Below are 57,671 nucleotides of genomic sequence, written 5' to 3'. Positions count from 1 at the left end.
AGTGCGTTGTAAAACTCGCTGTTATCCAGAATACCGACCAGTTGATTGTCTTCCACCAGCAAAATCGGGTGGTTACTGATCTGCTTGAGCTTAATCGCATCACGCATGCCAATTTCCGGGCTTGCCACAACTACACTCGACTCGCTGATTGCAGTTAAGTCGTCAGATTCACTCCACTCGACAAGCGCCAAAGCAGATTCACCTTTCACCGATAAAGCACCTTCACTCTGTTCAATCCAGAGATCTTTAGAATCGCAGATCTTCCAGCTTTCATTCTCTTGCGTTAGTGAATCAAGAGGCTGCATCAAAGAGCGACCTTTAAGCACATTCAATGGATTGGTATGAGCAACGAAGTCTTTTACGTATTCTGTTTTTGGCGTCAATACGATCTCTTCAGGCTTACCGTGTTGAATCAGCTTTCCTGACTCCATGATCGCGATGTTGTTACCAATCTTCAGTGCTTCATCTAGGTCGTGACTCACGAACAAAATCGTTTTGTTGAGTTTGCTTTGCAGTGTGATCAGTTCATCTTGCAACTGAGCACGAATCAGTGGATCAAGCGCCGAAAACGGTTCATCCATCAACAGAATGTCGGTGTCCATTGCAAACGCGCGCGCCAAACCAACACGTTGCTGCATGCCGCCAGAAAGCTCATGTGGAAATTTGGTTTCCCATTCCGCCAGGCCGACCATTTCTAATTGCTCACGCGCTTTTGCACGACGAACATCTTTCGCTACACCCTGCATTTCAAGACCAAACGCTACGTTGTCTAATACATTAAGCCATGGCATCAAAGCAAACTTTTGGAAAACCATGGATACACGGTGAGTACGAAGATGACGCAGAGTCGCTTCATCACACTGTGCTAAATCGACTTGTTGGTCACCGTCTTTGATTGTCAGTGAACCACGGCTGATCTCGTTCAAGCCGTTAACTGCGCGAAGCAAAGATGATTTACCAGAACCAGACAAACCCATCAATACACAGATCTCGCCTTCTTCAACGGTCAGCGACACATTATCTACGCCAACCACTTGGCCAGTCTCATCAATGATCTCTTGGCGAGTTTTACCTTGGTCGAGTAGCTCAAGCGCTTGTTTCGATTTATTACCAAACACAACATCGAGATTCTTAATGGTAATCGCGTCCATTGTCTTTTTTCCCTGAGAGTTAGACATGATTAAGCTTCCTTCTGGTTTGGTGTTTTGCACAAGCGATCAAGAATGATAGCGACTAATACAATCGCCAACCCGGCTTCAAAACCTTGTGAGATGTTCACTGTGTTCAATGCACGAACAACAGGTTTACCAAGTCCGTCAGCTCCGACAAGGGCGGCGATAACCACCATCGAAAGCGACAACATAATACATTGAGTTACACCCGCCATGATGCTTGGTAGAGCCGCCGGTAATTCGACCTTCATCAGCAATTTCATGCGGCTTGCACCAAACGCTTTACCCGCTTCAATCAACTCTTCAGGCACTTTGGTTACACCTAAGTAGGTCAAACGAATTGGCGCGGCAATGGCAAATATGATGGTCGAGATTAAGCCAGGAACGATGCCCAAGCCGAATAAAACCAAAGTCGGAATCAGATACACAAACGTTGGAACCGTCTGCATTAAATCAAGAATGGGTCTAAGCACCGTATACAACCAAGGGCGATGCGCGGCCATAATGCCAACTGGTACGCCAATTAATACGGAAATCGTTGTCGCTGCAAACACGAGGACAAAGGTTTCCAGCATTTCTTGCCAGTAGCCAAGGTTTAAAATAGTCAGCAAAGCTGCAACCACGAAAATCACAAGCGAGGGTTTACGGTGTAAATACCATGCAATCGCCGCGGTCATCACGATTGGTAAAGCCGGTGGCATCCACTTAAATACATCGACTAAAAACATAATGACGGTTTCTAGAAAAATCGAAATAGCGTCAAAGAGTCCTGCTGCATTGATTGTTAGCCAATCAACACCCGCTTCCATCCATTGACCAACAGGGATTTTGTTTTCCGTAATAAAATTCACAATATTGCCTTTTATTATGGGTGGGCTACTTCAAACCAATAGACAATTGGCAAGCCCACCTTTTTTATTTATAGAGCTTTGATAAATAGAACGATAGGTAGGTAAAACTAAGCTTTAACTTGTTTTAGGTATTCAGTAACCGCTTGAGTCGCTGATTCACCTTTATGCGTTTTTACGTTGTCTAACCAAGCTTCAACTTGTTGAGGGTTATTGTTCAACCATTGTTGAGCCGCTTTTTCTGGCTTCACTTTTTGGTTAAGAATCTCTTCCATCAACTGGTTTTCCATCTCTAGTGTGAACTCTAGGTTTTGCAGAAGTTGACCGACGTTTGCACATTCAGACAGGTAGTTTGAACGAACATTGGTGTAAACATTCGCGCCGCCGTAGTTAGGGCCGAAGAAGTCGTCACCACCTGATAGGTATTCCATCTCAACATTGCTGTTCATTGGGTGCGGCGCCCAACCTAGATAAACGATCCACTGGCTACGACGAGCAGCGCGAGATACTTGCGACACCATGCCCGCTTCGCTTGATTCCACTAGGCTGAAATCTTTCAAGCCAAACGCGTCTGAATCAATCATTGATTGTATTAGGCGGTTACCGTCGTTACCCGGCTCGATGCCATAGATGCGGTCTTTAAATTTGTCGGCATGTTTTGCTAGGTCGGCGAAGCTTTTTACACCTGAGTCGTACACGTATTTTGGTACGGCTAGCGTGTATTTTGCGCCTTCAAGGTTGGCACGAACGGTTTCAACCGTGCCCTCTTCACGGTACTTAGCAATATCGCCTTCCATGGTTGGCATCCAGTTGCCTAGGAATACGTCAATATCGCCGTTCGCCATTGAAGAGTATGTCACCGGTACTGAAAGTAGGTCGGTTTTGGTTTTGTAACCAAGGCCTTTTAATAGTTCAGAAGTAACGGCGGTTGTTGCGGTAATGTCAGTCCAGCCTACATCAGCGAAGCGGACGTTTTCACATTGCTGTGGTTCAATAGAAGCGTTAGCACCAAATGCAAATGAACTGATGGCTAATGTTGCTAATACCTTTTTTGTAGCGGTTTGTTTATGTTGAGTCGTCATAATGATTCCTTTTTATCTTTCCTTTTTCTGCCCTAACTCATACTAATCAGGGCAGTTTTGCTGACTTTTGACTAATTTTGGTTGTTACTTTTTATTATTTTTATCTCAATAACAGAGGCTTACGCTTCTCTTACTGGTTTATTGATTCTTTGCTTCTCTTGCCATTCAGGTGCAATCCACACTGGAACGTCCTGCTCTTTGAGCATTGGCTTACCCAAAATCAAATCGGAAGCACGCTCAGCCACCATAATGGTCGGGGCGTTAAGGTTGCCGTTTGGAATAACAGGGAAAACAGACGAATCGACAACGCGTAAATTATCAATGCCGCGAACGCGACACTCTTCATCAAGCACTGCCATTGGATCATCATCAGCGCCCATTTTGCAGCCACATGAAGGGTGGTACGCACTTTCCACGTTCTGTTTAACCCATTCGTCGATTGCTTCATCGGAAGTCACACTTAGACCCGGCTGAATCTCTTCACCTCGGTAAGCATCCATTGCTGGTTGAGACAAAATCTCACGCGTTAGACGAATACAATCGCGCCAATCTTGGCGGTCTTGCTCAGTCGAGATGTAGTTGAAAATGATCTCTGGCTTGGCATGCGGATCAGCAGAAGTGATCGCAACCGTACCGAGACTTTCTGGCTTATTAGGCCCAACGTGTACTTGGAAACCGTGACCATCAAAGGCCGCTTGTCCGTCGTAACGCATCGCTGCTGGCAGGAAGTGATATTGAATGTTTGGCCACTTCAATCCTTTACGAGAGCGAATGAACGCACACGATTCAAAGTGGTTAGTAGCACCCAGACCTTTGCGAGTCAGAATCCATTCCGCGCCAATCATGCCTTTGCTCACCAAGCCAAGCTTGCTGTTGAGTGTGATCGGTTCGTTGCAGTGATATTGGAAGTACACTTCTAGGTGATCTTGAAGGTTTTCACCGACACCGCTTAGTTCGTGTTTAACTTCAACGCCGGCCTTTTCAAGCACGGCTTTCGGGCCGATACCAGAAAGCTGCAGCAGTTGAACCGAGCCAATAGAACCCGCAGAAGAGATCACTTCTTTGTTCGCCACAGCCACCTGGGTATTGCCTGACTTTTCAAACTCGACACCAACCGCTTTCAAGCCTGATTGACCTTCTAAGTCTTGTGCTTCAAGTAAGAAACGACGCGCCACGATACCTTTCTTCAAGGTCAGGTTTGAACGCTTCAATGCTCGACGTAAATAAGCGTTAGAGGTTGAGGCTCTAACACCCTTGTCTACCGTCATATGCATAGTGCCGAAGCCTTCTTGCTGGTAGCCGTTGTAATCGTTGGTTTCTGGGTAACCAGCGTCTTTACCTGCATCGATGAATGCTTGGTAAAGCGGGTTAAGCTCCATATCGTTACCATTACAAGTGCCGACAGGGCCATTGTCACCACGGTATTCATCACCGCCTTTGTTCCATGATTCAGCGCGGCGGAAGTAAGGCAAGCATGCTTGATAGTTCCAACCCGCTGCACCCTCTTCTTCCCATTGGTCAAAATCACACGCGTGGCCACGAACATAAACCATGCCGTTGATCGATGAGCTGCCGCCTAACACTTTGCCACGTGGGCAGTGCAGTTCACGTCCATCAAGGCCCGGTTCTTTCTCTGTTTCAAATTGCCAAGCGTACTTTTCAGTATTCATTGGGTAAGAAAGCGCGGTTGGCATTTGGATAAAAATACTCTTATCCGTGCCACCAGCTTCCAGTAATAAAACGCTATGTTCACCGCTTTCCGTTAGCCTATCCGCTAACACACAGCCGGCCGAACCCGCGCCGACGATAATATAATCGTAGCGTTGTTCCATGTTTTGATTTCCCTGAGATGAGTCAGTAGGGCTAGCTCTGTTAAGCTAACCCATAAAATTGAGTGTTACGCGTTAGGCATAAGGGCTGGCGTAGTCGCCAAGTTCAATAAGAATGCTCTTAGTCTGCGTATAGTGAAGTAGAGTTTCTGGTCCATTTTCACGGCCAATACCCGAAAGCTTGTAACCCCCAACTGGCATTTCTGCTGGTGAGTCACCCCACGTATTAACCCAACAAATACCCGCCTGCATTTGGTGAATAACACGGTGCGCACGAGAAAGGTTTTGCGTGAACACACCAGCCGCAAGGCCGTATTTGGTGTCGTTTGCACGGCGAATCACATCGTCTTCGTCCGAAAACTTCAACACTGACATCACAGGGCCGAAGATCTCTTGTTGAACGTGAGGCATGTTGTCTTCGCAATCCACAAACACGGTTGGGATAACAAAATTACCGTTTTCGAGGCCGTTGTCTGTCACTTGATAGCCGCCCGTCAGCAGGGTTGCGCCCGACTGTTTAGCTAGCTCAATGGCTTCAAGGACTTTTGAAAGGTGTTCTTTAGAAATCAACGCGCCGATCTGAGTCTCCATGTCCATTGGGTTACCAATGATGAGCTTTTCAGTGCGTGTTTTAAGTTGGTCGATGAAATCGTTGTAGATATTTTCATGAACGTAAACGCGAGTACCGTTAGTACACACTTCGCCTTGGGTGTAGAAGTTAGCCACCATCGAAGCTGAAACTGCATCATCCAATTTCGCATCATCAAACACGATCATCGGTGACTTGCCGCCAAGTTCCATGGTGACTGATTTCAGCGTCTTAGCGCTGTCTGCCATTACCGCTTTACCGGTACCGGTTTCGCCCGTGAACGATACTTTCGCGATATCTGGGTGCGCCGTTAGCATCTGACCAACACGGTAATCGCCCTGAACCACGTTGAACACGCCATCAGGAAGACCAGCTTCGGTAAAGATCTCTGCAAGCTTTAGAGCTGTGAGCGGAGTCTCTTCTGAAGGTTTGAAAATCATCGCGTTACCCGCAGCCAATGCCGGAGCCGATTTCCACATCGCGATTTGGATAGGGTAGTTCCACGCACCAATGCCCGCACAGATGCCTAGCGGCTCGCGGCGAGTGTAGAAAAATTGAGATTCGCTCAGCGGTTGTTGGTCGCCTTGTAGCGTTGGTGCCAAGCCAGCAAAGTATTCAATAACATCAGCACCAGACGCCACATCCACTTCAATTGCTTCTTGCAGCGGCTTGCCCGTATCAACAACCTCAAGGTTTGCAAGGTCATTATTTCGAGCTCTAAGTATTTCCACTGCCTTCAAAAGAATGCGGCTGCGTTCCACAGCGGTCATTGCAGACCATACCGCAAATCCGCGTTTCGCAGATTCAATAGCACTGTCGACATCCGCTGAAGATGCTTGGCCTAACGTCGCGATAGGTTCACCGTTTGCAGGGTTAATGCTATCAAAGGTTTCACCAGAGGTTGCTTTAACCGCTGCGCCATCGATGTATAACGAGTTCATTTCCATTTGAGATTCTGACTTAATTATTGTTATTAGACTCTACTGGTCTATATGTGAGTATTGGGTGCGAATAGTGGTCGTTCTAGCTCTTGCTCTAGGTCTAGCTCAAGGTCTAACGCTACCACTGCGATCTATTTGCTGTGACACGAGTAGAACGTAAGTTGTTTATCTAGATAATCATTGATGATGGCTCGCGCCTTTTGAGCATCGATACCATCTGGGTTTAGTGTGCCTCTCAGCCACAAACCATCAATCAGAGACGCAATCCCGTGAGCAACGAGATCCGCTTGTTCATGATTCAAAATACCTTTCAACTCAAGACGTAAGTGTGAAATCAAACGTTTTTCATTCACACGTTGCAGTCTTTTCAGCTGCTCGTCATGCATTGAATATGACCAAAATGCCAACCACGCCTTCGCGACCTTATTTTCAGCTTGGTAACCTTCGAAGTTACCATCGATGATCGCGTTAATTCTCTGTTGGTGAGCATCAACAGGAAGTGCTTTTAGTGACGTGGTGATGGTATTGGAAAGTTGACGAAGGATTTCACGCATGGTCTCTTCGAGCAGCCCATGCTTTCCACCAAAATAGTGATTAATAATGCCAGTGGAGACTCCCGCTTCTTTGCTGATCAACGCAATACTCGCGGCATGCAAACCCACTCGATCAATCACCGTCATGGTGGCTTGAACAAGCTGTGGTTTACGTATATCAGGCATCCCAACCTTCGGCATTTCTTAGTCCTTTTAGTTTATATTGAACGTTCAGTTAAATATAAAATGACAGAAATTTAGTTAGGGTTCAAATGATTATTTAAAACAAACTCGTAACAATACAGCATTCAAATCAACAAAAACCATTATAAAACAATAAATTAAATATCATTTAGAGAACTAACGAAAACAATTAAAGATTTGAGGTGTGATAGTTATTGGTCAAATGTTTTTGCTTAGAAAGTTCAAGAATCAATCAGTGAGAGTCCTTGTAGAAACTTTTTGGGGAGGGAGTGGAAAGGAAGTATCAAGGAATTTTCATACTGAAATTTAAGACAAGGAAATCCACAATCAACACAGGTAACGAATCAAAAAATGAACAAAAAAGGTTGGCGACAACAGCGTCATCACCAACCTTCTCAGTCGTTTCTAATGTTATTGCAAGCCTAAGCTACTCAATGCGTGTGATGAAACCGTATTTATCTGACTCAGCCTTAGTCACCCAGTGTTCGCCAGAAGCCGGAGCAGAATCCAACGTGAAGATATAGAAGTCGATTCCTTTGTCTCCCATTACCTTTTTAAAGTAGGTCGCTTGCTTGCGATGGCTTTCGTTCGTGTATGGGAAGTCTTTGGCTGTTTTATCATCCTCAGCCCAACTGTGCACACCAACCTGCTTATTAAGCTCAATGGCTTTAGTGGTATCTGCTCGTTGCAAAACTCGTGGGTTACCCGCAGCGAAAAGATCCGTGCCGCCAGAGAACACCGCCCCCGTAGGCGTTACGATCGTCGTCATGTTGTTACTGTGGATCATGCGCCCGGTGTACATATTGATATCATCGTCAGCGCTGCCACCAATATGGTTGGTAAACTTCAACGTCATCTCACTGCCTTGATACAATTTCACGATATCAAAAAGCTGAGAATAGGTTGATGCGCCTAGAGTGGAAGTAATGCGATCAACAGCGCCAGTCTCGTTGAGCACATCACGGTAAAAAGCGTTGAAAGCAAACGAGGTGGTTATCGTTACCTTGTTCCCACTTTTAGTGTTACTCAGAATGGTAGACCCAAGGCTAGTCACGTATTGAACCAGTTCATTGTGATACTCAAGCTCGACGGGTTTATGAGTATTCGTCGTCGTGTTAATTAACGTGGTGTCATTGCCGATTGAACGTTGAGCAACACCACAAGCAAATGAATCAAAAAGCTTACCCTCACTGTAAATCGCACAATCGTCAGCCCCTGCATCAGGGAGGTACAGATCCACACTCTGACCTAAACTATCCGCAAGCCTAACCACTTTTTGCTTATCACTAATATCTTCCGCAAACAGAACGATTTCATACTGCACACCGTTGTAATCAAGTTTTATGGATTCTTGGACCTCTTGTCGCTCTTTATACAACTCACCCAGTTTCGCTGATGAAAATACGTAATCCGCTTGAGGTTTTGCTTGCACTTTGGTGGCAGCTTTACCTGAGTTAGAGCTTGAATTACAGCCCGCTAACAGAATCAAAGGCAACGCCAGTAATGCATTTCTATAGTCGTTCATACCGTTATTCCCAAAATGTTTGATGAGAAAATTCTATTGTTTAGCGCTGAATTTATCTGTCGTGGAAATGTATGAGAATGTCGAGCCTATTTGAACGATGTTTTTTATTTTCCTATAAATGCCAATTCATCATTGAACTAACTTATAAAGTGTTTAATCATTCGCTTTAGGTATTTGGCGAAGCATCTGAACTTATATGCAATAGCGTATAATCGTAATGGTTTATCACGACGAAGACTCGCTCACCTAATCTCAATAAGTGAAACGCACGACAAGGCTGATAATGGAATGACAAAACCTAAAATGATCATCGTGGAAGACGATTTGAAACTTCAGAAAATGTTGCAGGACTACTTCGTCGCGCAAGATTTTGATGTCACGGTGTTGGACGATGGCAGTGATGCCGCACACACCATCCTCACGGAGCAACCTGACATCGTACTGCTGGATTTGATGCTTCCTGTAACTGATGGACTTACAATCTGCCGACAGACGCGTACGCACTATAAAGGTAAAATCTTGATGCTCACTGCTAGCGATGACGACTTTGACCACGTCGCTGGTTTAGAGACAGGGGCTGATGACTATGTCACCAAGCCAATCAAACCAAGAGTTCTGCTGGCCAGAGTTCGTTCGCTATTACGCCGCCAAGACACCAATACCGCTTCAGTCGATGACTCAGACACCCTTCAGTTCGATCAACTCGTTCTGAAAAACACTTATAAGAAGTGTGAACTTTCAGGTGCGGTTTTATCACTCACTGACAGCGAGTTTGACCTACTTTGGTTATTGGCAAGCAACCCAGACACGCCGTTATCTCGTGACTACTTGACGCAAACATTGCGCGGGATTGAGTACGACGGAATAGACCGGACGATTGACAACAAGGTTGTACGTCTAAGAAAGATTTTGGGCGACGACCACACACCAGCAGAGAAAATTCAGACCATTCGCGGGAAGGGTTACTTATTTGTTTCGACCGCCTGGCGTTAACCTCGCTCAATACGAGCGTAATAAAAGAGAGCGATTATGCGACGTATCTTTTTAGAGTCCTTAATAGGGCTGTTAGTTTGCTTTATGGCCGGCCTTGTCGCCTACGAGATTAGCGTCTATCAGCTCAATACCGACTACGAATACGTACTGGAAGATTACGAAGCGGCTGCCCACCAGCAATTGATCGAGAACATCGCTAAAAATCAAGGCCTTGAAGCGGCTCATCAAGCGATAAACCAGTTTGTAGAAACCACACGAAATAAATTGGTTACATTCAGCCCAGACGATGAAATACCCAGCCCCGTTTCAGAGTTCTTCAGCACGAATCCGAATACCTTTGTTTTTCACGATGATGAACGGGACCTATGGTTTCGCTTAGCAAGCAGTGACAATACCTATCACTACCTCCCCAACAGTGAAGCGTTCGTTAGGCAAAAAATAGAGTTGGAGGATGACCTCATTTGGTTGTTCTTTTTAGCGAGCTTTATCTTATATGGGTTATGTCATCTATTTATTATCTTCCGCCGAGTTAAAAAGCTTGAGGCTGCCACTCTGCGTTTTGCGGAGGGCGATCTCTCGACACGAGCCGAGACTTCAAGTGGTATTGCGATTGGTTCACTGAACAAATCCTTCAACCTAATGGCCGACCGAATTCATCGCTTGGTAGAAAGTAATCGCTCACTCACTAATGCTGTCGCTCATGAACTGCGTACGCCAATATTCCGTATTCAGTGGCAAGCTGAAATGTTGAAAGACACCCAGCTAAACGCAGAGCAAGAAAGCACGATTGAGAGTATTGTCGAAGACACGGAAGAGATGGAAAAGATGGTCGATGAACTATTGTATTACGCCAAACTCGATAGCACTGACCTAGAAAACTTAAAAAAGCCATTAGAGATTCGAGACTTTCTCGACCACGCAATGACGCGTTGGAGTAAAGACACTCAACTCAACATCGACCTTTCACTACCAGCGCAACCTAGCTCAATAATGGCGGATGAAACACTACTCAACCGAGCACTAGATAACCTAGTGCGTAACGCAATGAAATTCGCACGCTCACAAGTGTCGATTGCAGCGACCGTGCATCAAGATCAGCTACAGATTGCGGTACACGATGACGGTGATGGTGTGGCTCAAGAACATCAAGCTCGCCTGTTCGAACCCTTTTACGTTGGCGACAAAGCGCGTAACAAAGCCAAGAGCGGCCATGGTTTAGGGCTGTCTATCGTCGAGAAGATCTGTGCTCAACACGGCGCTACCGTGGAGGTAGGTCAGAGCCAAGCCTTAAAGGGTGCGGTATTCACCATTACCATTCAGCTGTGTAATGATTCAGCTGACAAACCCATACAGTAACTACAAAACACCTCTGGAATAATGTTCAACATCGGTCGGGAGATGCTGTCTCCCATGAACTTATTGAATCTTGATAATCACGACACTGCTTTTGTGCCTTGCCATCTCGGTTCCAATCATTCTTAAGGTATTTTTATGAAAAAGTTATTAGTTGTTTTAGGCATTGTTTCTCTAGCAGGTTGTTCAGGTATTAACCACAATGAAGAAGTTTACACAGCGCACGCTGAGAGCTTCAACATTGTAGGCTTCCAAGTTCCGGGCAACACTCAAGATCGTGCAATGGAATTGGTTCCTGAAGGCGCAACCGTCGATACCGTTACATCAACAAATTCTGATACGACCTCTGTTTTGGGTGTTATCAACCGTATTATTGGTATTGAATATGTTCAAGTTGGCGGTAAAAAGCAGTAATTCGCTATAGTGACGTTAGCCACGTACCATAATTAAGTGTCGCAGTTGCCTACCTATATTCAGTAGCCTGCACAAACTAAGTTAATCTAAGCCAGTGACCCGTCGCTGGCTTTTTTCATCCAGCAGATTTTGTGCTCTGTGCCAAACAAGTGCCCGATTCCCCTTCCCTCTTTTAACTAACAATTCGAAAAATAAGCCGAAAAGTCTTCGATTTCTTATCAAAATTGCCCCTAAATTCGCTAAATGGCCTTCTGTTTAAAGTGACACTTTCAAATCGTTGATCCTTCTATCAACCCAGAATCCGTTAATTGAGGCACAGATCAATTTACTCGAAAATCTTAATTTCCAAGAGAAATAAACACTTAATAAAAGTGTCACGATTTTATAAATAAACATATAGGTGCGTTCAAAAATAAACAGAAATGATAACTATCTGTAAATACGAGAAATATAAGTTTCATGAATAAAAGAGATCATTGCCATGCTACTAATTAATCAGATCGAATGATGTAAATTCGCTGTGATTAATTTGTTACGTTTTCTTGGATTTTACATGGAAAGAGAAAACAACAATGAAAATAAGAAAACGTTTAGTTGCCGTTGCTATAGCCAGTGCTATGTCTTTGTCAGTGCATGCAAGTGAATCCGTTCAAATCGATCAACCGATCAACTTTACTAGCTTCTCTGGGTTAAACGCTCAGTTAGGAGTCAGTAACGCCTCTAGCTTCAAGATGGTGAAAGAAGTAAACCTGAAAAAGCGTGGTATCTATAAAGTTAAGATCCAGCAGAACATCTGGGGAACACCGGTATGGGGACATTACCTAAATGCCACCCAAAGTGTCCAAGGTGGCGCACTTAAGTCCGTTCAAGGTCGCTACCTTAAAACAACGACCTTAGAGCGATCTTTTGTTAAGCCATCAATCAACAGCGCTCAAGCGGTTGAACTCGCAAGTAAAGATCTCAAAGTTCAGGGCTTAACCAGCAAATCTTTAGACAACATACAACATCAGCTGTTTATTTATCAGGGCGCATCTAAGCAAGGAGCCGATAAACAAGGCATTGGCGCACAAGGTGCAGATAAAACACGCCTAGTCTACGTTGTCTCTTATCTTGTCGAAGGCAGCGAACAGCCGACTCGACCATTCACCATGCTAGACGCGCACACCGGCGAAGTTATCGACCGTTGGGAAGGTATTGCTCACGCACAGATCGGTACAGGCCCCGGTGGCAACGAAAAAACAGGCATGTACGAATACGGCACCGACTACCACTACCTTGATGTGGTAGAAAATGGCACAGAGTGTGTGATGGAGTCTGAAAATGTCGTTACCGTTGACCTAAATGGTGCGACAGACGGCGACACTACTTACAGCTACGAATGTCCTCGTAACGAACATAAAGAAGTGAACGGAGCATTCTCACCACTCAACGATGCGCACTACTTCGGTAACATCGTATTCGACATGTATAAGAACTGGTTCGACACTGCGCCACTCTCTTTCAAACTCATGATGCGTGTTCACTACGGAAATAACTACGAGAACGCATTCTGGGATGGCAAGGCAATGACCTTTGGCGATGGTGAAAGCTTCTTCTATCCACTTGTTAGCCTAGATGTGTCAGCACACGAAGTGAGCCACGGTTTCACTGAGCAAAACTCAGGTTTGGTTTACGCAAACCAATCCGGTGGTATGAACGAAGCTTTCTCTGATATGGCAGGTGAAGCCGCAGAATACTATATGAAAGGCACCAACGACTGGATGGTCGGCCGTAATATCTTTAAAGGCGACGGAGCTCTACGTTACATGGACGATCCATCACGAGATGGTTCTTCAATCAATAATGCATCCGAGTACTACGATGGCTTGAATGTGCACTACAGTTCGGGCGTGTTCAACAAGGCCTTCTACCACCTTGCAACCACGCAAGGCTGGGATACTAAAAAAGCGTTCGAGCTTTTCGTGCTATCCAACCAAATCTACTGGTCAGAAAACAGTGACTTCTGGCTGGGTGCTTGTGGCGTGAAAAACTCGGCAACAGACCTTGGCTACAATGCCGATGACGTTGTTTCTGCGTTCGGTCTTGTGGGTGTTACCCCATGTGCAGAGCCACCACTTCCACCAGAACCGGAATACCAACGCCTTGAAAACGGTGTTGAAGCCGCAGTTGCTGGTGAAACAGGCTCAAAAACTTACTTCGATATCGAAGTACCAGAAGGCCAAGACAAGCTAACGATTGATCTTGCTGTGTCTACTGGTGATCCGGATATGTATGTTGGTCTAGATTATGCGCCAAGCTCTCAAGAGAATATCTGTAAGAGTGAAAGCGTAACCGATGAAGTATGTGTAATTGAAAACCCAACAGCTGGTCGCTACACGGTGAACATTCTGGGTTACTCAGATTACGCAGGTGCAAATCTGAAAGCATCGTACGAATCAGGCAATGCTAACGTACCGCCCGTTTCTTCTTTCGAACACACGGTCGTAGGCAAAGAAGTAGAGCTGCGTAGCACAAGTTCGGACAGCGATGGCCAGATCGTCTCTTACCAATGGAACCTAGGCGATGGCAACACGCAAACAGGTGAAGTGACTCGTTATACCTACGCTGAAGCTGGTGACTACGTGGTAACGCTAACCGTGACTGACGATGCAGGCGTTACAACATCGACAAGCAAGTCGATCACGATTGAAGGTGATTCAGCGGAAGGCTTCCCACTAAAACTGAAGTTTGGTAACAAAAACCCGAACGGCAAAGCTCGCGTTAAGCTGGCATGGGATTACGACACCAACGACTACTTCGTGATTAAGCGCAATGGCAAGAATGTTGGTGCAACAGACTTCAACTCATACGTCGACAAGTTCCGTCATAACGGAACAGTAGATGTGGAGTACCAAGTGTGTACCTCAAGCGATATCTGTTCAGAAACCAAGCATTACCGTTTCATTAAAACTCAATAATCGAAAGTAGATGCAGGGCTCCTTATAGGAGCCCTTTTCGCTATTTGGCTAATGAGCTATTTAGCGAATGAAACGTATACATGAAAAACCTACGCATTACACAAAAATCGAACCCATCAACATAACAATACTCACCATAAAAAGGACGACAAATGGCTATTCAAAAAAGCATGCTAGCTTTAGCTGTGCTCGGGGGATCGTTAACCCTAATCAACAGTACTGCGGCTTACGCATCCCTAGGTATCACACCACCAGCGAACGAAGAGGTTTGGATCACCACCGATGCTGACGCACAGCATATAATGGCTCAGCATGGCGCAACGGTTTATCCAAGCGTGACCGGAAACAAGCATTCCATCGTCGCGAAAATCAACCAGAAAGAGCTGGCGAAACTATCCAGCCACATGCACGAAGAAACTCACCGTTGTGGCGGCTACATGGTGCACGAAGACAAAGCAAGCGCACTCAAAGCCGCAGCGATGCCATTGACAATGAGCAGCTTCGAAAAGCCAGTTATCAGCCATCAAGACACAGTGAACGATCTACTCTCTCAGGTCGAGCCGAACAACATGGTCACGACCATTGAAAATCTAACCAACTTCACCAACCGTTTTTATACTACTTCTACTGGTGTCGCTTCTTCAGATTGGCTTTTAGAGCGTTGGGAAACCGAGATTAAAGATGTACCGTACGCATCTGCACGCCAGATCACGCATGCCGAATATCCACAAAAATCCGTTGAAGTGACACTGCTTGGCGCTAAATATCCGGAAGAGATCGTCGTTGTTGGTGGACACCTTGATTCGACCGTTGGATCTTGGACAAGCGAAGGCACCATCTCTCCGGGAGCCGATGATGATGCGTCTGGCATTGCAACGGTAACAGAGTCGCTTCGCCTGATGATAGCGAGCGGTATTCAGCCAGACAAAACCATTAAGTTCTATGGCTATGCTGCAGAAGAAGTAGGGCTACGCGGCTCACAAGATGTCGCCAACGCTTTAAGAGATGAGCAAGCAAACGTTGTATCGGTACTGCAATTAGACATGACCAACTACAACGGTTCAGCGCACGATATTACCTTCATCACAGACTATACCGACAGTAACTTAACCGCCTACTTGAGCGAGCTGATCGACACTTACGCTAGTGAGATCAGTTACGGTTTCGATGATTGTGGCTATGCCTGTTCTGACCACGCCTCTTGGCACAATGTTGGCTACCCAGCCGCCATGCCATTCGAGAGCATGTTCAACGACTACAACCCAAGTATTCATACCCAGCACGACACGCTTGAGAATTCCGATCCAACGGCGACACACGCGACCAAGTTCGCCAAACTGGCCATTGCTTACCTTGTCGAAACAAGCCTTGATTCGCCCGTTGCAGGCCCTAAAGAGCTGCAAAATGACGTGCCTGTTGAAGGACTTACTGCAGGATATGGTGAAGAGCAGTTCTTCACATTTACGACTCAAAGTGCAGGTCAGTTAACAGTAACGTTAACCGGCCCTCGAAGTGGCGATGCCGACCTTTACGTGAAACACAACGGCAACGTATCGAAAGCGAGCTACGATTGCCGTCCATACCAGAACAGCAGCAACGAACAGTGTGTATTAGACATGCCTGCGGGGGAATTCAACATCATGGTGCGCGGCTACCGTAACTTTAACGATGTCACCATCGTCGCTAATTTCGTGCCGGATTGGCTGTAAGGTTGGTTATTTACTAACAATTAATCCGAGCAAACACGGCAAAAACTAAAAATCCGCGAGTTCGATCCTAAATAGAATTGAGCGCGCGGATTTTTTATTATCTTAGGAGAAATATTCGATCAATGATCTTCCGTTATCATCAAGCCGTCTTTTTCATCACCTTAGTACAAATGTACTCACCAATCGGCATTGCTGATGTCGCAGCTGGCGATGGCGCATTGCACACATGCAAGCTTCTTGGGCTTTCGGCAAACAGAAAATCATGAACCAAGGTGCCATCTTTGAGGACCGCTTGAGCACGAATGCCTGCTGGATAAGGTTTGAAATCTGACACCGTAATACTCGGGCAATATTTGTTCACTAGCTTTAGATAACCCGGCTTCCACCACGAATTCTTAAACTCGACCAAACCGGTCTTTAGATTATCCGCTGTCACTTTCCAAAAGCCCGCAAAGCTCAGCATCTGCCAAGTGTCCTTGAAACTAAAGTTAAACTTGCCATAACCTTCTCGCTTCCAGCCTTGAACTGCATTTGGCCCTACTGTTACAGAGCCATCAATCATGCGTGTTAAATGCACGCCCAAGAAAGGCAGTTCTGGGTCAGGGATCGGATAGATAAGGTGATTCACCACTTGGTTGTGTTTGGCGTCCAACTGATAATACTCACCGCGATAAGGCACGATTTGGAAGTCGGTTTCGATGTCTAACATCTTGGTCATTCTATCGGCCATCAAGCCAGAACACGTGATCAAGAATCGACTGTTCAGTTGAAGAGTCTGACCATCGACTTTGCACGTTAACTGCACCTCATCTTCTTGCTCTTCCGCCATAATCACTTCCGTGCCTAGACTGAGCTTACCACCAGCTTCAACAAACTCTTGAGCCATCACTTCGGTCACTTTTTTGTAGTCGACGATACTGGTGGTTTTGACATAAATCGCGCCCAAGCCCGTGATGTTCGGCTCTGCAAGTTTCAGCTGTGCTTGATCTAAGAGATCGACATCAATGTCGTTATCATGACAACGTTGATAGAGCGCGTTCATGCGCTCCACTTCCTGCTCATTGGTCGCAACCAACAGCTTGCCACAGTTTTCGACAGGGATATCGTGTTGGCTACAAAAGGCGATGGTGCGCTCTACGCCACGCTTACAAAAATCCGCCTTTAAACTGCCCGGAGCATAGTAAACGCCAGCGTGAATCACCCCGCTATTATGGCCAGTTTGGTGCTGCGCGAAACCACGTTCCTTCTCGACTAAAAGGATACTTTTATCAGGGTGAGCTTGCTGTAATTGCCAAGCCGTCGACACGCCAACAATGCCGCCACCAACGATAATATAGTCGTATATTGAGTTCATAATATTCCTACATTCAATCCTTTTAATTATAGGGAAGACGCGACAGTGTTAGACCCGGTTTGAGGTAACTTTTTTTCCTCACTTTCTGATTCCATTTTCACTTGATTAGCATCGTATTTACGACCGCTGTAGATAAAGATGCCAACAAAAATGGCAACACATACCAAACGGATCACGACTGAAACATCAGGCCATACTAGAGCTATACCTACCGCAACCAACGCTACTCGAGTAATAATATTAACTTCGCTCTCTAGATAACCTTCAATCGCCGCGATAAACGCGTAAGTACCAATAACAGCAAAGCCACCCGTGACTAACACGGAGGTCACATCCCAACTTACCAAGTTAGTGTAGGCAATCAACAATGGTACTAAATACAAGCCTTTGGCTATCTTCCATGCCATTAATCCCGTTCTCATCGGGGGTGTTTTAGCAATGGTTGCAGCCGCAAATGCAGTTAAACAAACAGGCGGAGTCACGTTGCTGTCTTGCGATAGCCAGAAAATGATCAAGTGGGCAGAAAGCAGTGCAAGGCTGATCGCTTCTAAGCCAAGGCTCTGTTCAAGCAGAGTTTCCACAAAATCAGCAGGGACTAACGCAATCATCTCTTTGGCTGTTTCAAGTGCCATTGGCGCGTTCAGCAAATCAAGCTTATCTGGCGCAGCCAACATGAAGATAGCTTTCGCCTGTTCCGGTAACTGTCCCGAAACCAACAGGTCGAGCAACTGACTTTCAGCAATCAGTTTATACAAAGCTGGTGCAGACAGAGTACCCAACACGATATAAGCCGCGGTTACTGGTAACCCCATGCCCAGAATCAAAGACGCCAGTGCAATTAAGGCGATCATCACCAACAAATCGCCGTTCGCCCAGCTATTGATCATCAACGAGAAGGTGTTACCAATACCAGTCGTGCTGATCACGTTGATCACCAGACCAATGCCCACTAGCAACACAGCCGTGGTCGCCATGTTTTTTGCGCCTTGAGAAAGCGCTTCGATGATCGCCTTTGGACCCATTTTGTGATTTTTAGAGAACCATGAAGCCACCACGACAGACAGAATCGAGATGCCCGCAGCGTAAGTCGGCGTAAAGCCCTTCACCAACAGAGTCACTAACACCGCTAATGGGATCAGGTTGTGCCAACCCGACAGCAATACTTTCAATAGAGGCTCACAGCCAGAAGTCACCTTTTGCACACCACTGCGTTTTGCTTCGATGCGCACGAAGAATGCCACAGACAAAAAGTAGATAAGCGCAGGAACGAAGGAAACCGCAATAATATCGACATAAGGAATTTGCGTGTAAGAGGCCATGATGAACGCGCCCGCACCCATCACAGGTGGCATCAGCTGCCCGCCAGTAGATGCAGCCGCTTCAACACCTGCCGCGAAGCGCGAAGGGAAACCTGCCTTTTGCATCAAGGGAATACTGATCACGCCCGTCGATACTGTGTTTGCTACGCTCGACCCGGAGACTGAGCCCATCAAGCCGGAGCCAATAACGGCAATGAAACCAGGGCCACCAATCACTTTGCCCGCCGCGGCACGAGATACATCAATAATGTAGTCGCCGACACCAGATCGAACTAAAAATGCGCCAAATAAGATGAACATGAACACGAAGGTCCAACTGATTCTTGAGATCGAACCAAACATCCCTTCTGATGAATAAAAGCTTCGATAAAGTAACGTCTCAAGGCTTAAACCCGGAAAATGAAAAATACCGCTGGTCCATTGTCCCCAAAGCACTACATAGCTTAAACACACTAAGATAAGCACTGGAATGAACCAGCCCATAGTGCGTCTAATCAGCTCGATGACGATGGCAATCGCCAAGATAGAGAAAAACCAATCACTGGCGATAAATTTTACGCCTCGGTCATAAAGGGCGTCTTCTGCGAAGGGGATATAGATAAGACAAGCCAGAGCCGCCAAGGCAATTCCGATGTCGACAGCCAGCGCTATCTTGCTATTTTTCAGCGAGATATGAGCGGGATACCAGAGTGCACAAATGATCGCAAAGCCAGCGAAGTGGGTCGCCGAGATCCAAAGCTCAGGCAAGGTAGATAAGGTGTTAAACCAAATGTGTAACAACGAGAGGAGCACTCCCATTGTCGTTATTGCTTTGCCCACCCACGGAAAATCCGTTCGGGTCGGCAGTTCAAATTTTTTCAGTTCCTGCTGCAGCGAATCGCTCATAGAAAACTCCTGCTCTCCGCAGCAAACACGAAGAGAAAATCCATAAAGTGAGGAGGTGCACGAACACATTCTTGAGCGAACGTGCACCAAGCAATTAAGTCACGAAGGGGTTAGTTGATGACAAACAGCTAGTTCGCGACAAATCATTAGCTCACGAACCAATAGTTACCTGACAAAAGATAAGCTAGTTAACGATCAACTCAGAAGGGATCTCGATGCCCATCTCTCGATAATAACGTGCAGCGCCTGGGTGAAGAGGAACAGGCAGACCTGCGATCCCTTTCTCAAGTGCCATTGCTTTGGTTGCTTTATGGATACCTTGTAGGAAAGGTAGGTTTTCATAGATAGCTTTGGTCAGTTGATACACATCGTCTTCAGAAATGTCTTCGCGAACTGCTAGGAAGTTAGGTTGGGCAATCGTAGTAATTGGTTTGTCGACACCTGGATAAGTGTTTGCTGGGATCTCGTACTTGGTCCAGATATTGTAATCGCCATTCGCTTGTTTGATCTGCGCATCGGTAAACGACAGGATTTGAATATCTTCACCCAAGGCAGCAAAGGCTTGTGTTACCGCACCAACAGGCACACCAGCAGGCGTATTCATGCCATCAATCGTGCCGTTTTGTAGTGCACTAGCACTGCCACCGTAACCCATAAAGGCGAGTTTAAATTGTTCTGGGTTAACCGATAGGCCCTGCATGATCTGGCGTCCTGAATTCTCAGTGCCTGAGTTCTTCTTACCGATAGAGAATTTCTTACCGTTTAGGTTCTCTAGATCGCTTACCGTACCTGTTTTTGCTAGATCTGAACGCACAATAAAGTGTTCTACATTTTGCCATAACATGGAAACTGAACGCAGTTGAGTTTGTCTGCCAGATTTCTCATATGGCCCCAAACCCTGCCAAGCCCAAGCACCATACAAACCTTGTAGAATTGCGAACTGAGCTTCGTTCTCGTTCAACAACTTTACGTTCTCACCCGAGCCCGCAGAGCTGATAGCCGCTAAAGAAAAATGCTGCTTAGGCGCAAGCTTAACTTTACTCAATGTCGCTAAGGCCACACCCACTGGATAATAGGTACCACCCGTTGAAGCCGTCGCTAAAATATAGCTGCGATCTTCTTCAGCTGACGCATTACTGATAAGGCCAAGAGAAGCCATTGCTAGCGCTAAAGTTTTAACCAGCTTGTTGTATTTCATTGTTACTCTCCATGTAGGGTTATTCACGTTATATTTTTGTTAACAACAATAGATAGCAAGCGTAATGCCAGTTTTTAACTATTTGTTTTAATTTACTTTTATTTTAAAACCTATTCAAAATAAGCCGTTTTTTGCTTATTCCCCTGTTATTAAGTAAGCCATTTTTGGCTTATCGGCTACCGGAATTAACACCTGTAGATCGGGAAGCAAGTCACACCATGTTGCAGTTGTGTGATCAATGTATGTAAATTGATAAATATGCAATGAGCCATTTATTGCTCATTAAAAATCAACAAGCACTGCGATGAAGCCGCTCTCTAAGGGTCAACATAGTCACTTCGATTTAACCCATAACGCACCATCTTTTGGTTCAATGTTCGACGAGGTAAATCCAAATCTTGCATCACGTCATTGATACGCCCTTTATAACGAACTAAGGCATCATGAATCACTTTCCTTTCAAAGCTCTGTACTTGAACCGCCAAAGGGATGCCCGCCGTTGTGGACTCTGTGACAGAATTGGGACGACACGCCAAAATATCCCCAACGGTCAAGCTTTCATCCAATGCAAAACGAATCGCAACATTACGCAGTTCACGCACATTGCCCGGCCACGCATACGAGAGCAGTGCATAGCGATCAGCCTCACTGGCTATACGTGTTTCGGAATTGGCTTCTTGGGTGAAGTGTTCAAACAAAAGTAAGGCATCTTCTTCACGCTCACTGAGTGGAGGCAAATGCAGCTGGGCAACATTCAAACGATAGAATAGATCTTGGCGAAAGTCGGGGTGATTCAGTAGATCGCTTTTCGAGGCAGAGACCACTCGTAGATCAACATGTTGTTGCTGATTCCCCCCCACGCGTTCGACGACATTATCTTGCAAGGTGCGCAGCACTTTTACCTGCATCGACAGCGGCATACTCTCTATTTCATCAAGGAACACTGTGCCTTTGTCGGCAAATTCCAGCTTACCAATGCGTCGTTTGGCCGCACCAGTAAACGCTCCGGCTTCGTGTCCAAACAGCTCGCTTTCAAAGAGATTTTCTGGGATTGCGCCACAGTTGAGCGGAACAAACGGATGGGTTTTACGTTGGCTGAATTCATGTAAGCAAGAGGCGACCAGCTCTTTACCACAACCCGTTTCACCATAGATGATCACGTTGGTGTCTATGGAAGCGACTTTCTGGATTTGCTCGCGCAGTTCACACATCACTTTACTGCGACCGATCAGCACCTGTTCAATGCCCTTAAGGTTATCCAGATAGTTCTGACGACTGTTTCTGTCTTGGCCACTTTGATGTTTATCTACCGCTTCCGATACCGTTTGAGACAGACGCTCTGGGTCGAATGGCTTCTCAATGAAGTCATAGGCACCTTGCTGTAAGGCTTTCACCGCCATATCGACATCACCATGCCCAGTAATCAAAATAACAGGCACATCTGGCACAAGACCTTTGAAACGCCCTAGCAGATCAACACCATCAATATCAGGTAAACGAACATCGGTGATAATGGTTTGAAAATCACCCTGCTCTACGGCGTTTAACGCATCTTGTCCTACTTCAAATGCGGTGACATCGAAGCCCGCCAGCTGCAACCATTGGCTGGTTGCTTGACGCACAATCGCGTCATCTTCAATTAAAGCAATACGCTGCATAGTTTGGTTCCGCCACTCTACATCTGATTAATATCGTCCACGGTATGTAAAAAAACCTCAGACGAAAAGGAGCTAGCTCCCACTTTGAATAACACTCCTTTAACAGTTTAATAATGTTTGTTAGCTTCGATTTGTCTCACTCTCCATTCGCTTAAAAAGCAAACATAAAACCTTGTCAAACCACTAGCTCAAAGAGGCAAGCCACTAATTTTAAAGGGATTTGATCAGAAATGATGAATAACAATCGATATTGGTTATTCCTGTGTACCTGTTTATTGATTGGTTTGGTGCAGGTCACCACCAAGAATGGCATCAGCCAGTGGAAGCTTGAACAAGCCCAACGCTATGCCGAACAGCGCTTCCTTGGCTACATTGCCGAAGCAAGGCGAACCCTTAAGCGTTTCTATTATCTGCCCTACCTAGTAACCAATGATGAAACCAGTGTGCGCTTCATTGATGGTGAAGCCCGCCTAGAAAAACGCATTAAGAAGCAGCTGATTCAATTGGATAAAGCCGCCAACACCAAGGGCTGGTATCTGCTTTCTGGCGAAGGGGACTTGTTGGTATCGAGTGTTGAAAGAAGCAAACTGAGCAATAAGAACGCCAGTACAATTGTTTCGAAGATCCACCAACAAGGTGGTGCGATTTCAGTGGTGACAAAAAACAAAGGCGTGACACCCGATTACTTCATAGCGGCACCCGTATATCGAGCCTCTGATGTGGTTGGCATTGTCGCGGTGCAAATCGATTTGTCATTGTTAACCGATCAATGGTTTGCCGATGGTGAGGCGATACTGTTTCAGAACCCTCGCGATCAGTTCTTTCTCTCCAGTGACAACAGGTTGAGTGCCGATTGGTTCAATGACACCTTCAATTCTCAGCCCACAGCGACAAAACGTGAGCTGTATGACCAAACCCATATTCGCGTGTGGCGATTGCAAGATAAAGATTACCTAATTCAGTCCATCAAGTTAGACGATCTGAATTGGCGTTTAACCTACCTAACGCCATTAACCAGCCTCAACCAGACCACGAACTGGATCAGCTGGAGTGTGGCGGTTGGCTGTCTTTTCATTCTGTTACTGTTGGTTATTCTTTACCAAAGACGCCAGAAAAAGCTCAGCAATCTGAGAATCCAAAAGCTTATCGAAGAGTCTGAGAAACGACTGTCTGGGATGATCAATAAAACCCATGTTGGGTTAATACTGATCGATAAACACGGACGCATTCACGATATCAACCTGATGGCGAAGAACTACTTTTCACTATCTGATTCAATGATCAATAACATCAAGGCGTGGCAGTTATTTGAGGCAGGTAACCCGAATTCAACCACCTTGCAACTGCTCAAAAACTTAGAGCAGCATCAAGAGCTGGCCGAGATAACTAGCGTCGAAACCATGGCAAGACGCAGCGATGGCAGCTACTTCCCTGTTTTATTCTCTATTAGCGCCTTTCCTTGGCATGCGACGACTTACTACCTGTGTACCGTAATCGATATCAGCAAACGTAAGAAAGCCGAAATTGCGGTGCAAAACGCCAATAAAACGCTACAACTGCGGGTCGAAGAGCGAACTCAAGATCTAAAAGATGCGCAGCAAGAACTTGTCGAATCTAGCAAACTGGCTGCACTAGGGCGGATGTCGAGTGCGATTACTCATGAACTCAATCAGCCGCTTACTGGCCTAAAAACCCTACTTTCGAGTAACCAGTTGCTGATGGAAAGAGGCGAGACTAAGATGCTGAAAGCGAACATGGATCTGGTGATGAGCCTAATCGACCGAATGGCTAACATGACTAGCCAGCTGAAGTCATTCGCCTTTCAAAGGCTTGAGAAACCTTATCCTGTTTCCCTAACAGACGCACTGCAAGAAACCCTGCGTATTCATCAAACCGAGCTAGACAGCGTCGATATTCGTGTGCGTATCGCTTCCAATATTTCGATGGTAATGGGAGAAGAAGCACGACTTCGCCAAGTGCTTGGTAACCTGCTTAGAAACGCCATCGATGCTACTCAGAATCAAACACCCGCGACCATTGTTATCAGTGCACATACCGATCAACAACGCGTGATCATCAAGGTTCAAGATAACGGTTGTGGTGTGTCTGAAGATCAACTCGAAACCATTTTCGAACCGTTTCATACCAACAAAAAGATGGGCGAAGGCTTGGGGCTCGGGTTGGCTATCACAGCGAACAACGTGCGCGATATGCAAGGCACATTAATAGCGAAGAACAATTCAGACCAAGGCATGACATTTACGTTAACACTAAACAATAGCGATAGTGAGTAGTTACTTACACAGACCTTGAACTCCACATTCTATTGAAGCGCTAGAACTAAAAAACCGCCCACAGAGGGCGATTTTGATTCACTTATTGGCGTGTGACTTATTCACTAATCCGTTAACGACTTACTCAGCTAACTGCTTCAACAACAGTTCTGTTGGGCGCACAATCGCGATGATCGATTCATCGTAGATTTTCGCTGAATCAGACAGTATCGCTTGGTAGGCATTCACGTCAGCTTCTCTTACCTTCTCGCCAGCTTGCGCTTTAGCAATCAAAGTTAATGCTAAATCTGCAACTTCAACGGTTTTCTCTGCAACCACCACAGTCTCTACCGAAGACACGTTACCAGCGAAGACAGTTTCCGCCGCTAGTGCAGCTGATTTTGCTTGCTGATAATGCTCTGCAAGTTGCTCTAGCGCCTGCTGATTGCCTGTCGCCACTTCATTGACCAAGTCTTGCATCTCATACACCGCGTAGCTTTCTACTGGCAAAGCATCCACGAAGCGATTTAGGCGCTCGTATTGGCTGTACAAGGTGCCCTTAGGTTCAGTGGAGTTCCACTTTTCCCAGTTGCGAGCATAGTATTGAGCCGGCTCGGTGTATTTCGCTAGCACGCGCAGGTCGTGAATATCTTGGTCTTTGGCAATGCGCTTCAACAACATATCAGCATCGGCGTGGTGACGTAACCCAACCGACACTTCCGACCATGTATCCATTGCTTTCATGCGCTTATACATACTGCGTTCGTCTGTCAGTTCTGCATCCGACCAGAAACGTTCTGCAATTGCATAACTGCGAGGCCATAGGTAGTTTTCGACCGTGAGGCTGTCTTTGTTTTCTAGCCACATGGTGATCTCGCCGCCTAAAATCAGCTCTTTTTCTTTGTCGGTTAGCTCCGCGGGGTAGCCTCCGTTTGGCTCAGGGATCACGCTGCCTTCTACATCGCTGCTCGCAATCACTTCGCCTGTGGTTGGCCAGCGCACGTTACCAATTAACTGATAGCTGCCTTCCGCAAACCCATTTGGATTCAAGTTCAGGTTGAATTCGGTATACGACATGAAGTTATCGAAGTGGCCGACAAAGGTTTTACCTGGCACATAATCAAGGATGAAGATCTCTTCGCGAGACTTGCCGTTGTAATCACTGAATGCGCGGAAAGTCCCGTCTTTCGCTTCAATGATAGTCAGTGTTCCCTTACGTGGGCCGCCTTTTGAACGTGGCTTCTCCCATTGATACGTGACGAACTTTTCGCCACTGTGCAGCTTATCGTCAACAGTAATGCCACTTGGCATTGGGTCATTGCGATAGTGGTAGCTCGTCGGCTGAGGTTGATCTAGGTAATAACCCGTAGAAAGAATACCTGGGTAGCCCTCTTTCGCCGCACGGCCAATGCTGTCGTGCCCTTGCCAGCTTTGAATCACGATCGAAGTCGGCAGATCTTTATGCCAAATCTCATCCCAACCCGTCATCTTCTTACCGCGCTCTTCGAGCATCTTCTCAACTTTTACATTGAGGTAAGACTGCAGACCACGCTCGCCATCGATATTGTTCTCTTCAATGAACTGTTGATGCTTTTCGCTGTTTTTCCACTGTGCATAATTCGGCTCATCGCCACCAATGTGGAAGTACTCATCAGGAAACAGCTCGGTCACTTCATCAAACACATCACCAAGCATCTCATAGACTTCTGGGTTCAGTGGGTCCATGAGCGGCTCAAACACGCCCCACCCTCTTTCTTGCTCGTAGTTTTTCCCTTCACCGCCCGACATCAAACGCGGGTAAGCGTGAGCAACCGCAGAAGAGTGACCCGGAAGAGACACCTCTGGAATCACACGAATACCAAGATTACGCGCGTATTCAACTAAGTAGCGAACTTGGTCTTTGGTGTAGTAATTACCATCAGCGGTTTCAGACCACAAACGCGGCCATGATTCGGTTTGAATGCGAATGCCTTGGTCGTCCCAAAAATGCCAATGGAACACGTTCATCTTCGCCGACGCCATCGCATCTAACTGACGAATCAGCACATCGAATTCAATGAAGTGACGTGAAGTATCGTAAGAAACACCACGCCAGCGGAAACGAGGCTCATCGACAATGGTTACGGCAGGGATATGGTAGCCAGTCGCCGTGGTTTTAACGAGCTGTAAAAGGGTTTCGATGCCGTGAATAGTGCCGTATGGGCTTGGAGAACTCAGCGCGATTTGTTCACCCTGAGTGGTAATTTTGTAGGACTCTACAGAGTCGATGTTCTGTACTTCAGACTTTGGCGCCACGTCGATATCAATGATCAGGTTCGCTTGGTCTGCACTATCCACCTGCCAATTTAGAATCGGTACACCCGTCTGACGCTCAAGGCGATCAATAAAACGTTTCGCCGTGTATTCAACACGGTCAGAGTTAAAGCCTTTGATGTAAACCTTGAAGTTACCGTCGACCTTAACCTGTCCAGCTTTCAGCTCGACTGTTTGCGGGTACGGCATTAAATTTAGATCGGTATTTGGAGCCATTGCTAACGCCATTGGGGACACTACTGAACCTGAAATCAATAGGGATAATATAGTTTTTTCATTATTAGTTTTCCTATATAAATATGGTTCTGTTTTGTTTATCGGAGGCGATTCACAAAACAGAACCATCAGCCACTGCTGTTGCTCGTTATCTCTAATTCGAAAGCTTGCTATAACTAGTTCAAAAATTGTTGCTAGTTCAAAGCTTATCGCCTGTTAAAAAACGAATGAGGTCAAAAACTTATTGCTCATTGACAAGAGCGACCGCTTCACGAACCAATACCGCAATCTCATCCCATTGCTCGTTCTCGATCATTTTTGGCGACACCATCCAAGTACCACCGCAGCACACCACGCGATCGACGGCTAGGTAGTCATTGACGTTGTGTTTACCGATACCGCCTGTTGGCATCAAAGACACATCAACGTATGGCGCTAGCAGAGACTTCACCATGTTGATGCCACCAGACGCTTCTGCTGGGAAGAACTTCAAAAAGTTAAGACCTAGCTCCAACGCTTGCTCTACTTGGCTTGGGTTGTTTACGCCAGGAACGATTGGCATACCGATCTCTTGGCAACGTTTTACTGTGTTGGGATTCAAGCCCGGTGCTACGATGAATTCGCTACCCGACTCTTTCGCAAGGTCGATCTGCGCAGGTGTGAGTACTGTACCTGCACCGATACACATCTCTGGGTACGCATCGCGCATCGCACGAATCGCGTCAGCTGCCGCTTCAGTACGAAATGTTACTTCAGCAACTGGCAGGCCGTTTTCTACCAACACTTTTGCCAGTGGAATTGCTTGTTCAACCTTGTTGATTTGGATAACAGGGATAACTTTGAATTGCTTAAGTTTGTTGATCATTTCTTGAGACATAATAATTCCGCTTTTTATTTTACTTTTTAATCAGTTGGCTCATAGCGCTCATAGGGATTATTGCGCCAGAGTATTGAATAACGATGGAAGCCAGTTGGTGGCCAAATTCGGCTGCGTCGGTGGCGCTCTCGCCAGTAAGACGCGCAGCTAAATAACCCGCAGCGAATGAATCGCCCGCAGCGCAGGTGTCGACCACGTTAGAAACACGAGTCGCGGATACATAACTCTCAACAACATCGCCTTGTTCAACTTGAACAATCTTGCATGGCTCACAGCCACGTTTGATGACGATCTCTTGGCAGCCTAAGCGAAGGCAGCGTTGTTGAACGCTCTCGCCATTGCCCCAAACCAGCAGGTCGTCGTCTTCGGTAATCAGTGCAATGTCGACCAATGGTAGTAACTTGGCGTACCAATGCTGAGCTTGTTCAGTCGTCCAAAGTTGCGGGCGATAGTTGTTATCAAAAATCAGCTTGCCGCCTTGATTTGAGAACACGCTAATAGCTTTGAATAAGCGCTCACGATAGGCGTCATCTAAAATCGCGATACTGATACCGCTGATGTAAACCGCATCGACTTGTTTCTCGGTCAGGGCGATTTCAAGCTTATTCAGATCACTAGCTTGAAAGTAAGATTTGACTGCCGCGTCGTTGCGCCAGTAATGAAAGTGTCGCTCGCCTGTCTCGTCGGTTTCAACCATGTAGAGTCCAGGAAGCTTGTTCGCAATGCGTTCGACGAAATTGGTTTGAATGCCTTCTAGTTGCCAGCTATCAATCATATTTTGAGACAGCTCATCACTGCCAAGCCCTGTCGCATAGTGCACAGAGAGGTTTTGATGTTGAGTTAAGCGAGAAAGGTAAAGTGCGGTATTAAGTGTGTCACCGCCAAACTTTTTGGTTAATGGAGAGCCGCTGATTTCGACCATACATTCGCCAAAGAAAGCAATATTGAAATGAGAAGATGCAGGCATAGCCGATCCTAAAATAGAGAGATATATGTGGGAGAAGGCCCTGCCACTAAGCAGGGCCTGAATTAAGCAAACCAGTTGTGGAGACTAGGTTTAGCTTGTTTGATTTGCAGGACGTTGAGGTGCCGCTTCTTCTTCAAGTACGCCAGTCTCAGACATTTCCATCTCCATCAGAGCACGCTCGTCATCAAGAATCGCTTTTGCCATTTCAGGTGTTACTTGGTTAGCCGGAGTCACTAGGCTCACAACCACACCTGCCGTTAGAGCAAACAGACATGATGGGATAACTGGGTTGCCCCAGAAGGCTGTGTAGTCAGCGTTTAACATTACTACGAATGAAGCTACAGAAGCACCCGCTAGTGTTGCAAGCGCACCTTGCCAGTTGTAGCGTTTCCAGAATTTACCCAACATACCGCACACAAACATGCCCGACATAACCGTTGAAATCATCTTAGTGATGTAGCCAATGATGTCGTTTGACGTCAGTGCGAACAGTAGTGCGAAGCCAATCACCACAACCAAAGCTAGACGAGAGTAGTTCAACATTGATTCTTTGTTTGGTACGCGGCCTGTGAACATCACGTACACGTCACGCAGTAGGATAGATACACCGGCAATCGCATCTGAGCTTGCACTCGACATGGTTGCAGATAGACCTGCGATAAGAACAATCATGCCTACGCCAACTGGAAGAACCGTTGCAGCTACGTATGGGAACGAGTAGTTCGGGTTATCCAATGATGGGTCGATTGCGTGTGCCGCCATACCTATGATTGCTGGAATAATAGAGAAGAAAAGGTACAACACACCAGAAGCGACAAATGAGCGACGGATAGTTGAAACATCTTTACCAGAGTAGATACGCTGACGGAATGAAGGTGTTGCAAGTACGCCCACACCGATAACCACAGCCAGAGAAACAGCAGGCAGAATGCCCAGTTTATCGATTGCTAAAAAGCTTGTAGCAGCAGGGTCCATCGCAGCGTAAAGGTTATCCATGCCACCAATGTGATCAACAGACATTACCGCCATTAGGATGAAGCCAGCAAAAAGGATGATTGCTTGAATCGTATCGGTCCATACAACTGCTGTGTAACCACCGATAACAACGTAGATAGTGAAAGCTGCAGCAATAATAATTTTCGCAAGGTTAAGGTCGATGTCTGCAATCCACGCTAGGTACATGCCGCCACCTAGAATGTGCGCACCTAACCAACCGATTGACGCGATAAAGATAAGTAGGCCAACCACGTTTTTTACGATTCGGTTAGCGCCAACGTAATAAGCCAGCTCTTCACTCATGGTCATGAAGTTCAGTTTACGAACCGGAGCAAACCAAAGTGCAAGCAATAGGATGCCGACAGCACCGCCTATTCCGTACAGAGCACCCGCCCAACCATTTGCGTAGCCAAAGCCAACCGCGCCCATACTTGAACCCGTGCCGACCATAGTCGCAACTGTTGTACCAAGTACTAAGAATAATGGCAGGCCACGGCCACCTAATAAGAAATCTTCGCCAGATTTTTGATTACGCGAGACAAACCAGCCTAACCAAATTAAAAAACATACGTACACGCCGAAGCCTGTAAGAAAAAGTGTGCTGTTCATTTGACACCTCTCAGTGAAATATTGAGTTCATTCTTGAACTTTATTTATGATTCATTCATTTTTATATTTCATATAATTACTTTATTGATTTTATCTATTTTAATTAAAGTAATTTTTATAAATGTAGGGTGAGAGTATTAAAGGATAATAACAGGGATGACTAACCCCTAATACTCTCTAAGTAGGTAATTGTGATTAGGTTATTACTAAACGCGATCCGCGCGGTAGCAAGTCACATCTACTTCAACCTTCACGTCTACAACTAGGTCGCAAACCATGCAGATACGAGCCGGTGGGTTAGCACCGAAGAACTCTTTGAATACCTTATTAAAAGATTGGAAGTAACGAGAATCCGTTAGCACAACCTTTACGTGCATTACGTCTTCTAGGCCGTAGCCCGCTTCAGTCATGATATCGACACAGTTTTGGATCGCTAGGCGAGACTGGTCAACAATGCCACCCTCTACCACTTCACCATCTGTCATCGGTGTCTGGCCAGAAACGTATAGGAAACCACCCGCTTCAGTTGCGCGTGCAAATGGTAAATGTTGTCCGCCTGTACCTGTACCGCCTTCAACACCGTAACGTTTAATAGTCATTTTTTAACTCCACTTCTTTATAGATAATATTGGTTCTGTTCCAATATATTTAAATTAATTCGTCGTTTTCTTATTACTGTATATCTAATAAAATAATTAAATTCTAATTACGGTAAATAAAAACGCCTGAACGATTATTTTTCACTTTTCCTTTTTGGTAAGTTAACTCACCATTTACAAATACACTTTCGATTCCCTCAGCAACTGACATAGGATTTTCAAATGTTGCTGTGTCTTTAATATTCTTTGGGTCAAATAAAACTAAATCGGCAAATGCGTCTTGGCGAATCTCACCTCTTCCCGCGAGGTTATAGCGCTTCGCAGACATTCCGGTCATTTTGTGAATCGCTTCTGGTAGCGCAAACAGTTTTTCATCTCGGCAGTAATGACCTAAGACTTTCGGGAAGGTGCCCCACAATCTTGGATGTGGATGCGGGTCATTGGGTAAACCATCAGAACCAACCATGGTCAGCTTGTATTTCAATACGCGCTTTACGTCGTTCTCATCCATGCAGTGGTAAACCGCACCGGCTGGTTGAAGCGCTTTTGCTGCGTCCATCAGTGGTAGGTTCATCTCATCAGCAATCTGCTTAAGCGTTTTGCCTGCATGTTCTGGCTTTGCTTTAGACCAAGTAATGAAGATATCGAAATCGTCCGTCACCTGTTTCAAATCTAATGTCGAAGAGCTCGCTGAGTATGGGTAGCAGTCGCAAGACACATCTTGGTGCTCAGAAACCTTGTCCATCAAATCAAGTACTTCAACGGTTCTGCCCCAGTTACCTGCACCTGCACATTTAAGGTGAGAGATAACAACCGGTACTTTCGCGTATTGCCCAGTCTCAAACGCTTCTTCCATCGCGCTTAAGATCTCTTCAAATTCGGTACGCATATGCGTGGTATAGATGCCGCCATGGCTAGAAAGCACTTTCGCTAACTGCATCACTTCGTTGGCATTAGCTTGTTTCGCGCTGGCGTAAGCCAAACCTGAACTCAAACCCAGTGCACCCTGCTCCATCGCTAAATCAAGGTTGGTTTGCATTACCGCGATTTCTTCTTCGCTTGCGGTGCGTTGTAGGTCGTCCATCACTTGGTTACGCAGTGTGGTGTGGCCAACTAACGCTGCTACGTTCACCGCTGGTTGCGCTTGCTCTACGGCTTGTGCATACGCGGCAAAGGTTGGGTATTTGAAATCAGCCTGCGCGCCTAATAGGTTCATTGGGTCTGGTGGATCGCCCGCCAAAACCGTTGGCGATGCGCTGATGCCACAGTTGCCAACAATTACGGTTGTCACGCCTTGGCTGATCTTTGGTAGGCAGTCTGGGTAACGAATTACATTGGTATCGTCGTGTGTGTGTACATCGATGAATCCAGGAGCCAATGCTAAGCCAGCTCCCTCAACCAACTGGCTACAATCTTCATGATCGACTTTGCCAATTTCGGCGATTTTTCCATCTCGGATTGCTACATCGGCACAAAACGATTGTTCGCCGGTGCCATCAAACACCTCTACATTTTTAATTATCGTATCGAACAACATTTCTCACTCTCTCAATCCACTTTGTTGATGGAGCTATATTAGAAATCCAGCCGATTATTTTCAGTGACAAAACACACATAATATTTTAATTTGTGTGATAGTTTCTATCACAAAATACATTACAGATATATTTAAACATTAAATAACAACCACTTAAATCATGTTAGGAATCAGCAATGAAACATAACCCTGCACAAAAAGATGTTATAAAGTATCAAAAAGATAGTTTCATCTTGACTGAAAAAGGCCAAAAAGGGAGAGCAGTATCACAATCTGAGAACGGTGTTTATCGACTGGTTGATGAAGACATTTCGCTTCCGGTAGCAATTATCAAACAATCAGCGTTGACCAATAACCTGAATTGGATGCAATCATTCGCCGATCATCATCAGGTTAAATTGTCACCACATGGCAAAACATCGATGACGCCTGATTTCTTCCGTCAACAGCTAGAAAATGGCGCTTGGGGAATTACCGTTGCGACACCTGCACAAGCAGAAATTGCAGCAATGGCAGGCGCAAAAAGAATCATCATGGCTAACCAATTGGTAGGTAAAACCAACATGGCGATCATCGAACAGCTTATTAGTGAGTTCGACGTTGATTTCTATTGCTGTGTGGATTCATCGGTAAACGTGCAGCAACTCAACCAATACTTCGCCAACAAAAAGCAGACGCTAAAAGCTCTAATCGAGTTTGGTGTTCCGGGTGGCCGTTGTGGTTGTCGTTCACCTCAAGAAGTTTTAGAACTGGCTCAAACCATTCAAGATACGCCTGCACTTTCGCTAGCGGGTATTGAGGTGTATGAGGGCGTGATTCATGGCGACAATGCCGAGCAAGACATTCGTACCTTCTTAAACCAAGCGCTGACCTCGGTCGAAAGCCTCGCATCAGACGGTTTAATTACCGGTCAACCTATCATCACTGGTGCAGGTTCGGCTTGGTATGACGTGGTTGCAGAATGTTTAGCGAACCTAACCGATTACTTGGCGATCATCCGCCCGGGCTGTTACGCGATTCACGACACAGGTATCTACCTAGACGCTCAAAGCAAAGTGTTGCAGCGTGCCCAAGTAAACCAAGGTTACGCGTGCGAATTGGGTGGAGATCTGGAATCGGCACTTGAGGTATGGGCGTATGTAATCTCTCGCCCAGAACCGACCAAACTAGTTGTTGGGCTAGGCAAGCGTGATGTGGCCTTTGATGCGGGGTTACCTATTGCCGAACGCGGCTATCGCAATGGCGAAGCTATCTCTGTGAAAGGGCTGACTGCGACCGCCGTGATGGATCAGCATACCTTTGTTGAAACGGACGGCTCTTCTGAAATTGAAGTGGGCGACATGATTGCATTCTCAACCTCACACCCGTGTTTAACCTTCGATAAGTGGCGCTACATTGCCATCAGCGATGACGACCATCAGGTAACAAACTGGGTGGAAACCTGCTTCTAGTTCGATTTTTCAATAAGCTAGAATCAGCGAAACAATAAGATATACTAACGGGGCTAACGCTTAGTTTTAAACGGCTAAATGGCTAAAAAGCTAAAGAGCTTACTTCTTACGAGCTAGGTTCTTAATAACTAGGTGATAACGATTAGCCCCATCAACAAAGGATCAGGATTCTTGAGTTTAGAAGTAGATATCATTTCACAGATAACGGAGCGTTTTCCCGCTCTTCGTGATGCAGAGAAAAAAGTCGCTAAGCTGATCATGGACGACATTGATTTTGCTGCCAATGCCAGCATCACAGAGCTTGCTGAAAGCGCTCAAGTCAGTGAAGCCACCATTACACGTTTTGCTAAGGCTATCGGCTGCAGCAACGTACGTGATATGAAGATCAAGCTTGCTCAAACACTGACAGTTGGCCAGCGTTTTATTCTCGAACCGGTTGACCAAACGGGTTATCAAGGTATCTACGAATCGATCAAGCAGAGCCTAGACATCAACCGCACCTTGTTCAAAGAGCAAGACGTTGAAACCGCAGTCAGCTGGCTGCATAACGCCAGACAAATCATTGCTATTGGCATGGGTGGTGGCTCGACCATCGCTTCTCAAGAACTGCAACACCGACTGTTTCGTTTGGGCTATCCCGTGGTGTCGTACAACGATGGCTTAATGTCACGTATGGTTGCCGCGACAGCAGACGCCAATGATGTGATGGTGATGATCTCCGCGACCGGTTTCACGCCTGTGATCACCGAAACTGCAGAGCTGGCGAAACAGTACGGGCTTAAGATCATAGCGATTACCCCAAAAGATACACCACTGGCAAAGATTGCCGATATCTTGTTACCCATCAAGCATATGGAAACTGACTTCATCTACAAACCGTCGGCTTCTCGCTACGCCATGTTGGCGTTAGTGGATGTGCTTTCTATGGGAATCGCGGTCAATCATAAGAATCGCTCGCGCGACAAGCTGCGTCGCTTGAAGGTTGCGTTAGATTCCTACCGAGGTGGGGGCGACAGACAGCCTCTCGGTGATTAACGAATCAAGGATAGAATGAGCTTAAATTCTGGTGCGCGGCAATCTTTCACTAGCTCGTATAAGCTCATTTCTAATCCCGTAATTTGGACACCAGCGTCCTGTAATCGGCTGATAGCCAACTTCTTATTCAATGCTGTCCGTGAACCAATACAGTCGCCAACTACCTGAACCCTGTACCCAAGCTCCAACAAACCCAATGCGGTTTGATAAACACAAATATGAGCCTCAATCCCACACCAACCAAGTCTCTACATCCTTGGTTTGAACCGCCTCAACAAACTTGGGCTCATCACACGCGTTAAACGTGAATTTAGGTATTGGTTTAGCATCACTCAAAAGGTCATTGAGTTCATCAACCGTCGCACCTAGCTTCTCTGGATTCTGCTCCAAACGAATAATTGGCAGACCCAAAACCTGTGCGCCCTTAATCAACTTTCCACAGTTAGAAATAAGTGTCTCACTCTCATCAACAAGGCGTGCAAGCTTACCTTGCACGTCCACAACCACCAAACATGTATTTTATTTCATTAGCATGTGTATTCCTTGTTTTTGGCAGCCTAACTCACTAAGCAACCGGATGAGCATTTTATCTACTATGTAACGATTTAGCTTACAAAGCCATACAGTAATACGTATAAGACTACGGAATAATGCTCACCAACGGTCGAAAGGTCGCAAAACAAAAATAATTGATACTGGCATGACATTTAAGAGTGAGTAACAAAAATGAACAAGATAACAAAATCAGCATTAGCACTGGGTTTAATCAGCGCAGTTTCTCTTCCAGCTTTAGCTGCAGGTACTGACGGCGGTGCGTACATCGGTGGCGGCCTTGGTGTGTACCAAGATTCTGATACAGACGGTCAAGGCAACCTAGACTCAGACGGCATGGGTTACAACCTATATGGTGGCTACCAGTTCAACCGTATCGTTGGTGTTGAACTTGGCTACAACGATTACGCAGACTACAAAAAAGGTGCTGCAAAACTGTCGCCAACTTCTATTTCGTTATCAGCAAACCTAGGTTATACGTTCGACAACACGATTCGTCCATTCGTGCTTGCAGGTTTAAGCTCTGTTGACCTAAACGCAAATAACGCAGCTCTATATGATGACGATAGCGGTACCGGTTTCCACTTTGGTGTTGGTGTTGAATACACGCCAATCGAACATCTAACACTACGCCTAATCTCACAAGCAGACGCAGTGAGTGTTGAGAACGACTACGGCTTTAAGAAAGAAGACAAAACACTTGCCTTCAACAGCATTAGCTTCGGTGGTTCTTACAACTTCTAATGTGATTGAACCACATAGAATAAGCTGAACATACTAATTCACTTTGCTGTTCCACCTTGTCATGAAGGTCACTCAGTAAAGTGAATTTTTTGTTTCTACACGCACTATCGCGTCATTTCACTTTAGCCGGTTTATCGCTCACCATTACTTACTGAGCTTTATGCGTTGATATTAGAGCTTTCTTGGTAGCGAGACTAAAATAAAGGGATAAGAGACGCAGGAAAACAAGACCTATGAATCTACCAAGCTTTAACATGTCGATAAACAAGCTGCCTTTTGTGTTGGCCGTGTATTATCTGCTTGTCGTCAATCTACCTCTCTCCCAAGAACTGTTTAGTATTGTTCAGGCATCGAAGTCTGAAAGCGTTGCGTTTCTTATCTCCATTCCTATCTTCTTCCTTGCTGCCTTTAATTTCATCTTCCAAGTCTTCAACTGGCCTATTTTCTCTAAGCCGTTTTTCATCTTATTGCTGATCACCTCAACCTTAGTCAGCTACAGCATGTTCAATTACGGCATATTCGTCGACTACGGCATGATAGAGAATGTGTTTGAGACCAATAGCGGTGAAGCAGCCAGCTATATCAGTGGTCACTCGATCTTATGGCTACTGGCTATGGGTGGTATTCCATCTCTCATCCTGTTGTTTACCAAACTTGAAAAAGAGTCTTGGAAGGATTTCTTTGTCTGGAAATCGATTGGCTTGCTCTCTTCCTTGATCGTCATTGCGATTATTGCCGGGCTTTTCTACAAAGATTATGTGTCGATTGGTCGTAATAACTCTCATCTTAAAAAGATGATCATTCCGACCGAATACGTAGCATCAACAGTCAAATACATCAATAACACCTACATCAAACAGCCCATCCCCTATCAAGAATTGGGATTAGATGCTCAACTCAAGCCACAAGCAAAAGCGGCAACCAAACCGACCTTATTGGTGTTTGTTCTTGGTGAAACAGCACGTGTATATAACTACCAATATTATGGCTATGAGAAAGAAACCAATGCTCATACCAAACCCTATAATCCGATCTTTTTCTCTGATGTTCAGTCATGCGGAACAGCCACTGCGGTTTCTGTGCCGTGTATGTTTTCTAACATGAGCCGAAGCAACTACGATCGCGACAAAGCCTACAACCAAGATAACGTAGTCGACATTATGAACCGCGCGGGCATTCACTCTATCTGGCGAGAGCACGATGGTGGAGACAAGGCGGTCGCACATCGAATCAAAGAGATGACTCTCGTCGCCAAAGACAGCGACCCGCTGTGTAATAAAGATGTGTGCTATGACACAGCCATGCTAGAGAACTTCGAACAAGATACTCAAGTTCTTAAACAAGATAGCATCATTTTCTATCATATCTCCGGATCTCACGGCCCAACTTACTTCGAGCGATACCCAGAAGATCATAAGAAGTTTGTGCCAGACTGCCCACGTTCTGATATCGAAAACTGCACCAAAGAGCAAGTGGTCAACACCTACGACAACACCATCTTGTACACAGATTTCTTTCTATCACAGGCTATTCAGAAGCTAGAGAAACTCACCGATAAGTACAATGTTGCGCTGATGTACATTTCCGATCACGGAGAATCATTGGGAGAAAATGGCGTCTACTTACACGGCATGCCTTATTCATTGGCACCGAAAGAGCAAACCCATGTGCCTATGATAATGTGGATGTCTGATGGTTTCGCCGAGCAGAAAGGGATAAACCAGACCTGCTTAAGAAAGGCAGGCAAAGAACAGAGCTTCTCCCAAGATAACCTGTTCGACTCTTTACTCGGCCTAATGGATGTACAAACCAAAGAATACCGAGAAAACCAAGACATTTTTGCTGCGTGTCGGTAGTGCTTTTACTTATGTAAACCATCGGAAAACTCGAGTTGCCTGAACAAGCTCTCCTCAACTTCCCCTAAAAAGAAAAGACCTCGGTCTTTTCTTTTTTTCGTCGCTAACATGGAGCCAGAGTGCTAATTTATAACGACGAAACAATGAGCTACATTTAATAGAGACAATAATGGAAGAGTCCGTCGTACTCCAAAGACCAACATGTCTTATTAGACTTCATCTCACTCACATCGCTCATTGAACTTACCACGATTAAGCTCAGTTCAATACCGCGCCTGAATGGCGCATAATATCAATGTTTACGTCATATCATTAAGGACAAATGAATGGACGCTTTCATAATTTCAAGCTGGCAATTTTCTGAGGGGGTGGCACATGAACACACCACCAGCCCAGCCTCATTCGAGCAATCAACTTGGTATCACTGCCAAAGAGATGCTGACGGTTTGAGAGAATGGCTCCACAGTAATACGGTTCCAAATGCCATCATCGATTCATTACTCACCGATGACACCCGTCCTCGGTTCGAACAGTTTGGCCACGACTGTTTTTTGATGATTCTGCGAGGGATTAATCTAAACGAAGGTGCTAACCCTGACGACATGCTTAGCCTACGCATCTTATGGTACAAAGGCACTTTAATATCGACACGCAAAGTTCCTTCAAAAGCGGTCAGTAATCTGATATCTGATCTCAAACAAAACCAAGGCCCGACATCATTACCTGATGTATTACTGGGCATGATACGTGGAATCAACCACAGTATTTCAACCTTCCTAGTACCCGTCGAACTCTTGATTGACGAGTTAGAATCTAAATCCAATATCGACATAAGATCCATTAACGCTCTGCATTCAAGGCTACTTAGACTAAGGCGCTATTTGAAGCCACAGAAATACGTTTTTGAGGACTTAATGAGTGACCTGCCTGCACCATTGAGTAAGCACAACAGTCATATAAAGAACAGCCTTGATACCATCCTGAGAATTAATGAGTCTGTTGAGTTTTACATCGAACAAATTAATGTATTTTTAGCGAGCCTAAGTCAGCAACAAGCTGAAAAAATGAATAGAAATACGTACCTATTTTCTATCATTGCGGGTATTTTCCTCCCTGCTGGGTTTTTCACCGGTTTGCTGGGTGTCAATATTGCAGGAATACCCGGAACAGATAACCCAATAGCATTCCCACTATTTTGCGTTGGGCTGCTCGTGGTCATAGCGGCAGAGGTCGTTATTTTGAAAAAATTGAGGTTTATTTAATGGTTGAGTTTTTGCAATCCAATATGTGGCTTAGACAAGTAGTTTTAGGTTTACTTCTTATCACTGTGTATTGGGTGATCAAACGCTTAGGTAAGAACTGGATAGAAACATTAGCGGAAAATAAACGTGTCGAATTGAAGCGAAAGCAGTTCGTGATTAAGTGTTTCAATATTGTTCTGTTTCTACTCTTCATCGCTGTGTTTACGATTGTTCTTAACTTGGGTTTTGGTGATATTTCTCTGTTCTTGTCTTCGATATTTGCGGTGCTGGGTGTCGCTTTATTCGCGCAATGGTCGATTCTAAGTAACCTCACAGCCAGCGTACTAATATTTTTCGTCTTCCCTTATCGCATTGGCGACAGAGTAAGAGTCGCGGAGAAAGACGAAGACATCAGCGGTGTGATCATCGATATCACCATGTTCCACGTTATTCTTCGACACAGTTCGGGCAACATCATCACCTACCCTAATAACCTGATCCTACAAAAAGGCGTGATAAAGGTATTAGTTGATCCTGAGTTAAAGAGTGAAACTGTCGATACAAAACTCATCAAAGCTGAAGACTCAGATAAGTAATGCGCCCTCTGTTGAACTTCCACATCAATAAGTTCAACAGAGGGTAAGATATCTTGCCCTCTTTCAATTAACATAAGCTCTCCTGTTAATACTTACACGCCTTTCAAAACTGTCGTTTTTATTCAATATCAATCTAGAGTACTCACCTACAATTGCTGCTATTGAAACGTGGCTTGGCTAATCAATTTATCTCATCGTCCGTTGACGCACCTGAGAACAAGATGACAACCACGCACTCTACCGAATCGAAACAACAGGAATTAACGCGATGTTAGACATCAAAAAAATCTCAGTACTTAGCGACTTAAGCGAACTTAAAACGGCTTACTTTGCTGAATCTACAGCTCCACTCGATGGCATGTGGCATTTTGGCTTTGTACCTATGTCTGACCATTACGGCTTTTACGAAGATGACAAACTTGTGGGGTATTGCGTATTGAACGGAGAAGGTTACTTACTTCAATTCTACCTAGCACCAACAGCCAACACCAATATAGAAGACTTGTTTACCTTAATCGTAGAAAACAACAGCTCTGTGATTGGTGAAGTGAAAGGCGCATTCGTAAGCACGGCAGAACCACAATACTTGTCACTATGCATGGATAACACCCATTCATTTAAGGTGAACTCCTTGATGTATTGCCAAGACCAAGAAGCTAACTCTAGTCGTAATTCAGGTCGTATTGAAGACGTCGAGATGACTCTCGCGACGCAAGAACAACTCGATCAATTAGTCGAATTTGCTTCATCAACGATTGGTGCGCCAAAAGAGTGGTTAACCGGCTACTACGGCAATTTGATTGCCCGCCAAGAGTTATGGGGCTACTGGGAAAATGGCAGCGTTCTCGCAGCCGGTGAGTGCCGTAAGTTCGATGAGCATCAAACACAGTTTGCCGACCTGGGTATGATTGTCGCTCAACAAGAGCGCGGAAAAGGGTTAGCAACGCGTGTTCTTAACTTTCTAAAGCAGCACGCTAACCAGCAAGATTTGGAAGTTATCTGTTCAACAGAAAATAGCAATATTGGCGCGCAAAAAGCTATCACACGCGCTGGGTTGTCATCAAAGCATCGCATCTTACAGTTTGATTTTCGCTAGTTGAAAACTCAGCTTTACCTCGCACTGAGCATGCGCACTCAGTGTGAAGTGAAGCTAAGATGCCAAGCGCAAGCACTTAGTATGGATAAAACTGTCACAGACAACGATATCCACATATAGTGGTAAAGTACTCATCAGAAATAGAAGTTCGAATGATCAATTGGTTACAGTCGCCAAAATCCCCTGAAATCGCTCAGTTCATTGATTGCTACTGGCTTATCGAGAAAACGCCCGATGCCCAAACTCATCAGTTTCCGATACTCAATCCCGATCCATCGGCGCACCTCATCTTATCGCCAAGCGAGCAGGCATATCACTACACGATTGAGCAACAGGTCGATCAAGGCGTTGGTTGCCATCTGCTGTTACCACACCATAAAGCCATCGAATTGGATCACTCAAAGCCCTTTGTTCACCTAGGTATTAAATTCCATGTCGGAGCCTTGTACACGTTAGATATTCCAGACTGTCCACACCCCAGCCTAGACAGTGTTAACCCTATCGATCTCGCGAGTTTGTTAGATAATCCTAATGCCGAAGTAATGTCGCTGATCAAGCTCGCTCAAACCGATGTTGAGGCCTGCTGTCAGCAGTTAGATGATTTAATGCTGCCTTGGCTATCGACAGCTAAAACGGATAGGCACAGCGAACTCACACGCAAGGTGTTGGGTGTGCTTGGTTCGACACCGATTGCAGAGCTTGGAGACAAGCTGTTTTGCTCGCAAAGAACATTGGAAAGAAGCTTCAACAAGGTAACAGGGCTGACATTAAAACAGTGCCAATCGATGAACAAACTCGAAGCGATGTTGGAATACTTGTATAAGCGAAATTTGGATGACATCGACTGGATGGACGTCGCCTTTCAATTTGGGTTTAGCGACCAACCGCACCTGATTCGTTACCTAAAGAAAACCATCGGTCTAACACCCAATACTTACGCCAAACAAGGCGGATTAACCATAGATGTGTATGGTGGAGTGAGATCTGACTAACCCACCTTTTCTCTATGACGAACGCACTGTTTATAACGTACACCTCTGTCTTTTGTGCCCCATTCGTAGCAAGTTTTATTGAGTTTAGATTTGCGACTAAATATACTGGGGACATCATCAGACGGAGGACAAAAATGAATAATAAAAACAAACATATAGTTTTAATTCATGGCCTATATATGCCTGCGTTGATCATGCTATATCTGGATAGAAACTTCAAAAAACGCGGCTTTACAACGCACAAGTTTGCCTACAACTCGCTGCGTTTCCCTTCTGCAGCCAAACGCCTCAATCGCTTCGTAAATGCTCGCTTTAATGAGTACGATGAGGTCTATTTCTTTGGTCACTCACTCGGTGGCTTGCTGATTCGCCACTACTTTAAGTTCTACCAACCCGACTTTGCAGACACCTGCATTATTACCGCAGGTACGCCGCACAATGGGGCAACCATAGCCAAAACGCTTTCGAATCATGGTCTTGGATTTATATTTGGTTCGAGCAAAATGATCTTAAGTGATGGCTTGGGTGACTACGATATTGATGTGCCGATTGGCGTGATTACAGGTACCTACGACGCCGGAGTCGGACGTATTGTTCTGGGAAGAAACCCGGGCGATGGCACAGTCACACTCGAAGACGCCAACCTGAGAGGAGCAACGGATACTTACGCCCTCAAACTCAACCACACGGCGCTCGTCTACTCCAAAGAAGTCGTAACACTGTCGGCTCAGTTCATCGAACACAGAGCTTTTAAGGACGCTTCATAGCTTATTTCCATTAGCTTTTGCGCGTTGACTCCTGTATCGAGCTCTGTTCTCTTATATGTGAAAGACAAAAACAAAAATACCACTCTGCGATAAGAGTGGTATTCAAAGATTCATTACTGAAAGTGAGTGCTTGTTACAGACGATTTACTCGCGTTGGTAAAAACACCTCACCCAACATGCATCGCACCGAACCACCGCCAATGTCTTCAATCGTTTTCACGTTAAATGGCAGCAGTTTTCCATGCGTCGAAAGCTGAGCTAACTGGGCTGGAGAAAACGCATCGTAAGCCGATTGAGACATCGCGATTACCTTATCGCCATTCACGGTTTCCAATTGCAGAATGTTGCCGCAGAATCGGTTCATCTGATCGATCGAGATCGAGATAACTTGCTTGTCTTTTGCAAGAGATTTCACCACAAAGCGGCGTTCAAACTCAGGAATCACTTCATCACAGATCACGCAGAAGTTATCACCAACCGCCATCATCACATTGGTGTGATAAATCGGCTGACCAGACGGTAATGCCGTTTGGAACGAAACCACGCGAGAATAACCAATACGCTTCGCATAATCTTCTAATACTTCACGGTCGCAACGCTGAGAAAGCGCCGCATAAATCGTCTTATTGATGTGATCGATAACCATCACACCGGTGCTCTCTAGATAAGAACCTTGAGCAACGTATGACTCCATAGACTCACTGTGGTTAACAATGCGACCAGACGCTTCCAGCACTTCAATAAGAGCAGTAGGCTTAACTTCATGCTGACGGTTTTCACAGGCCATAGGGAAAGTGAATAAACTTCCATCACTACAAGTACTGAACCAGTTGTTTGGGAACACTGCGTCAGGGGTTTCGACACCCAATTCTGGGTAATCAAACTCTACAACTTGCACACCTTCTTTACGCAACGAAGCCACCATAGCCTTAAATTCGGCCATCGTTTCTAGCTTCACCTCAGCTTCGGTCAGATTGACTCTGTGCTGAAACTCGTTGTCACGTGCTGTTTCTTCGTTAAATCGAAACTCTTTTGGCGGAACCATAACAACGCAATTGGCATTTTGAACATTAGTAATATGAAGTGATTTTTTGTGTAGGTTTAACATCTCAACCGTCCCTATCTTTTATTTACCTCAGAATTGTAAACAACTTGTTACGACAAGATTCACTGAAAATAATAATGATTTGAATATTTATCCCAAACAATTACTGCAGATCTTAGATTAATCGGTAATTTTTACTGCAAGATAACAGCACATCAGAAAGAACCAACTGTATGCATATTCGTTAAGTCACTTTATGGATAAATATTCTGATTCCATTTTCTCGCCCATCACGAGTTTTGATTACAATTCAATCCATTTAACGTTAGGATTATCACCGTTGCATAACAATCAATTACGTTTGAAATAAGCTTAACTTTTCCTGTCTAATTCAATCTAAAATAAGCGTCATGAAAGACACTCTTTGGACCTTTCCTGTATCGCTTAGACAAAGTTTTAGTGTTTTAAAGCCAAGTGCCTAAATAGGCGCTAGAACAAAATCCATCGAATGACTTAATACTGATAAGAACCCATGGGCGCTTATATAATTTCAAACTAAGACAGTTAAATTTCGAATCAAGACCATAAAAACAAAGCTGCACCAACGATGCAGTCGCTTATAGATGCACTAGTTTATAAAGGGAAATCTATGTACAAGAAATTTGAAGGCTTTACTGAAGCCTTTCCAAAGGGAGAGCCGATACAACCTCCTACTGGAATACTGGCATTCTGCCGCCATTACACTCGAGGTTTTGAAAAACCGTTAATCTTGCTCGGCCTAATGAGCATGACCATCGCGATCATCGAAGTCGCGTTGTTCGGTTACATGGGCCAACTGGTTGATTGGCTATCAACCAGCAACCCAGACACTTTCTTAGCAGATAACCAATCCACACTCATGGGGCTGGGTGTTCTGTTATTGGTCGTGATGCCGATCTTGATCAGTGTTTACTCGCTTTTGCTTCACCAAACCTTGCTGGGCAACTACCCGATGTCTATTCGTTGGTTGGCGCACCGCTATCTTTTGAAGCAGAGCTTGTCGTTCTATCAAGATGATTTTGCCGGACGTGTTGCCACTAAAGTAATGCAAACATCGCTCGCAGTACGTGAAACCGTGACCAAAATGGTTGATGTGTTTGTTTACGTAACGGTTTACTTCACGGCAATGCTGTTCATGCTAGCCGAATCAGATTGGCGTTTGATGGCTCCGATGCTGATTTGGCTGTTCGTTTACATCGGTATTCAACTGCACTTCGTGCCAAAGCTAAAAGACGTGTCTTCAGAGCAAGCGGATGCTCGTTCACTGATGACAGGTCGTATTGTTGATAGCTACACCAACATCGCGACGGTGAAATTGTTCTCACACAGTAAAAGAGAAACCGAATACGCCGAAGAAGGCATGGAAGGCTTCCTAGATACTGTGCACCGCCAAATGCGCTTGGTAACCGGCTTCAACATCTGCGTGGAATTCGCTAACTATCTATTGGTGTTCAGCATTGCGGGTATCTCTATCTACCTATGGCTAGATAGCGCAATCACCGTGGGTGCAATCGCGATTGCGGTCAGCTTGGCTCTGCGTATTAACGGCATGTCGAAATGGATCATGTGGGAAATTGGTGGTCTGTTTGAGAACCTTGGTACCGTGATTGACGGCATTAAAACTCTGTCTAAGCCTATTGCTATTGAAGACAAGAAAGACGCGAAGCCTCTGGAGGTTCCACAAGGCGGTATCAACTTCGACAATGTAAGCTTTAACTACGGTGAGAATAAGGGGGTGATCAACAACCTAAACCTCAACATCAAACCGGGTGAAAAAGTGGGCTTGGTTGGCCGTTCAGGTGCAGGTAAATCGACCCTAGTTAACTTACTTTTGCGTTTCCACGATGTAGAAAGTGGCCGCATCCTGATTGATGACCAAGAGATCTCGAGCGTTACTCAAGATTCTCTGCGTAGCAACATTGGTATGGTGACCCAAGATACTTCACTGCTGCACCGTTCGATCAAAGACAACATTCTTTACGGTCGACCAGAGGCATCAGACGAAGAGGTATACGCGGCGACTAAACAGGCACACGCGCATGAGTTTATCGAAACGCTAACCGACCCGTTTGGCAACGTTGGTTACGATGCTCAAGTGGGTGAACGTGGCGTTAAGCTTTCTGGTGGTCAGCGTCAACGTGTCGCTATCTCACGTGTTCTTTTGAAAAATGCACCACTATTGGTTCTCGATGAAGCAACTTCTGCACTCGATTCTGAGGTAGAGGCAGCGATTCAAGAGAGCTTGATTGAGCTAATGGAAGGCAAAACGGTTATTGCGATTGCACACCGCCTGTCGACCATCGCAGCGATGGATCGCCTGATCGTGCTTGATGCCGGCAATATCGTAGAAGAAGGCACGCACCAAGAGCTGATTAACCAGAATGGTATTTATGCGCAGCTATGGAATCACCAAACCGGTGGCTTCATTGCCGATGACCTTGAGCAAGCTACAAACGCTTAATTTTTGTGCTATTTTAAAAGTGCGATGTGATTCACAGCAATTTGTTTATTAGCGGTAAATTACACATGGCAGAATGTTATGTCGTAATTATATAATGACATTAACACCAAAGACGCCTCGCTTGCGCGTTCTGGAATAAGGCTAGACTTCGGGGGGAGGCTAGCCTTTTTTATGCCTGCTATTTGGCGCTCTTTGCTACCTGTCCAATAAACTTCATCGATCCTTTTGTTTTTTTCTTGGCGTTTTTTTCTTAAAATGCGCGCAATATTCTTTCTAGAGATCAACCATGAACAAAAGTGTCTTAACTAACGTTATTGCGTTAGCACTGCTTGCTGGCGGCTATGCGACAGCAAACCAATACTTGCTTTACGCAGGCCTATTCGCCTTTTCTGGTGCCATCACCAACTGGCTTGCGATTCACATGTTGTTCGAGAAAGTACCCGGCCTATACGGTTCAGGCGTTATTCCAGCACGCTTTGAAGAGTTCAAGGCAGCCATCAAGCAACTGATGATGGAGCAATTCTTTACAGAAAGTAACATCGACCGCTTCCTAAGCAGCGAGATGACAGGAAAGTCGCTCAATCTAGAGCCTGTGATTCAGAAGATCGACTTTAACCCTGCATTCGACTCACTGGTGCATGTTATCGAGAACTCTCAGTTTGGCGGTATGTTGGCAATGTTTGGTGGCACAGAAGCACTAGAGCCAATGAAAGCGCCGTTTGTTGAGAAGATGCAAGAATCTGTGATTGAAATCAGCAAGAGTGATTCTGTAAAAAATGCCATCAAAGACGAGCTAGAATCGCCTGCGATGATGGATGAAATCAAAGAAAACATTGAGGCGATCATCGATCAGCGCTTGAATGAACTAACACCTAAGCTGGTTAAAGAGATGGTTCAGACCATGATCAAGAAACACCTTGGCTGGCTTGTGGTTTGGGGCGGTGTATTCGGTGGTGTGATTGGCTTAATCTCTGCGGCCATTACGCTTTAAGGCGAACAAGTTTATCGGATTGCTCTTTATCTGACGCTCAACAAAAAATGGAAGCTCATTGCTTCCATTTTTTATATCTAAATCACGTTGGTAAGCGAAATTAGGCCACTATTTTAGAGTTGCCAACAACTCAGGGTTCACGCCGAAGCCCTTTTTATGCTCTTCAATCACCACTTCACTACGTGTCTGAATCACACCAGGCAAGGTGCCCAGCTTGGTGGCCATAAACGCTTGGTACGCCTTCATGTCTTTCACTCGAACCTTGATCATGGTGTCAAAGTCACCCGACAGTGAGTAGCACTCTTCCACCTCAGGCATCATTTCCACGGCTTGGGCAAATTTGTCGAAGATCGAAAAGCTAGTCTGATCGAGACGGATATGGATAAAGACTTGAACATCGAGTCCCAGCTTTTCTGAACAAAGCTCAGCATGATAGCCCGTGATGTAGCCCTCTTTCTCCAATCGCTTGAGTCTATCAGAGCAAGGTGACGTCGTAAGGTTGACCTGTTTTGCCAGTTCAACAACAGGTAAACGCCCTTTCATATGCAGAATTCTTAGTATCTCTTTATCGATACGATCGAGCTGATGCTGAGACATAACATTCCTTAAACATTCTAAATTCCGCTCAGTATATTCCATACCAAGTGCAATCGAAGAAAACCTCGCTCACACATTTAAAAACTAAATGCACGGATGATATTCACGCCAGATATAAACACATACAAATAGATAAGAACCCTTATAAATCAAACTCTGGTTATTAACAAATTATTATAGAAATGACCCGATTAACAAATAAGTTGAGCCGGAAACGAAAGAAAGGATATAGGCCAAAGTGAATAATATAATTATCAAAGAGAAAGGATGACTCTATTATGAAAACGCAAGAACTCGCATATAAACCTTACGGTATTGGTTCATGGACACACGTAACGGTATCAAAAGATGTTGCTCAGGCACTAGCAAGTGAATACTCAAACTATGGATGGGAAGTGAAGATTGATGGCAATGCCATTGAAGCTGAGCTTGCACTCAAGGCTGCTTAGAAACACAAAAACCTCCTAGCACGGAGGTTTTTTGAATCAAGTTAGTAAGCACTTACTATGAGTTAGGCTAGGCCAACTTGGGGAACAGCACTTCCAGTTTCGCAACGACAATTGCACGTGCGGCAGAAGTGCTGAGTTTCCATATCGTAGTACAGGTTTCCACTAAATAGTTTTGACGTCCATTGCATCATACGGCCAGAAGCTGTCTCGGGCTCTGATTCACAACGTTTCATTATAGACTTATGTAGTGTTGTTTTTTTACATCCTTTGCAATAGAGATCAGGCATACCTTTGTCCTATAGGTCTTTAGTGGTTACTGACAATTGACACATCATGTCCAATTCGGTTCCACAATTCACCGAGCTAATGACAAAAGTGAGCGCCAAGTTCAAAAAATAGCCATTTTTCTATTTTATTTTTTGACATCAAACGCCACCAACAAGACAGACCTTTCATTTCTCGCTCAAGATCCTTCGCTTTCGATTTACATTGTAAACCCCCATTTCAATATCAGAAAACCTCGAATAAACTTAATTTGAAATAAGACAAAGGTCGTACTCACATAAAAAAATAGAGCCACCGAAGTGACTCTATTGTTCATGTCTTTTGCTAATTCATTGGTATTTTTACAATGTAAATTAGTCTAGCTCAACAAGGTTCTTCTCGAACTCAGCGTGTTGCTTCTTAACTTCGTCTTCTGGCTCGCCAGTGATTAGGCTCACGATAACGATAGAGATAGTTGATAGGATGATTCCCGGTACGATTTCGTAAACATCGAACCAACCGCCCGTGAACTGTTTCCAAAGTACAATCGTAACACCACCAACAACGATACCCGCTAGAGCGCCGTTACGGTTCATACGAGACCAGTATAGGCTCAACACGATAGCTGGACCAAATGCAGCACCGAAACCAGCCCATGCATAAGATACAAGGCCAAGAACTGAACTGTCTGGCGTCATCGCTAGCACAAGTGCAATTAGAGAGATTAGGATTACCGCGAAGCGGCCTACACGAACGATCTCTTCAGACGTCGCATCTTTCTTAAGTAGTTGCTTGTATAGATCTTCTGCCATCGCAGATGAAGAAACAAGAAGTTGTGAATCCGCAGTACTCATGATTGCCGCTAGGATTGCAGCAAGTAAGATACCTGCGATTACTGGGTGGAACATCGCGTTCACAAGAAGCATGAAGATCTTCTCGCCATCGTCTAGCTTAGGCGCGCCAGAGTTAGTCACGTAGATTAGACCAACCAGACCTACTAGCATTGCACCAACCATAGACAGAGCAGACCATACCACCGCGATACGACGCGCTGTTGTTAGGTCTTTGTTGCTACGTGTTGCTTTGAAACGAGCAAGGATGTGTGGCTGACCGAAGTAACCTAGACCCCATGCCGCTAGCGAGATGATCGCGATAGCAGAAAGTGGCTCACCTTTCACATCATTCCATAGCGTGAGAAGCTCTGGGTTGATGTTGTGAAGATCAGTCGATAGCTGACCAAGACCACCGTTCATCGCTGCGATTGGTACAATCAATAGCGCAGCAGACATCAGCAGACCTTGAACCAAATCCGTCCAAGATACCGCAAGGAAACCACCAAATAGCGTGTAAGAAACCACACATACTGTACCGATGATTACCGCTGTTGTGTAATCTAGGCCGAATACTGTTTCAAACAATTTACCACCTGCTACCAAGCCAGAACTTGTGTAGAAAAGGAAGAATAAAAGGATAAAGAAAGCAGAAATTGTTTGGATCAGCTTAGAATTATCATTGAAACGACGAGATAGGAACTCAGGTAGCGTCAGTGACTCTGTTGTAATGCTGTAAGTACGCAGACGCTTAGCACTGATTAACCAGTTCGCCCAAGTACCAACTAGCAGGCCACCAGCAAGCCAGAATGCTTCAAAACCAGCAGCATAAGCGTAACCCGGTAGACCAAGTAGTAGCCAACCACTCATGTCTGATGCACCAGCAGAAAGTGCAGCAGGCCATGGGCCTAGCGAACGACCACCTAGGAAGTAGTCTGTCGAGCTAGAAGTACGTTTGTAAGCAATAACACCGATTGCCAGCATCATAATTAGATACGCAATGAACGTCGTCGTTATTGCAAAACTGTTTTCTATCATTTGATAGTCCTCATTTGTAAAAAGCCTTCCATGCCTAATTCAATGCAAGACACTCACCGTAAAGGCAAGCGAGTGCATTGAGTTAGGTATTGAGGCTCCAAGGCACTATGAGTTAAATCCAAAGATGGTGAAACCAACAATGGAGAAAACAAAAGTGCTTAGAGCCAATGTTACTGAAGGTTAGTGAGCTTCGCTTCCAAGTTCGAGCAAGGTCGCGTTACCGCCCACGGCTGTTATATTTATAGTTCGCGTACGCTCGGTAATGAAACGCAGCGATAAGTGTGGATCGTGAGCAACATGCATTGCTGTCAGATCCGTTTCAGCTACTAAACTGACGATGGCACCGTCACGCTTAGCAAGTTGTAAATTGATAGCTTGAGCCGTTTGTGAGTTACCTACGTAACCTGCGCTACGTACATCGCAAGACAGCAGCTGTTGAGCCGCGTCGTACGAAGCAACCTGCACCAAGTTCGTCGGTAAATTCGCTTGTTTCGCTGCATCAGCGATCAAGGAGTTGAATTGCACGTCATCACTGCACAATTGCACGCTGTTACCCGCTAATAGTGCTGCGGTAATCATCGCGGTTGCTGTTTGCAGTGCTGGCTCTTTGTCTTGGCAATCATCAACAATCACCAAAGCCACACCACGTCCTGCAGCATACAGCTCGTTTGTTTCACCAGTCGGGCCAGCCATTAGGTGCTGCTCAGAAAGCAGCGCAGAGGCTTGCTCTAGGTGATAAGTTGCCACTGCCGCCAAAGACGTAGATTGGCTTTCGATCTCTGATTTGAATGCAAGTACCTGAGCACTCTTATGATCAAAGTCGGTAAGATTCCATTGTTCCCACGCTAACAAAGCATCAGAAAAACCTGTCACTTGATGAACCATGATACTGCTCCTTATGCCTTGTCTTGTGATTGAGAAAAATGAACATCAGTAAAGCGGTATAGGTAGTGAGGACCACCCGCTTTAGGGCCAGTACCCGACAAACCTTGACCGCCGAATGGTTGAACACCAACAACAGCGCCCACTTGGTCACGGTTGATGTAGCAGTTACCCACACGAATGTGTTTCTCGATCCAACGGTAAGTTGTTTCGTTACGGCTGTGGATACCCATAGTTAGACCAAAACCGGTTTGGTTAATTTGGTCTACTACTTGTGTCAACTCACTCGCTTTGAAGCGAACGATGTGAAGCACAGGGCCAAACTGTTCTTCTTTCAAACAGCTGATGTCATCGATTTCAAATGCACTTGGTGGAACAAAGTCACCATGTTCACAATCCGCTCCTAGAGAAAGTTGAGCCACTTTCTTCTGGGTCTTAGTCATATTTTCTAGGTGCGTCATCAACTTCTGCTTCGCGTTTTGGTCGATAACTGGGCCCACATCCGTTTTATGAAGATGTGGAATACCAACGCTTAGCTCATCCATCGCACCGTGAATTAGTCCAATCACGCGATCTGCAATGTCTTCTTGAATGTAAAGCACACGTAGCGCAGAACAACGTTGACCTGCAGAAGCGAATGCCGAACGAATAACATCACGGACTACCTGTTCAGGCAGTGCGGTACTGTCGACGATCATCGCATTCTGACCACCGGTTTCCGCGATAAACGGAACAGGCTTAGCGTTACGACTTGCCAATGACACGTTGATACGTTGTGCTGTTGGTGTTGAACCCGTAAAGGCAACGCCCGCAATGGCATCATGGCTGGTAAGTGCACTGCCGATCTCAGCGCCACGACCCGGTAGTAACTGAATAGTGCCAGCAGGGAAACCCGCTTCATTCATCAGTTCAACGGCGCGAGCTGCAATTAAGCTTGTTTGCTCGGCAGGCTTAGCCACAACCGTGTTACCCGCAACCAAAGCTGCTGTAATTTGGCCAAGGAAGATAGCTAGAGGGAAGTTCCAAGGGCTAATACAAACGAACACGCCACGACCTTGTCGCGAAGCGATTCGAGTTAGACCATCAAAGCCTTTTAGCTCAAAACCTTGTAGGTTGTTCGCTTGTTTTGCGTAGTAACGACAGAAGTCTACCGCTTCACGCACTTCATCAATGCTGTCGTGAATTGTCTTACCCGCTTCTTGATGACAAATTGCCACCAGCTCAGCCAGGTTTTCTTCCATCAGATCCGCCAGCTTCTCAAGTGCAGCGGCTTTGGTTTCAACCGATGTCGCATTCCAATCAGCAAATGCGGCGTCTGCACCAGTGATCGCTGCGGAAACATGATCAAGGTTTGCAAAAGCCACCTGACCCACGCTAATACGACGATCGTAAGGTGCTGTTACTTGTTCAACATTCTGATCAGCCTTGATCATGCTTTCGGCAAGAGATTCGCCGTTGATCACAGGTCCAGCAGTCCATTGATTGTTTAAGAAGCCTTTTACTTGCTCTTCAAACTGATGCGCTTCGCTCTCGATATCAATGTTCACACCGTATGAGTTCTTACGCTCAGGGAATACCGCTGGCGGCAGAGGAATCTTAGTGTTGTTCAACGTATCGAATGCCAAAAGCATGTCGACTGGATGCTGTGTTAGCTCTGCTACAGGGCAACGAGCATCAACCAAACGGTGTACAAACGAGCTGTTTGCACCATTCTCTAACAGACGACGTACTAGGTATGGCAGTAGATCTTTATGGCTACCAACTGGCGCGTAAATACGTACCGACTGTTGGTAAGCTTCCATTGCATGGTTGTAAAGTGAATCACCCATGCCGTGTAAGCGTTGGAATTCAAAGTCTTTATGGTCTGTCATCACTGCAATAGCGGAAACCGTATGAGCATTGTGGCTAGCAAACTGCGGGAAGATATTGCCACGAACACTTGGGCTCAATAGATAACGCGCACACGCTAGGTAGGCTACATCAGTCGCTTCTTTGCGAGTGTAAACAGGGTAGTTATCGAAACCAGCTTGTTGTGACCATTTGATCTCACTATCCCAGTAAGCACCTTTAACTAGGCGAAGTGGGATTAAGTCACCCTGCTCTTTTGCTAGGCGGTTTAGCCAAACTAGAACCGGTAACGCACGCTTTGAATACGCTTGAATAACCAGACCAAACTTGCCCCAGCCTTTCACTAGCTCGCTGCGATACAGTTTTTCGAATAACTTAAGCGAAAGCTCTAGGCGATCCGCTTCTTCTGCATCAATCGTGATCGCAACATCAAGCTCAATCGCACGGCGCAGTAACTGCTCTAGCGTGTCGCATAGCTCAGTCAGTACGCGGTCTTCATTCGCCACTTCATAACGTGGGTGAAGCGCAGAAAGCTTGATAGAAACAGACGGTGCTGGGCTAGATTTTGAAGAGACGTATGTGTCTCGACCTACGGCTTCAATCGCCATTAGGTAATCTTTAAAGTATTTGTTTGCGTCAGCAGTGGTCAGTGCCGCTTCACCTAGCATGTCGTATGAGTAGGTAAAACCTTTGTCACGCATAGACTTACCGTTCTTCTGCGCTTCAGCAATGCTGCGACCAAGAACGAATTGGTGACCCATCACCTTCATCGCTTGGTGCATCGCTTTACGAATCACCGGCTCAGAAAGCTTGTTCACTAAACGGTTAACCGCTTGACCTGCACTCTGCTCTTTAGATGAAAGTCCAACCACCTTGCCTGTTAGCATTAGGCCCCAAGTTGATGCGTTAACAAAAACCGAGTCAGAATTCTTCAGGTGAGATTTCCAATCCGCAACGCTAAGTTTGTCGCGAATCAACGCATCAGCGGTTGCCGAATCAGGAATACGCATCAAGGCTTCCGCCAGACACATTAGCAAGATGCCCTCTTGAGTATCTAAGCTGTATTCAAGCAACAAGGCGTCGATCATCTGAATAGATGTTTTATCCGCACGGATAGACTCAATCAACGACGTCGTTTTGTCTGTAATTTGCTGCTTTTCAGACTCAGAAGGGGTAGCTAGCGGCAGAAGTTGCTCTAGCCATTGGGTTTCATCCACCATATATAATGGTGAGATAAGCGTCCAAAGATCAGCAAGCGACTGCTCATTGAATTCTGGCTTTAACACATCAGTAGCTGTAAACATGCGTTTTCCTTAATCTCACACCCGAAAAGAGTTCGGGATCTCTACAATGGCTGCAGTGTATTTAGAGTATATAAGGATTACTTGTCAAAAACTCCGAGTTTTTTGCTAAAAACTCGCTTTATTAACAAAACAAACACAAGGTCACATATGAAACTTTAAAATAATATGCCGTTTTGTTTCACTATTTAACAGAAATTTTCTTTTTGTATTGGGATGGTGACATGCCTTGAAGGCGTGAAAAGGTGTGAGTAAAGGAAGATTGACCGGAGAAACCAGCCAGTTCAGCGACCTGACCAAGGCTTAGATTACCTTGTTCAATTAAACGACGAGAACGGTCGATGCGCTTGCCAAGAACGTACTGGTGAGGGGTAATGCCCATTTGCTCTTTGAATAACATATGGAACTGGCTTTCACCCAAGAACACACTACCCGCAAGCTGCGCGACGGAGATCTTATTTGCGAGGTGTTGCTCGATATAACGATCCAGCGCTTCAAGATCAAAACGTGAATCCTTGATTGAGGTTTCAAACGCCGAGATGTGTCTTTGCATTAAGGCGATCACCGTGTCATTGCAGGCACGGCTTAATAGCAGGTCATCAGGGCTCGCCAGCATCTCTTGTACCAGCATATGAATAAGCTTTTGAATTTGCGCATCTAATTGGAAATAGACGTTCGAAGACTCGAGCTGATTAATCTTCTCTAGCATCAGAGGGTCATCATCGGTTGGCATAGGCATGTTGAGCACGAGAATATCCGACTGACCAACCACTCCGCCGAAAGCATGATCAGAGCTCGCCGTCACCACACAACCTTGTCCTGGGCCAACAAGATTCCCCTTACCACTCACTTCAAATTCCGCCTGACCTTTTAAACCAATCACCACCTGAGAATAATGATGATCGTGGCAATCCATATGCGATGGCAAAGTGATGATCTCAGCAGGACGAGGGCCAGTAAGGCCTAGCGGAGAAAGGTCTAGGTTAGGAAAGGGTAAAGGTTTAGACATGACAGAAAAATACTCGGGTCAACATAGTAAGAATAATACTCTTAAATGCGCATAAGATGAATTTGTAAATGCTCATGAGAGTTATTTGCTCGCGAGAATGAAAAGATCATTATCGCGATCATCTTGATCATGCCTCCGGAAGGATGATCAAGAGTGTACAAACTACGGGCATTGTAAAACCAATCGTTCCGGCGAGTTTAGGGACTTCACAAGCAATCACACGAACACGAACACGAACACGAACACGAAAAACATTTTACAGGCTTCTACGACATGGTGGGTAATGTATGGGAATGGACAACCGTTCAGAAAGGCCTAGCGAAAGGTGGCGCGTGGAGCTTCTCTCCTGAAGAAGCAAAAGTGTTTAACGAACTGTACGTACCGCCTTCAACGGCAGCGAACTATCTAGGATTCCGAGTAGTACGAGAGCTGTAGGCTCCCAGTCATAGGCTCAGAACCCCAAATATTTACTCTAGGTTCTCAATTATCACATTGAGCAACATTTATAGGGGAATTCCCCCCTTATGCATAAGCACTCCTAGGAGTAGATTCGTCGATAGAGTAGTAAGTCACTCTGGGTATCAAATTGATGCCTCAGTTTAATTTACCTGACCCTCGTAAATTAGACTGAAAATCTTCTACATGTCGACAAGGCATATCTTGTCTTTAGCCAGCCCCTCTTCAGGCTGGCTTTTTTTTTTGCCTGATTATCACCCTTTATGCCCATCGATTCTCCGTGATTGACACAGTTAGTCAGCAGTCCGTTTAACTGTCAGTCCCCCCTTATTTTTCGTACTCTAATTGCCATTGCAGCGCTATAAGAAACTGATATTATTGCAACATCGCAACACACGAGATAAAACCTTGCCAGATCCACTCAACTCCATACATCGTTCTTTATTCGAACAACTTCCAGGCTGCTGGGGCTGCAAAGATACTGACTCGGTCTTCGTGTACGCCAACCTTGCTTACAACCAATTGATTGGCTTAAAACCCAATGAGACTTGTACTGGCTTGACCGACTTCGACATGCCCAGTCAAACCACCGAGTGCGCACAAGATTTCAGAGCTCAAGACAAACATGTGATGGATACACGCAGTACCCTTAAGATTCTCGATATTCACCCCTATCCAGACGGACGCTGGCACGTCCATATCTTTACTAAAACACCATGGCTTGATGACGACGACAACGTCCAAGGCACCATCTTCTATGGCCAAGAGCTTACCGATACCGCGATCTTAGAGGTCGGTCATTGGGTTTGTCAGGCCACAGGAACAAAAGGCGATCAGGCATCGCTTGCGGGGTCAGAGCCGCGCGTGTCTAAGCTGCAAAAGCGGCTGACTTCGAGAGAATCAGAGGTACTGTTCTTACTGCTTTTCGGCAAGAAACCACAGTACATCGCGTCGACGTTAAACATTTCAATCAAAACGGTCGAAGGTCATGTCGCCAGATTGAAACAGAAGTTTGATGCACGCAGTAAAAGCCAATTGATTGAGTATGCATTGGATTCAGGATTGGGCTCAGTGATCCCAGAAACTCTGCTCAAAAAACAGATCTCTGTTGTTCTTCACAGTGACTGATTGACTGTTCAGCTGAAAATGCAGACAAAAAAATGGTTCATCGCGGATTAGCG

The 57,671-nt window shown here is 45.5% G+C and carries 42 protein-coding genes and 2 pseudogenes (1 of these 44 running past the window's edge); 20 read left to right on the top strand and 24 right to left on the bottom strand.

The genetic code is table 11. The features are described from left to right. The 7 genes from choV to AB4154_RS09570 form a co-directional block, all read right to left on the bottom strand. Window positions 1–1,178: the 5' portion of a choline ABC transporter ATP-binding protein gene (choV, locus tag AB4154_RS09600; RefSeq protein ID WP_102428886.1), read on the bottom strand. The gene continues 34 nt to the left of window position 1, outside the view; 1,178 of the gene's 1,212 nt are visible here — the first part of the coding sequence; its start codon is at window positions 1,176–1,178; its stop codon lies off the left edge, out of view. Between the two features lie 2 nt (window positions 1,179–1,180). Continuing rightward, complete coding sequence (gene choW / locus AB4154_RS09595) at window positions 1,181–2,023, bottom strand: choline ABC transporter permease subunit (protein WP_102333552.1); 843 nt, start codon at window positions 2,021–2,023, stop codon at window positions 1,181–1,183. A 107-nt stretch (window positions 2,024–2,130) separates the two neighbouring features. Then, window positions 2,131–3,102 (bottom strand): choline ABC transporter substrate-binding protein, encoded by a 972-nt coding sequence (locus AB4154_RS09590; RefSeq protein ID WP_017070132.1) that lies wholly within the window; start codon window positions 3,100–3,102, stop codon window positions 2,131–2,133. 119 nt (window positions 3,103–3,221) lie between these two features. Beyond that, a complete protein-coding gene (betA, locus tag AB4154_RS09585) occupies window positions 3,222–4,934 on the bottom strand; it encodes a choline dehydrogenase (RefSeq protein WP_372122816.1) in 1,713 nt (570 codons plus the stop codon). A gap of 72 nt (window positions 4,935–5,006) precedes the next feature. Beyond that, the gene (gene betB, locus AB4154_RS09580; RefSeq protein ID WP_136978621.1) at window positions 5,007–6,467 is read right to left on the bottom strand and encodes a betaine-aldehyde dehydrogenase; all 1,461 of its coding nucleotides are present in this window, start codon (window positions 6,465–6,467) and stop codon (window positions 5,007–5,009) included. 125 nt (window positions 6,468–6,592) lie between these two features. Continuing rightward, window positions 6,593–7,195, bottom strand: a complete 603-nt coding sequence (betI, locus tag AB4154_RS09575) for a transcriptional regulator BetI (RefSeq protein ID WP_004732441.1) — start codon at window positions 7,193–7,195, stop codon at window positions 6,593–6,595. Between the two features lie 430 nt (window positions 7,196–7,625). Then, a complete protein-coding gene (locus AB4154_RS09570) occupies window positions 7,626–8,723 on the bottom strand; it encodes an alpha/beta hydrolase (RefSeq protein WP_372122815.1) in 1,098 nt (365 codons plus the stop codon). 288 nt (window positions 8,724–9,011) lie between these two features. Between AB4154_RS09570 and AB4154_RS09565 the strand changes: the two genes are divergently transcribed. The 5 genes from AB4154_RS09565 (at window position 9,012) to AB4154_RS09545 (ending at window position 16,149) form a co-directional block, all read left to right on the top strand. Next, window positions 9,012–9,716, top strand: a complete 705-nt coding sequence (locus AB4154_RS09565) for a response regulator (RefSeq protein WP_029235682.1) — start codon at window positions 9,012–9,014, stop codon at window positions 9,714–9,716. Between the two features lie 36 nt (window positions 9,717–9,752). Next, entirely contained in the window at window positions 9,753–11,072 is a 1,320-nt protein-coding gene (locus AB4154_RS09560; protein ID WP_372122814.1) for a sensor histidine kinase, read from the top strand. Window positions 11,073–11,207: 135 nt separating this feature from the next. Further along, the gene (locus tag AB4154_RS09555; protein WP_004732471.1) at window positions 11,208–11,483 is read left to right on the top strand and encodes a hypothetical protein; all 276 of its coding nucleotides are present in this window, start codon (window positions 11,208–11,210) and stop codon (window positions 11,481–11,483) included. 572 nt (window positions 11,484–12,055) lie between these two features. After that, window positions 12,056–14,440 (top strand): M4 family metallopeptidase, encoded by a 2,385-nt coding sequence (locus tag AB4154_RS09550; protein WP_372122813.1) that lies wholly within the window; start codon window positions 12,056–12,058, stop codon window positions 14,438–14,440. Between the two features lie 152 nt (window positions 14,441–14,592). Then, window positions 14,593–16,149, top strand: a complete 1,557-nt coding sequence (locus AB4154_RS09545) for a M28 family metallopeptidase (protein WP_372122812.1) — start codon at window positions 14,593–14,595, stop codon at window positions 16,147–16,149. A 139-nt stretch (window positions 16,150–16,288) separates the two neighbouring features. On the opposite strand, the gene lhgO is transcribed toward AB4154_RS09545, so the two are convergent. The 4 genes from lhgO to AB4154_RS09525 all read right to left on the bottom strand — a co-directional run bounded on the left by lhgO (window position 16,289) and on the right by AB4154_RS09525 (window position 22,563). After that, window positions 16,289–17,503, bottom strand: coding sequence for an L-2-hydroxyglutarate oxidase (lhgO, locus tag AB4154_RS09540; protein ID WP_372122811.1), 1,215 nt, complete (start codon window positions 17,501–17,503; stop codon window positions 16,289–16,291). Between the two features lie 26 nt (window positions 17,504–17,529). Next, window positions 17,530–19,707, bottom strand: a complete 2,178-nt coding sequence (locus AB4154_RS09535) for a TRAP transporter permease (RefSeq protein WP_372122809.1) — start codon at window positions 19,705–19,707, stop codon at window positions 17,530–17,532. Between the two features lie 184 nt (window positions 19,708–19,891). After that, entirely contained in the window at window positions 19,892–20,905 is a 1,014-nt protein-coding gene (locus AB4154_RS09530) for a TAXI family TRAP transporter solute-binding subunit (protein WP_017061064.1), read from the bottom strand. A gap of 317 nt (window positions 20,906–21,222) precedes the next feature. Next, complete coding sequence (locus tag AB4154_RS09525) at window positions 21,223–22,563, bottom strand: sigma-54 dependent transcriptional regulator (protein WP_102321268.1); 1,341 nt, start codon at window positions 22,561–22,563, stop codon at window positions 21,223–21,225. Between the two features lie 230 nt (window positions 22,564–22,793). On the opposite strand from AB4154_RS09525, the gene AB4154_RS09520 reads away from it, so the two are divergent. Next, entirely contained in the window at window positions 22,794–24,857 is a 2,064-nt protein-coding gene (locus AB4154_RS09520) for an ATP-binding protein (protein ID WP_372122807.1), read from the top strand. Window positions 24,858–24,977: 120 nt separating this feature from the next. Here the strand turns inward: AB4154_RS09520 and AB4154_RS09515 are convergent, their stop codons facing one another. The 6 genes from AB4154_RS09515 to AB4154_RS09490 form a co-directional block, all read right to left on the bottom strand. Further along, complete coding sequence (locus AB4154_RS09515) at window positions 24,978–27,365, bottom strand: family 20 glycosylhydrolase (protein WP_372122805.1); 2,388 nt, start codon at window positions 27,363–27,365, stop codon at window positions 24,978–24,980. Between the two features lie 241 nt (window positions 27,366–27,606). Then, entirely contained in the window at window positions 27,607–28,242 is a 636-nt protein-coding gene (locus tag AB4154_RS09510; RefSeq protein ID WP_372122804.1) for a bifunctional 4-hydroxy-2-oxoglutarate aldolase/2-dehydro-3-deoxy-phosphogluconate aldolase, read from the bottom strand. A gap of 19 nt (window positions 28,243–28,261) precedes the next feature. Continuing rightward, entirely contained in the window at window positions 28,262–29,209 is a 948-nt protein-coding gene (locus AB4154_RS09505) for a sugar kinase (RefSeq protein ID WP_372122802.1), read from the bottom strand. Between the two features lie 90 nt (window positions 29,210–29,299). Beyond that, window positions 29,300–30,814 carry a sodium:solute symporter family protein gene (locus AB4154_RS09500; RefSeq protein WP_048660497.1) on the bottom strand — a complete coding sequence of 505 codons (1,515 nt, stop codon included), beginning with the start codon at window positions 30,812–30,814 and terminating at the stop codon, window positions 29,300–29,302. A gap of 206 nt (window positions 30,815–31,020) precedes the next feature. Further along, the gene (locus tag AB4154_RS09495) at window positions 31,021–31,413 is read right to left on the bottom strand and encodes a RidA family protein (protein WP_017065166.1); all 393 of its coding nucleotides are present in this window, start codon (window positions 31,411–31,413) and stop codon (window positions 31,021–31,023) included. 103 nt (window positions 31,414–31,516) lie between these two features. Further along, window positions 31,517–32,950 carry an amidohydrolase family protein gene (locus AB4154_RS09490; protein ID WP_102398392.1) on the bottom strand — a complete coding sequence of 478 codons (1,434 nt, stop codon included), beginning with the start codon at window positions 32,948–32,950 and terminating at the stop codon, window positions 31,517–31,519. A 176-nt stretch (window positions 32,951–33,126) separates the two neighbouring features. On the opposite strand from AB4154_RS09490, the gene AB4154_RS09485 reads away from it, so the two are divergent. Both AB4154_RS09485 and AB4154_RS09480 read left to right on the top strand, forming a co-directional pair. Then, window positions 33,127–34,401 (top strand): amino acid deaminase, encoded by a 1,275-nt coding sequence (locus tag AB4154_RS09485; protein ID WP_017062020.1) that lies wholly within the window; start codon window positions 33,127–33,129, stop codon window positions 34,399–34,401. Between the two features lie 171 nt (window positions 34,402–34,572). Further along, a complete protein-coding gene (locus AB4154_RS09480) occupies window positions 34,573–35,436 on the top strand; it encodes a MurR/RpiR family transcriptional regulator (RefSeq protein ID WP_017065163.1) in 864 nt (287 codons plus the stop codon). Here the strand turns inward: AB4154_RS09480 and AB4154_RS09475 are convergent. Then, window positions 35,433–35,946, bottom strand: a pseudogene (locus AB4154_RS09475) (hydrolase). The gene AB4154_RS09480 and the pseudogene AB4154_RS09475 sit on opposite strands and share 4 nt — an antisense overlap. 216 nt (window positions 35,947–36,162) lie before the next feature. Between AB4154_RS09475 and AB4154_RS09470 the strand changes: the two are divergent. The 7 genes from AB4154_RS09470 to AB4154_RS09440 all read left to right on the top strand — a co-directional run bounded on the left by AB4154_RS09470 (window position 36,163) and on the right by AB4154_RS09440 (window position 43,280). Next, window positions 36,163–36,732, top strand: coding sequence for a porin family protein (locus AB4154_RS09470; protein ID WP_372122800.1), 570 nt, complete (start codon window positions 36,163–36,165; stop codon window positions 36,730–36,732). 233 nt (window positions 36,733–36,965) lie between these two features. Beyond that, entirely contained in the window at window positions 36,966–38,588 is a 1,623-nt protein-coding gene (locus AB4154_RS09465) for a phosphoethanolamine transferase (RefSeq protein ID WP_372122798.1), read from the top strand. Window positions 38,589–38,914: 326 nt separating this feature from the next. Then, window positions 38,915–39,850, top strand: coding sequence for a CorA family divalent cation transporter (locus AB4154_RS09460; RefSeq protein ID WP_372122797.1), 936 nt, complete (start codon window positions 38,915–38,917; stop codon window positions 39,848–39,850). Next, window positions 39,850–40,425: a mechanosensitive ion channel family protein gene (locus AB4154_RS09455; protein ID WP_017062014.1), complete on the top strand. Its 576-nt coding sequence runs from the start codon at window positions 39,850–39,852 to the stop codon at window positions 40,423–40,425. The genes AB4154_RS09460 and AB4154_RS09455 overlap by 1 nt, the downstream gene beginning before the upstream one ends. Before the next feature lie 268 nt (window positions 40,426–40,693). Further along, window positions 40,694–41,521, top strand: coding sequence for a GNAT family N-acetyltransferase (locus AB4154_RS09450; protein ID WP_372122795.1), 828 nt, complete (start codon window positions 40,694–40,696; stop codon window positions 41,519–41,521). Window positions 41,522–41,673: 152 nt separating this feature from the next. Next, on the top strand, window positions 41,674–42,513 hold the full coding sequence (locus tag AB4154_RS09445; RefSeq protein WP_372122793.1) for a helix-turn-helix domain-containing protein: 840 nt from the start codon (window positions 41,674–41,676) through the stop codon (window positions 42,511–42,513). A gap of 134 nt (window positions 42,514–42,647) precedes the next feature. Further along, window positions 42,648–43,280 carry a triacylglycerol lipase gene (locus tag AB4154_RS09440; RefSeq protein WP_137001602.1) on the top strand — a complete coding sequence of 211 codons (633 nt, stop codon included), beginning with the start codon at window positions 42,648–42,650 and terminating at the stop codon, window positions 43,278–43,280. 133 nt (window positions 43,281–43,413) lie between these two features. On the opposite strand, the gene AB4154_RS09435 is transcribed toward AB4154_RS09440, so the two are convergent. After that, window positions 43,414–44,388 carry an arginine deiminase-related protein gene (locus AB4154_RS09435; protein WP_372122791.1) on the bottom strand — a complete coding sequence of 325 codons (975 nt, stop codon included), beginning with the start codon at window positions 44,386–44,388 and terminating at the stop codon, window positions 43,414–43,416. Window positions 44,389–44,974: 586 nt separating this feature from the next. Between AB4154_RS09435 and AB4154_RS09430 the strand changes: the two genes are divergently transcribed. Both AB4154_RS09430 and AB4154_RS09425 read left to right on the top strand, forming a co-directional pair. After that, window positions 44,975–46,825: an ABC transporter ATP-binding protein gene (locus AB4154_RS09430; protein WP_372122789.1), complete on the top strand. Its 1,851-nt coding sequence runs from the start codon at window positions 44,975–44,977 to the stop codon at window positions 46,823–46,825. Window positions 46,826–47,111: 286 nt separating this feature from the next. Then, entirely contained in the window at window positions 47,112–47,816 is a 705-nt protein-coding gene (locus tag AB4154_RS09425; protein WP_017065155.1) for a hypothetical protein, read from the top strand. Window positions 47,817–47,924: 108 nt separating this feature from the next. On the opposite strand, the gene AB4154_RS09420 is transcribed toward AB4154_RS09425, so the two are convergent. After that, a complete protein-coding gene (locus AB4154_RS09420) occupies window positions 47,925–48,413 on the bottom strand; it encodes an Lrp/AsnC family transcriptional regulator (RefSeq protein ID WP_004732526.1) in 489 nt (162 codons plus the stop codon). A gap of 278 nt (window positions 48,414–48,691) precedes the next feature. On the opposite strand from AB4154_RS09420, the gene AB4154_RS09415 reads away from it, so the two are divergent. Then, window positions 48,692–48,862, top strand: coding sequence for a hypothetical protein (locus AB4154_RS09415; protein WP_017071239.1), 171 nt, complete (start codon window positions 48,692–48,694; stop codon window positions 48,860–48,862). 638 nt (window positions 48,863–49,500) lie between these two features. Here the strand turns inward: AB4154_RS09415 and putP are convergent. The 4 genes from putP to AB4154_RS09395 form a co-directional block, all read right to left on the bottom strand. Next, window positions 49,501–50,991, bottom strand: a complete 1,491-nt coding sequence (gene putP / locus AB4154_RS09410) for a sodium/proline symporter PutP (protein WP_372122828.1) — start codon at window positions 50,989–50,991, stop codon at window positions 49,501–49,503. 183 nt (window positions 50,992–51,174) lie between these two features. Then, entirely contained in the window at window positions 51,175–51,879 is a 705-nt protein-coding gene (locus AB4154_RS09405) for a 1-pyrroline-5-carboxylate dehydrogenase (RefSeq protein ID WP_372122788.1), read from the bottom strand. A gap of 11 nt (window positions 51,880–51,890) precedes the next feature. After that, complete coding sequence (gene putA, locus AB4154_RS09400) at window positions 51,891–55,028, bottom strand: bifunctional proline dehydrogenase/L-glutamate gamma-semialdehyde dehydrogenase PutA (RefSeq protein ID WP_017065151.1); 3,138 nt, start codon at window positions 55,026–55,028, stop codon at window positions 51,891–51,893. A gap of 181 nt (window positions 55,029–55,209) precedes the next feature. Continuing rightward, window positions 55,210–56,034 (bottom strand): AraC family transcriptional regulator, encoded by an 825-nt coding sequence (locus AB4154_RS09395; RefSeq protein WP_372122786.1) that lies wholly within the window; start codon window positions 56,032–56,034, stop codon window positions 55,210–55,212. A 258-nt stretch (window positions 56,035–56,292) separates the two neighbouring features. On the opposite strand from AB4154_RS09395, the pseudogene AB4154_RS09390 reads away from it, so the two are divergent. Then, window positions 56,293–56,469 (top strand): annotated as a pseudogene (locus AB4154_RS09390) (SUMF1/EgtB/PvdO family nonheme iron enzyme); the annotation flags it as partial. A 366-nt stretch (window positions 56,470–56,835) separates the two neighbouring features. Continuing rightward, the gene (locus AB4154_RS09385; protein ID WP_372122784.1) at window positions 56,836–57,618 is read left to right on the top strand and encodes a PAS domain-containing protein; all 783 of its coding nucleotides are present in this window, start codon (window positions 56,836–56,838) and stop codon (window positions 57,616–57,618) included. Window positions 57,619–57,671: the final 53 nt, after the last annotated feature.

The organism is Vibrio sp. 10N.286.51.B11 (assembly GCF_041469245.1).
Taxonomy (GTDB): Bacteria; Pseudomonadota; Gammaproteobacteria; order Enterobacterales; family Vibrionaceae; genus Vibrio; species Vibrio crassostreae_C.
The sequence above is the reverse complement of the archived record's forward strand: the minus strand, read 5'-3'. Positions and strand labels throughout refer to the sequence as shown.

What these genes read in the sequence shown, in the direction of transcription:
- AB4154_RS09590 (WP_017070132.1), bottom strand. Translation starts at nt 3,102, where the DNA reads ATGACGACTCAACATAAACAAACCGCTACAAAAAAGGTATTAGCAACA.
- betA (WP_372122816.1), bottom strand. Translation starts at nt 4,934, where the DNA reads ATGGAACAACGCTACGATTATATTATCGTCGGCGCGGGTTCGGCCGGC.
- betB (WP_136978621.1), bottom strand. Translation starts at nt 6,467, where the DNA reads ATGGAAATGAACTCGTTATACATCGATGGCGCAGCGGTTAAAGCAACC.
- betI (WP_004732441.1), bottom strand. Translation starts at nt 7,195, where the DNA reads ATGCCGAAGGTTGGGATGCCTGATATACGTAAACCACAGCTTGTTCAA.
- AB4154_RS09570 (WP_372122815.1), bottom strand. Translation starts at nt 8,723, where the DNA reads ATGAACGACTATAGAAATGCATTACTGGCGTTGCCTTTGATTCTGTTA.
- AB4154_RS09565 (WP_029235682.1), top strand. Translation starts at nt 9,012, where the DNA reads ATGACAAAACCTAAAATGATCATCGTGGAAGACGATTTGAAACTTCAG.
- AB4154_RS09560 (WP_372122814.1), top strand. Translation starts at nt 9,753, where the DNA reads ATGCGACGTATCTTTTTAGAGTCCTTAATAGGGCTGTTAGTTTGCTTT.
- AB4154_RS09555 (WP_004732471.1), top strand. Translation starts at nt 11,208, where the DNA reads ATGAAAAAGTTATTAGTTGTTTTAGGCATTGTTTCTCTAGCAGGTTGT.
- AB4154_RS09550 (WP_372122813.1), top strand. Translation starts at nt 12,056, where the DNA reads ATGAAAATAAGAAAACGTTTAGTTGCCGTTGCTATAGCCAGTGCTATG.
- AB4154_RS09545 (WP_372122812.1), top strand. Translation starts at nt 14,593, where the DNA reads ATGGCTATTCAAAAAAGCATGCTAGCTTTAGCTGTGCTCGGGGGATCG.
- lhgO (WP_372122811.1), bottom strand. Translation starts at nt 17,503, where the DNA reads ATGAACTCAATATACGACTATATTATCGTTGGTGGCGGCATTGTTGGC.
- AB4154_RS09535 (WP_372122809.1), bottom strand. Translation starts at nt 19,707, where the DNA reads ATGAGCGATTCGCTGCAGCAGGAACTGAAAAAATTTGAACTGCCGACC.
- AB4154_RS09530 (WP_017061064.1), bottom strand. Translation starts at nt 20,905, where the DNA reads ATGAAATACAACAAGCTGGTTAAAACTTTAGCGCTAGCAATGGCTTCT.
- AB4154_RS09525 (WP_102321268.1), bottom strand. Translation starts at nt 22,563, where the DNA reads ATGCAGCGTATTGCTTTAATTGAAGATGACGCGATTGTGCGTCAAGCA.
- AB4154_RS09520 (WP_372122807.1), top strand. Translation starts at nt 22,794, where the DNA reads ATGATGAATAACAATCGATATTGGTTATTCCTGTGTACCTGTTTATTG.
- AB4154_RS09515 (WP_372122805.1), bottom strand. Translation starts at nt 27,365, where the DNA reads ATGGCTCCAAATACCGATCTAAATTTAATGCCGTACCCGCAAACAGTC.
- AB4154_RS09510 (WP_372122804.1), bottom strand. Translation starts at nt 28,242, where the DNA reads ATGTCTCAAGAAATGATCAACAAACTTAAGCAATTCAAAGTTATCCCT.
- AB4154_RS09505 (WP_372122802.1), bottom strand. Translation starts at nt 29,209, where the DNA reads ATGCCTGCATCTTCTCATTTCAATATTGCTTTCTTTGGCGAATGTATG.
- AB4154_RS09500 (WP_048660497.1), bottom strand. Translation starts at nt 30,814, where the DNA reads ATGAACAGCACACTTTTTCTTACAGGCTTCGGCGTGTACGTATGTTTT.
- AB4154_RS09495 (WP_017065166.1), bottom strand. Translation starts at nt 31,413, where the DNA reads ATGACTATTAAACGTTACGGTGTTGAAGGCGGTACAGGTACAGGCGGA.
- AB4154_RS09490 (WP_102398392.1), bottom strand. Translation starts at nt 32,950, where the DNA reads ATGTTGTTCGATACGATAATTAAAAATGTAGAGGTGTTTGATGGCACC.
- AB4154_RS09485 (WP_017062020.1), top strand. Translation starts at nt 33,127, where the DNA reads ATGAAACATAACCCTGCACAAAAAGATGTTATAAAGTATCAAAAAGAT.
- AB4154_RS09470 (WP_372122800.1), top strand. Translation starts at nt 36,163, where the DNA reads ATGAACAAGATAACAAAATCAGCATTAGCACTGGGTTTAATCAGCGCA.
- AB4154_RS09465 (WP_372122798.1), top strand. Translation starts at nt 36,966, where the DNA reads ATGAATCTACCAAGCTTTAACATGTCGATAAACAAGCTGCCTTTTGTG.
- AB4154_RS09460 (WP_372122797.1), top strand. Translation starts at nt 38,915, where the DNA reads ATGGACGCTTTCATAATTTCAAGCTGGCAATTTTCTGAGGGGGTGGCA.
- AB4154_RS09455 (WP_017062014.1), top strand. Translation starts at nt 39,850, where the DNA reads ATGGTTGAGTTTTTGCAATCCAATATGTGGCTTAGACAAGTAGTTTTA.
- AB4154_RS09450 (WP_372122795.1), top strand. Translation starts at nt 40,694, where the DNA reads ATGTTAGACATCAAAAAAATCTCAGTACTTAGCGACTTAAGCGAACTT.
- AB4154_RS09445 (WP_372122793.1), top strand. Translation starts at nt 41,674, where the DNA reads ATGATCAATTGGTTACAGTCGCCAAAATCCCCTGAAATCGCTCAGTTC.
- AB4154_RS09440 (WP_137001602.1), top strand. Translation starts at nt 42,648, where the DNA reads ATGAATAATAAAAACAAACATATAGTTTTAATTCATGGCCTATATATG.
- AB4154_RS09435 (WP_372122791.1), bottom strand. Translation starts at nt 44,388, where the DNA reads ATGTTAAACCTACACAAAAAATCACTTCATATTACTAATGTTCAAAAT.
- AB4154_RS09430 (WP_372122789.1), top strand. Translation starts at nt 44,975, where the DNA reads ATGTACAAGAAATTTGAAGGCTTTACTGAAGCCTTTCCAAAGGGAGAG.
- AB4154_RS09425 (WP_017065155.1), top strand. Translation starts at nt 47,112, where the DNA reads ATGAACAAAAGTGTCTTAACTAACGTTATTGCGTTAGCACTGCTTGCT.
- AB4154_RS09420 (WP_004732526.1), bottom strand. Translation starts at nt 48,413, where the DNA reads ATGTCTCAGCATCAGCTCGATCGTATCGATAAAGAGATACTAAGAATT.
- AB4154_RS09415 (WP_017071239.1), top strand. Translation starts at nt 48,692, where the DNA reads ATGAAAACGCAAGAACTCGCATATAAACCTTACGGTATTGGTTCATGG.
- AB4154_RS09405 (WP_372122788.1), bottom strand. Translation starts at nt 51,879, where the DNA reads ATGGTTCATCAAGTGACAGGTTTTTCTGATGCTTTGTTAGCGTGGGAA.
- putA (WP_017065151.1), bottom strand. Translation starts at nt 55,028, where the DNA reads ATGTTTACAGCTACTGATGTGTTAAAGCCAGAATTCAATGAGCAGTCG.
- AB4154_RS09395 (WP_372122786.1), bottom strand. Translation starts at nt 56,034, where the DNA reads ATGTCTAAACCTTTACCCTTTCCTAACCTAGACCTTTCTCCGCTAGGC.